This window comes from Plantactinospora mayteni (assembly GCF_016862935.1).
GTDB lineage: Bacteria > Actinomycetota > Actinomycetes > Mycobacteriales > Micromonosporaceae > Plantactinospora > Plantactinospora mayteni.
Window position 1 is genome coordinate 170514 of the sequence record NZ_BONX01000018.1, and the last position, 55525, is coordinate 226038.

Annotated in this window: 60 protein-coding genes (2 of these 60 only partly in view); 33 read left to right on the forward strand and 27 right to left on the reverse strand. The window is 72.3% G+C overall.

Translation table 11 applies throughout. The features are described from left to right. Positions 1-136, forward strand: partial view of a PrsW family intramembrane metalloprotease gene (locus Pma05_RS14225; RefSeq protein WP_203857859.1) — the 3' end only. Its footprint begins 1586 nt before the window's first position; the window shows 136 of its 1722 coding nt (coding positions 1587-1722); its start codon lies beyond the left edge, outside the window; the stop codon is at positions 134-136. Positions 137-185: 49 nt separating this feature from the next. Here the strand turns inward: Pma05_RS14225 and Pma05_RS14230 are convergent, their stop codons facing one another. Beyond that, complete coding sequence (locus Pma05_RS14230; RefSeq protein WP_203857860.1) at positions 186-524, reverse strand: GroES family chaperonin; 339 nt, start codon at positions 522-524, stop codon at positions 186-188. A gap of 127 nt (positions 525-651) precedes the next feature. Here Pma05_RS14230 and Pma05_RS14235 point away from each other — a divergent pair, with 127 nt between their 5' ends. After that, positions 652-1929, forward strand: coding sequence for an AI-2E family transporter (locus tag Pma05_RS14235; protein ID WP_372441473.1), 1278 nt, complete (start codon positions 652-654; stop codon positions 1927-1929). Between the two features lie 42 nt (positions 1930-1971). Here Pma05_RS14235 and Pma05_RS14240 read toward each other — a convergent pair whose 3' ends face one another. After that, positions 1972-4125 (reverse strand): ATP-dependent DNA helicase, encoded by a 2154-nt coding sequence (locus Pma05_RS14240; RefSeq protein ID WP_203858055.1) that lies wholly within the window; start codon positions 4123-4125, stop codon positions 1972-1974. Between the two features lie 317 nt (positions 4126-4442). Between Pma05_RS14240 and Pma05_RS14245 the strand changes: the two genes are divergently transcribed. Continuing rightward, positions 4443-4946 carry a DUF402 domain-containing protein gene (locus Pma05_RS14245; RefSeq protein WP_203857862.1) on the forward strand — a complete coding sequence of 168 codons (504 nt, stop codon included), beginning with the start codon at positions 4443-4445 and terminating at the stop codon, positions 4944-4946. Between the two features lie 21 nt (positions 4947-4967). On the opposite strand, the gene sigJ is transcribed toward Pma05_RS14245, so the two are convergent. After that, positions 4968-5936, reverse strand: a complete 969-nt coding sequence (sigJ, locus tag Pma05_RS14250; protein ID WP_203857863.1) for an RNA polymerase sigma factor SigJ — start codon at positions 5934-5936, stop codon at positions 4968-4970. A gap of 373 nt (positions 5937-6309) precedes the next feature. Between sigJ and Pma05_RS14255 the strand changes: the two genes are divergently transcribed. Both Pma05_RS14255 and Pma05_RS14260 read left to right on the forward strand, forming a co-directional pair. Beyond that, on the forward strand, positions 6310-6936 hold the full coding sequence (locus Pma05_RS14255) for a DUF47 domain-containing protein (RefSeq protein ID WP_203857864.1): 627 nt from the start codon (positions 6310-6312) through the stop codon (positions 6934-6936). Between the two features lie 6 nt (positions 6937-6942). Beyond that, positions 6943-7944, forward strand: coding sequence for an inorganic phosphate transporter (locus Pma05_RS14260; RefSeq protein WP_203857865.1), 1002 nt, complete (start codon positions 6943-6945; stop codon positions 7942-7944). Between the two features lie 78 nt (positions 7945-8022). On the opposite strand, the gene Pma05_RS14265 is transcribed toward Pma05_RS14260, so the two are convergent. After that, the gene (locus Pma05_RS14265) at positions 8023-8991 is read right to left on the reverse strand and encodes a Gfo/Idh/MocA family protein (protein WP_203857866.1); all 969 of its coding nucleotides are present in this window, start codon (positions 8989-8991) and stop codon (positions 8023-8025) included. A 93-nt stretch (positions 8992-9084) separates the two neighbouring features. On the opposite strand from Pma05_RS14265, the gene Pma05_RS14270 reads away from it, so the two are divergent. Continuing rightward, positions 9085-9912, forward strand: coding sequence for an NUDIX hydrolase (locus tag Pma05_RS14270; protein ID WP_203857867.1), 828 nt, complete (start codon positions 9085-9087; stop codon positions 9910-9912). An 88-nt stretch (positions 9913-10000) separates the two neighbouring features. On the opposite strand, the gene pstB is transcribed toward Pma05_RS14270, so the two are convergent. From pstB to Pma05_RS14305, 7 genes are all read right to left on the reverse strand, one after another. Further along, on the reverse strand, positions 10001-10777 hold the full coding sequence (gene pstB / locus Pma05_RS14275) for a phosphate ABC transporter ATP-binding protein PstB (RefSeq protein WP_203857868.1): 777 nt from the start codon (positions 10775-10777) through the stop codon (positions 10001-10003). 16 nt (positions 10778-10793) lie between these two features. Then, complete coding sequence (gene pstA / locus Pma05_RS14280) at positions 10794-11882, reverse strand: phosphate ABC transporter permease PstA (protein ID WP_203857869.1); 1089 nt, start codon at positions 11880-11882, stop codon at positions 10794-10796. Beyond that, a complete protein-coding gene (gene pstC / locus Pma05_RS14285) occupies positions 11879-13009 on the reverse strand; it encodes a phosphate ABC transporter permease subunit PstC (RefSeq protein ID WP_203857870.1) in 1131 nt (376 codons plus the stop codon). The genes pstA and pstC overlap by 4 nt, the downstream gene beginning before the upstream one ends. Before the next feature lie 49 nt (positions 13010-13058). Next, positions 13059-14162, reverse strand: coding sequence for a phosphate ABC transporter substrate-binding protein PstS (gene pstS / locus Pma05_RS14290; protein ID WP_203857871.1), 1104 nt, complete (start codon positions 14160-14162; stop codon positions 13059-13061). Between the two features lie 375 nt (positions 14163-14537). Continuing rightward, on the reverse strand, positions 14538-15569 hold the full coding sequence (gene mshD, locus Pma05_RS14295) for a mycothiol synthase (protein WP_239312342.1): 1032 nt from the start codon (positions 15567-15569) through the stop codon (positions 14538-14540). Then, complete coding sequence (locus tag Pma05_RS14300) at positions 15566-16693, reverse strand: polysaccharide deacetylase family protein (protein ID WP_239312344.1); 1128 nt, start codon at positions 16691-16693, stop codon at positions 15566-15568. The genes mshD and Pma05_RS14300 overlap by 4 nt, the downstream gene beginning before the upstream one ends. A gap of 225 nt (positions 16694-16918) precedes the next feature. After that, a complete protein-coding gene (locus tag Pma05_RS14305; protein ID WP_203857872.1) occupies positions 16919-17632 on the reverse strand; it encodes a winged helix-turn-helix transcriptional regulator in 714 nt (237 codons plus the stop codon). 428 nt (positions 17633-18060) lie between these two features. Between Pma05_RS14305 and Pma05_RS14310 the strand changes: the two genes are divergently transcribed. From Pma05_RS14310 to Pma05_RS14330, 6 genes are all read left to right on the forward strand, one after another. Further along, positions 18061-19044 (forward strand): hypothetical protein, encoded by a 984-nt coding sequence (locus tag Pma05_RS14310; protein ID WP_425567638.1) that lies wholly within the window; start codon positions 18061-18063, stop codon positions 19042-19044. 148 nt (positions 19045-19192) lie between these two features. Next, positions 19193-20005 carry an LmeA family phospholipid-binding protein gene (locus tag Pma05_RS14315; RefSeq protein WP_203857874.1) on the forward strand — a complete coding sequence of 271 codons (813 nt, stop codon included), beginning with the start codon at positions 19193-19195 and terminating at the stop codon, positions 20003-20005. 87 nt (positions 20006-20092) lie between these two features. Continuing rightward, entirely contained in the window at positions 20093-20170 is a 78-nt protein-coding gene (locus Pma05_RS44000) for an Ms5788A family Cys-rich leader peptide (RefSeq protein WP_311202345.1), read from the forward strand. Between the two features lie 172 nt (positions 20171-20342). Beyond that, positions 20343-21191, forward strand: a complete 849-nt coding sequence (locus Pma05_RS14320; protein WP_203857875.1) for a sulfurtransferase — start codon at positions 20343-20345, stop codon at positions 21189-21191. A gap of 5 nt (positions 21192-21196) precedes the next feature. After that, on the forward strand, positions 21197-21517 hold the full coding sequence (locus Pma05_RS14325; protein ID WP_203857876.1) for a DUF1416 domain-containing protein: 321 nt from the start codon (positions 21197-21199) through the stop codon (positions 21515-21517). 135 nt (positions 21518-21652) lie between these two features. Beyond that, positions 21653-23431, forward strand: coding sequence for an alpha-keto acid decarboxylase family protein (locus Pma05_RS14330; protein WP_239312346.1), 1779 nt, complete (start codon positions 21653-21655; stop codon positions 23429-23431). A gap of 7 nt (positions 23432-23438) precedes the next feature. Here Pma05_RS14330 and Pma05_RS14335 read toward each other — a convergent pair whose 3' ends face one another. Genes Pma05_RS14335 through Pma05_RS14345 form a run of 3 tightly spaced genes read right to left on the reverse strand, consistent with a single transcriptional unit; the run spans position 23439 to position 24215 of the window. After that, positions 23439-23591 (reverse strand): hypothetical protein, encoded by a 153-nt coding sequence (locus Pma05_RS14335; protein WP_203857877.1) that lies wholly within the window; start codon positions 23589-23591, stop codon positions 23439-23441. Next, positions 23581-23892 carry a hypothetical protein gene (locus tag Pma05_RS14340; RefSeq protein WP_203857878.1) on the reverse strand — a complete coding sequence of 104 codons (312 nt, stop codon included), beginning with the start codon at positions 23890-23892 and terminating at the stop codon, positions 23581-23583. The genes Pma05_RS14335 and Pma05_RS14340 overlap by 11 nt, the downstream gene beginning before the upstream one ends. Next, positions 23889-24215, reverse strand: a complete 327-nt coding sequence (locus Pma05_RS14345) for a DivIVA domain-containing protein (protein WP_203857879.1) — start codon at positions 24213-24215, stop codon at positions 23889-23891. The genes Pma05_RS14340 and Pma05_RS14345 overlap by 4 nt, the downstream gene beginning before the upstream one ends. Positions 24216-24536: 321 nt before the next feature. On the opposite strand from Pma05_RS14345, the gene Pma05_RS14350 reads away from it, so the two are divergent. Then, positions 24537-24776 (forward strand): winged helix-turn-helix domain-containing protein, encoded by a 240-nt coding sequence (locus Pma05_RS14350; protein ID WP_203857880.1) that lies wholly within the window; start codon positions 24537-24539, stop codon positions 24774-24776. 42 nt (positions 24777-24818) lie between these two features. On the opposite strand, the gene Pma05_RS14355 is transcribed toward Pma05_RS14350, so the two are convergent. From Pma05_RS14355 to Pma05_RS14370, 3 genes are all read right to left on the reverse strand, one after another. Then, positions 24819-25235: a hypothetical protein gene (locus Pma05_RS14355; RefSeq protein ID WP_203857881.1), complete on the reverse strand. Its 417-nt coding sequence runs from the start codon at positions 25233-25235 to the stop codon at positions 24819-24821. 244 nt (positions 25236-25479) lie between these two features. Beyond that, a complete protein-coding gene (locus tag Pma05_RS14365; RefSeq protein ID WP_203857882.1) occupies positions 25480-26265 on the reverse strand; it encodes a eukaryotic translation initiation factor 3 subunit E in 786 nt (261 codons plus the stop codon). A gap of 25 nt (positions 26266-26290) precedes the next feature. Then, complete coding sequence (locus Pma05_RS14370) at positions 26291-27052, reverse strand: hypothetical protein (protein WP_203857883.1); 762 nt, start codon at positions 27050-27052, stop codon at positions 26291-26293. A 182-nt stretch (positions 27053-27234) separates the two neighbouring features. Between Pma05_RS14370 and Pma05_RS14375 the strand changes: the two genes are divergently transcribed. Beyond that, positions 27235-28050 (forward strand): hypothetical protein, encoded by an 816-nt coding sequence (locus tag Pma05_RS14375; protein WP_203857884.1) that lies wholly within the window; start codon positions 27235-27237, stop codon positions 28048-28050. A gap of 110 nt (positions 28051-28160) precedes the next feature. Beyond that, positions 28161-28610 (forward strand): hypothetical protein, encoded by a 450-nt coding sequence (locus tag Pma05_RS14380; RefSeq protein WP_203857885.1) that lies wholly within the window; start codon positions 28161-28163, stop codon positions 28608-28610. Here the strand turns inward: Pma05_RS14380 and Pma05_RS14385 are convergent. Both Pma05_RS14385 and Pma05_RS14390 read right to left on the reverse strand, forming a co-directional pair. Continuing rightward, positions 28586-29356 (reverse strand): hypothetical protein, encoded by a 771-nt coding sequence (locus Pma05_RS14385; RefSeq protein WP_203857886.1) that lies wholly within the window; start codon positions 29354-29356, stop codon positions 28586-28588. The genes Pma05_RS14380 and Pma05_RS14385 overlap by 25 nt on opposite strands. A gap of 180 nt (positions 29357-29536) precedes the next feature. After that, positions 29537-33934, reverse strand: a complete 4398-nt coding sequence (locus Pma05_RS14390) for a S8 family serine peptidase (protein WP_203857887.1) — start codon at positions 33932-33934, stop codon at positions 29537-29539. Positions 33935-34250: 316 nt separating this feature from the next. Between Pma05_RS14390 and Pma05_RS14395 the strand changes: the two genes are divergently transcribed. Together Pma05_RS14395 and Pma05_RS14400 are read left to right on the forward strand one after the other, a co-directional pair. Then, positions 34251-34724, forward strand: coding sequence for a winged helix-turn-helix domain-containing protein (locus Pma05_RS14395; protein WP_203857888.1), 474 nt, complete (start codon positions 34251-34253; stop codon positions 34722-34724). Between the two features lie 194 nt (positions 34725-34918). Continuing rightward, on the forward strand, positions 34919-35785 hold the full coding sequence (locus tag Pma05_RS14400) for a hypothetical protein (RefSeq protein ID WP_203857889.1): 867 nt from the start codon (positions 34919-34921) through the stop codon (positions 35783-35785). Between the two features lie 168 nt (positions 35786-35953). On the opposite strand, the gene Pma05_RS14405 is transcribed toward Pma05_RS14400, so the two are convergent. Beyond that, positions 35954-36316, reverse strand: a complete 363-nt coding sequence (locus Pma05_RS14405) for a DsrE family protein (protein ID WP_203857890.1) — start codon at positions 36314-36316, stop codon at positions 35954-35956. 25 nt (positions 36317-36341) lie between these two features. On the opposite strand from Pma05_RS14405, the gene mtfM reads away from it, so the two are divergent. After that, the gene (gene mtfM / locus Pma05_RS43460) at positions 36342-36446 is read left to right on the forward strand and encodes a small membrane protein MtfM (protein ID WP_275414691.1); all 105 of its coding nucleotides are present in this window, start codon (positions 36342-36344) and stop codon (positions 36444-36446) included. 115 nt (positions 36447-36561) lie between these two features. Continuing rightward, on the forward strand, positions 36562-37152 hold the full coding sequence (locus Pma05_RS14410) for a heme-binding beta-barrel domain-containing protein (RefSeq protein WP_203857891.1): 591 nt from the start codon (positions 36562-36564) through the stop codon (positions 37150-37152). Positions 37153-37204: 52 nt separating this feature from the next. On the opposite strand, the gene Pma05_RS14415 is transcribed toward Pma05_RS14410, so the two are convergent. Then, positions 37205-38077 carry an aminotransferase class IV gene (locus Pma05_RS14415; protein WP_203857892.1) on the reverse strand — a complete coding sequence of 291 codons (873 nt, stop codon included), beginning with the start codon at positions 38075-38077 and terminating at the stop codon, positions 37205-37207. Positions 38078-38183: 106 nt separating this feature from the next. Here Pma05_RS14415 and Pma05_RS14420 point away from each other — a divergent pair, with 106 nt between their 5' ends. The 9 genes from Pma05_RS14420 to Pma05_RS14460 all read left to right on the forward strand — a co-directional run bounded on the left by Pma05_RS14420 (position 38184) and on the right by Pma05_RS14460 (position 45366). Next, entirely contained in the window at positions 38184-38612 is a 429-nt protein-coding gene (locus tag Pma05_RS14420; RefSeq protein ID WP_203857893.1) for a Fur family transcriptional regulator, read from the forward strand. A gap of 22 nt (positions 38613-38634) precedes the next feature. Beyond that, positions 38635-39747 (forward strand): CAF17-like 4Fe-4S cluster assembly/insertion protein YgfZ, encoded by a 1113-nt coding sequence (gene ygfZ, locus Pma05_RS14425; protein WP_203857894.1) that lies wholly within the window; start codon positions 38635-38637, stop codon positions 39745-39747. A 54-nt stretch (positions 39748-39801) separates the two neighbouring features. Further along, positions 39802-40638, forward strand: coding sequence for a beta-keto acid cleavage family enzyme (locus Pma05_RS14430; protein ID WP_203857895.1), 837 nt, complete (start codon positions 39802-39804; stop codon positions 40636-40638). 46 nt (positions 40639-40684) lie between these two features. Further along, positions 40685-41647 (forward strand): asparaginase, encoded by a 963-nt coding sequence (locus tag Pma05_RS14435; protein WP_203857896.1) that lies wholly within the window; start codon positions 40685-40687, stop codon positions 41645-41647. Positions 41648-41742: 95 nt separating this feature from the next. Continuing rightward, positions 41743-42417, forward strand: coding sequence for a helix-turn-helix domain-containing protein (locus Pma05_RS14440; protein ID WP_203857897.1), 675 nt, complete (start codon positions 41743-41745; stop codon positions 42415-42417). After that, complete coding sequence (locus Pma05_RS14445; protein WP_203857898.1) at positions 42414-43091, forward strand: hypothetical protein; 678 nt, start codon at positions 42414-42416, stop codon at positions 43089-43091. Before Pma05_RS14440 ends, Pma05_RS14445 begins: the two co-directional genes overlap by 4 nt. A 90-nt stretch (positions 43092-43181) precedes the next feature. Beyond that, a complete protein-coding gene (locus Pma05_RS14450; RefSeq protein WP_203857899.1) occupies positions 43182-43496 on the forward strand; it encodes a DUF2516 family protein in 315 nt (104 codons plus the stop codon). Continuing rightward, positions 43493-44377, forward strand: a complete 885-nt coding sequence (locus tag Pma05_RS14455; RefSeq protein WP_203857900.1) for an alpha/beta fold hydrolase — start codon at positions 43493-43495, stop codon at positions 44375-44377. The genes Pma05_RS14450 and Pma05_RS14455 overlap by 4 nt, the downstream gene beginning before the upstream one ends. Positions 44378-44628: 251 nt before the next feature. After that, a complete protein-coding gene (locus Pma05_RS14460; protein ID WP_203857901.1) occupies positions 44629-45366 on the forward strand; it encodes an alanyl-tRNA editing protein in 738 nt (245 codons plus the stop codon). Between the two features lie 37 nt (positions 45367-45403). Here Pma05_RS14460 and Pma05_RS14465 read toward each other — a convergent pair whose 3' ends face one another. Further along, entirely contained in the window at positions 45404-46381 is a 978-nt protein-coding gene (locus Pma05_RS14465) for a helix-turn-helix transcriptional regulator (RefSeq protein WP_203857902.1), read from the reverse strand. A gap of 140 nt (positions 46382-46521) precedes the next feature. Between Pma05_RS14465 and Pma05_RS14470 the strand changes: the two genes are divergently transcribed. After that, positions 46522-47358 carry an EI24 domain-containing protein gene (locus Pma05_RS14470; protein ID WP_372441474.1) on the forward strand — a complete coding sequence of 279 codons (837 nt, stop codon included), beginning with the start codon at positions 46522-46524 and terminating at the stop codon, positions 47356-47358. A 73-nt stretch (positions 47359-47431) separates the two neighbouring features. On the opposite strand, the gene Pma05_RS14475 is transcribed toward Pma05_RS14470, so the two are convergent. After that, positions 47432-48448 carry a LacI family DNA-binding transcriptional regulator gene (locus tag Pma05_RS14475; protein WP_203857903.1) on the reverse strand — a complete coding sequence of 339 codons (1017 nt, stop codon included), beginning with the start codon at positions 48446-48448 and terminating at the stop codon, positions 47432-47434. 126 nt (positions 48449-48574) lie between these two features. Further along, positions 48575-49336, reverse strand: coding sequence for a maleylpyruvate isomerase family mycothiol-dependent enzyme (locus tag Pma05_RS14480; protein WP_203857904.1), 762 nt, complete (start codon positions 49334-49336; stop codon positions 48575-48577). A gap of 64 nt (positions 49337-49400) precedes the next feature. Between Pma05_RS14480 and Pma05_RS14485 the strand changes: the two genes are divergently transcribed. Beyond that, on the forward strand, positions 49401-50489 hold the full coding sequence (locus Pma05_RS14485) for a UDP-N-acetylmuramate dehydrogenase (RefSeq protein ID WP_239312352.1): 1089 nt from the start codon (positions 49401-49403) through the stop codon (positions 50487-50489). A 136-nt stretch (positions 50490-50625) separates the two neighbouring features. Here the strand turns inward: Pma05_RS14485 and Pma05_RS14490 are convergent, their stop codons facing one another. From Pma05_RS14490 to Pma05_RS14500, 3 genes are all read right to left on the reverse strand, one after another. After that, on the reverse strand, positions 50626-51414 hold the full coding sequence (locus Pma05_RS14490) for a class I SAM-dependent methyltransferase (protein WP_239312354.1): 789 nt from the start codon (positions 51412-51414) through the stop codon (positions 50626-50628). Next, positions 51411-51560 carry a hypothetical protein gene (locus Pma05_RS14495; protein ID WP_203858081.1) on the reverse strand — a complete coding sequence of 50 codons (150 nt, stop codon included), beginning with the start codon at positions 51558-51560 and terminating at the stop codon, positions 51411-51413. The genes Pma05_RS14490 and Pma05_RS14495 overlap by 4 nt, the downstream gene beginning before the upstream one ends. A 66-nt stretch (positions 51561-51626) precedes the next feature. Beyond that, the gene (locus tag Pma05_RS14500; protein WP_203857906.1) at positions 51627-52406 is read right to left on the reverse strand and encodes an SDR family oxidoreductase; all 780 of its coding nucleotides are present in this window, start codon (positions 52404-52406) and stop codon (positions 51627-51629) included. Between the two features lie 185 nt (positions 52407-52591). Here Pma05_RS14500 and mshA point away from each other — a divergent pair, with 185 nt between their 5' ends. From mshA to Pma05_RS44315, 3 genes are all read left to right on the forward strand, one after another. Beyond that, positions 52592-53965, forward strand: a complete 1374-nt coding sequence (gene mshA / locus Pma05_RS14505; protein ID WP_203857907.1) for a D-inositol-3-phosphate glycosyltransferase — start codon at positions 52592-52594, stop codon at positions 53963-53965. A 74-nt stretch (positions 53966-54039) separates the two neighbouring features. Continuing rightward, positions 54040-54567, forward strand: coding sequence for a type III secretion system chaperone family protein (locus tag Pma05_RS14510; RefSeq protein ID WP_372441475.1), 528 nt, complete (start codon positions 54040-54042; stop codon positions 54565-54567). 189 nt (positions 54568-54756) lie between these two features. Further along, positions 54757-55525, forward strand: partial view of a hypothetical protein gene (locus Pma05_RS44315; RefSeq protein WP_239312356.1) — the 5' portion only. It continues 266 nt past the right edge of the window; 769 of the gene's 1035 nt are visible here — the first part of the coding sequence; it begins with the start codon at positions 54757-54759; the stop codon falls past the right edge of the window.

The window sequence follows — 55525 nt, forward strand, 5'->3', positions numbered from 1 at the left end:
ATCGCCGTATCCCGGCGTGCCGGGTCCGTACCCTGGTGCACCATCGCCGTATCCCGGCGCGCCGGGTCCGTATGGTGGGCCGCCCGCATCGGGTGCCGGGCAGGTCGGGCCCTGGTCGGGGCCGTACCAGCGCTGAGTGGGGCCCGCCGGTCAGTGCCGGCGGCCGGGCGGTGGGGGTGGGGAGGTCACAGGTAGAGGCCGGTGGAGTCGGTCTCGACCCGCCGGGCGGCCACGGCGTGCACGTCGCGCTCGCGGAGCAGCACGTACTCCCGGCCGTGCAGTTCGACCTCGGACCGGTCGTCCGGGTCGAAGAGCACCCGGTCGCCGGAGACGATCGAGCGCACGTTTGGACCGACACCCACCGCGGTCGCCCAGGCCAGCCGCCGGCCCATCGAGGCGGTCGCCGGGATGACGATGCCGGCGGTCGAGCGCCGCTCGCCCTCGCCGCCGTCCGCCCGGACGAGCACCCGGTCGTGCAGCAGGCGGATGGGCAGGCCGTTGTCGGTGGTCTCCTCGGCGGTCACGACCGAGACGGTACCGCGTGCCGCCACCAGCCAGGTTGGTGGCCGTCACCCCCGCCGGCCGCTCCGAGCCGGGCTGTGCCGGTGCGGCTACGGTAGGAAGGCCGATTCCGCCGTGGGAGGTGCGCGCTTGCGCCGTTTCGAGCAGCTACGAGCAAGGATCCGTCGCGCGTACGCGTTCGGGCGGTCGTCGGACCCGTCCGGCGGGGCCGCCGAGCCGGCGGAGGATCGACCGGCGGCCACCGCCGAGCCGGCGCCGGTGTCGACGTCGGCCGAGGGTGAACCGGCCGGGGAACTCCACCCGTCGACGTCGAGCCGGGACGACGCGGACGTGCCGCACGCGCTGCGGATTGCCGCCGCCTGGTCGTGGCGACTGATCGTGATCGGCCTCGTCGGCTGGGCGCTGCTGCGGGTGGTCGGCACGATCCGGATCGTGATCATCCCGTTGGCCATCGCCCTGCTGCTCTCCGCCCTGCTGGCCTCGCTGGTCGGCATGCTGCTCCGGGTCCGGCTGCCCCGGTCCCTGGCCACCGCCGTGGTGCTGGTCGCCGGCCTGGCCGCCGTGGTGGGCACGCTCACCCTGGTGGTCAACGAGTTCGTGAAGGGCGTACCGGACCTGAGCCGCAACGCCACCGGCGGCATCCGGCAGATCCAGGAGTGGCTGAAGACCGGGCCGCTGCACCTGTCGGACAACCAGCTCAACTCGTACATCGAGCAGGGCGAGCAGTGGATCAACGAGAACACCCAGGCGCTGACCAGCGGCGCGGTCTCCACCGCCGCGACCGTGGCCGAACTGCTCACCGGGGCGCTGCTGGTGCTCTTCGCCACCTTCTTCTTCCTCCGGGACGGCGAGAAGATCTGGCGTTTCCTCGTCCGGCTGCTCCCGGTGGCCGCTCGGTGGCGGGTCGACGACGCCGGCCGGGCCTCCTGGGCGACGCTGGTCGCGTACGTCCGGGCGACCGTACTCGTGGCGTTCATCGACGCGGTCGGGATCGGCGTCTTCCTGGTCGTCTTCGACATCCCGTTCGCCTTCCCGCTGGCCGCGCTGGTCTTCCTCGGTGCGTTCATCCCGATCGTCGGCGCCACCCTCTCCGGCGCGGTGGCGGTACTGGTCGCCCTGGTCGACAGCGGTTGGGTGCGGGCGCTGGCCATCCTCCTCGTGGTGATCGGGGTGCAGCAGGTCGAGGGGCACATCCTGCAACCGTTGATCATGGGACGGGCGGTGGCGATCCACCCGCTCGCGGTGATCGTCGGCATTGCCGCCGGGGTGGTGCTGGCCGGCATCGTCGGCGCCCTGGTCTCGGTACCGCTGATCGCGGTGCTCAACACCGCGGTCCGGCGACTGGCGCACCGCCGCCCGCCGGAGGTGCCGCCGGACGCCGTGGTGGTCGCCGCGAAAGCCCCGTAGCCCGGATCCGCCCCCCGACAGCCGGCCCGGCCCGGGGGCGGTTCAGGACTTGCCGAGCCGCTCCAGCGCGCCCCGGGCGACCTCCGGCCGGGTGGTGTACCAGAACGGCGGCAGCGACTTCCGCAGGAAGGCGCCGTACCCCCGGGCGGTCTCCAGCCGGGAGTCGAGTACCGCCACCACGCCCTTGTCGCCGGTGGACCGGATCAGCCGGCCGACCCCCTGCGCCAGACGTACGGCGGCGATCGGCACGCTCACCGAGGCGAAGCCCGAGCCGCCCGAGGCGTCCACGGCGGCGGCCCGGGCCGCGGCCAGCGGCTCGTCCGGGCGGGGGAACGGCAGCCGGTCGATCACCACGAGCTGGCAGGCGTCGCCCGGCACGTCCACGCCCTGCCACAGCGACATCACGCCGAAGAGGCAGCTCGCCCGCTCCTGGCGGAACCGGCGGACCAGCAGCGGCAGCGCCTCCTCGCCCTGGAGCAGGATCGGCAGCTCGGTACGCGCCCGGAGCAGCTCGGCGGCCTGCAACGCCGCCCGGCGGGACGAGAAGAGCCCGAGGGTACGCCCGCCGAGCGCGCCGACCAGCCCGAGCAGTTCCTCGCCGGCCGCCGCCGGCAGGCCCGAGGCGCTGGGCCGGGGCAGGTGCGAGGCGACGTAGAGGATGCCCTGGCGCGGATAGTCGAACGGGGATCCGACGTCGAGCGAACGCCAGCCGGCATCCGCCTCCGGCCCGTCCGCCTTCGAGGTCTCCGCCGGCGAGGCGTCCCCTGTGGCGGCGCTGTCCCGGCGACCGGCCCCGGACCGGTCACCGGCGGAGGGCTGCGCCGGGCGGGTCGCCGTCCCGGCACCGGCTTGCGCCGGGTCGGGTCGTCCGGTGCGCAGCGCCGCCGCCCGGGGGTGCGGCCGGGTCGGGTCGACTCCCGGATCCGCCGGGGCGGCCAGCCCGAGGGCCCGGGCCACGGTGTCGAACCGGCCGCCGAGGGCGAGCGTGGCCGAGGTGGCGACGACGGTGCGGTCCTCGTAGAGGTGCGTGGCGAGGGTGCCGGCCACCGAGAGCGGGGCGACGACCAGGGCCCGCCGGCCCGCGCCGCCGCCGTCCGGCTTCTCCACCCAGGCCACGTCGTGGTCGGCCTCCTCCAGCAGCCGCTGGGTGGTCTTCGACAGGTCGTCGAGTACGGCCTTGGCCTGCTGCTTGCGTACCGGGTCGGGATCGTCGGCCTTGACGTCGCCGATCTTCTCCAGTGCGGCCCGGGTCGCCGCGTCCAGCAGGGTGCACGCCTCGCGCAGTGGCCCGGGCAGCTCTCCGGTGATCCGCCCGCCCGGCGCCTCGGCGAGCCCGACCGCCAGCGAGTCGCCGGCCGCCACCAGCGACTCGGCCAGCTCCGGGGTGAGCAGGGGGCGGCTGCGCCGGGCGGCCCGGTCGATCAGCTCCGGAATCAGCTCCGCCTGGGCCGCCGAGGAGACCCGGTCGGCCAGCTCGTGCGCCTCGTCGATCACCAGCAGCTTGTGCGGCGGCACGATGTGCCGGCCGGCGAGCATGTCGACGGCGAGCAGGCTGTGGTTGGTCACCACCACGTCCGCCTCGCGGGCCCGGGCCCGGGACGCCTCGGCGAAGCACTCGGTGCCGTACGGGCAGCGGGCGGCGCCGACACACTCCCGGGCCGGCATCGAGACCAGCCGCCACGCCTGGTCGTCGACGCCCGGGTCGAGTTCGTCGCGGTCGCCGGTCTCGGTCTCCATCGCCCAGTCCCGGACCCGCTCGATCTGCTTGCCCAGCCGACCCGCCTCACCGAGCCACTTGGTCCCGCCACCGCCCCGGCTCGGCGCGTCGAAGAGGGTGTCCTCCGGCTCGTCCTCTGTGGAGTTCTCCAGCCGGGCCAGGCAGAGGTAGTGGTGCCGGCCCTTCAGCACCGCGAAGGTCGGCCGCTGGCCGAGGACCGGGGTGACCGCGTCGGCGAGCCGGGGCAGGTCGTGGTCGACGAGCTGGGACTGGAGCGCGAGGGTCGCCGTGGAGATCACCACCGGGCCGTCGACGGTCAGCGCCGGGGCGAGGTACGCCAGCGACTTTCCGGTGCCGGTGCCGGCCTGCACCAGCAGGTGCTCGCCGGAGAGGATGCTCTCCTCGATCGCGGTCGCCATCTGCTGCTGACCCGGCCGGGCACTGCCGCCCGGCACGGCACCGACGGCCGCCGCGAGCAGTTCCGATCCGGCGGGGCGGTCACCTCTGCGTCGTCGGCGGGACCGGGGCGCCGGGGGTCGGCCGGAGTCCGCCGCCTCGGAGTCGATCAGGGTGGGGGCGTTGGCGTCGGTGGCGGGCACGGTCACCGTGCGACCGTACCCGCCGATCCCGACACCGCCGCGCCGCCTCGCCCCGGCGGGTCCGCGGCCGGGCCGGATCGGTGCCCGGACCAGGGATGCCGGCCCGCCGCCGGGGCCCGGATGATGTTGTCGATTTCGACGCCTGCCGGACGCTTCACGCACCGCACGCATTGGGTGACATCGGCTAGGGTGCGGGCATGTCGAGCGATGTGGTCCGAGTCGTCTACCGCAAGTACGACGGCACCGCACACCGGGACTACCCCGCCCGCAGACTGACCGAGGACGACCTCGGTGTGTGGCTCGGCGTGACCGCCGGGACGGAGTCGGTCTACCATGGCCGCCCGTCGGTGGAACAGATCCCGTTCGTGCTGCTGGTACCGCACGACGCGTGGTGGAGCACGATGTTCAACCCGCCGCCCCGGACCAGCGAGGTCTACTGCGACATCGCCAGCCCGGCCCGCTGGGAGGGGGACACCGTCCACCTGATCGACCTCGACCTCGACGTGGTGCGCCGGCGGGGCACCGGTCTGGTGGAGTTGCGCGACGAGGACGAGTTCGCCGAGCACCGGGTCCGGTTCGGCTATCCGGAGGAGACGGTGGTGCAGGCCCGGGCCGCGGCGGAGTGGCTCTACGGCGCGCTCGGCGACGGTACCGAGCCGTTCGCGTCGGCGTACCGGAAATGGCTGGCGCTGGTGGTCTGACCCGGCGCCCCCACACCCGACCTAGTGCTGGACGTGCCAGGGGTGCTCGTCCGGCGCGATCCTCGGCACCCCGGCCAGTTTCTCCGGGTTGAGCTGGGTGTAGGCGGCGGTGATCCGGCCGTCGGCGACGGTGAACCACATGACGCCGTGCAGCGGCAGGCCGGGCCGGTAGTCCGCCTCGAACTGGAGGCCGAGCGTGCCGTTGACGAGTACCGGCCGCATCCGCAGGTTCTGGGTGTCCCACGCGGCCCGGCGCATCAGCCCGAACGCGAACCGGGCGACCTTGGTCGCGCCGACCACCGGATGCCGGGCGGTCGGGAAGAGGCCGCCGCCGTCGCCGACGAGGAGCACGTCCGGGGCGAGCACCTCCAACAGCCGCTCGGGTTCGCCGGACTCGACGGCCTCGCGGAACGCGCTGACCAGCCGCTGGTGTTCGGCCGGGTCGGCGGAGTCGCGCGGGCCGTCCTCGGTGACCGCACGCCGGGCCCGGGAGGCGAGTTGTCGGGCGGCGGCCGGACTGGTCGCCAGCACCGTGGCGATCTCCGCGAAGGGTACGGCGAAGACGTCGTGCAGCACGAACGCGACCCGCTGCTCCGGGGTGAGCCGTTCCAGCACGGTCAGCAGGGCGATGCCGACCTGCTCGGTGTGCGCGGCCCGCTCGGCCGGGTCGGGGGCGAACCCGTCCGCCGCGCCGGCCGGGTCGGGCAGCCGGCCGACGATCGGCTCCGGCAGCCATTCGCCGTGGTACGCCTCCCGGCGTACCCGGGCCGAGCGGAGTACGTCGAGACAGAGCCGGGCGGTGGTGGTGGTGAGCCAGCCCCGCAGGTCGCGTACCTCGGCGCGGGCCTGCGGGGTGCCCAGGGCGGCGGCGTAACGCAGCCAGGTCTCCTGTACGGCGTCCTCCGCCTCCGCCCGGCTGCCGAGCATCCGGTACGCGACCGTCCCGAGGTGCTCCCGTTCGGCCTCGAACTCGCTGGCCAGATCCCGCACCCCTACCTCCCCCGCCGCCGTACGTCCTCCCGCGAGGTTAGCCCCGTACGCCGAGGCACCGCTTGGCGCGGGTCGGACCGGCTGGAACCGGACGGTGTGGTCAGGCCGCTCGACGCCGTGCGGGATCAGGGTGTGGTGACACCCCTGCGGGTCGTCGGGGCGGCGAATCTCACAGCACACCGAGGCGCGGGCCGTTCGGTGGTGTTCGTGCCGGACTGTCGGCGTTCAAGGTGAACATCAGGTGAATGACAGGTGAATCACCCCTGACCAGGGGTGGGCGGGCGAAAACTCCGATCCGAGGTTTCCTAGCATTCCCCAGGGGCAGCCTCCTGCGGCCCGTCACCCGTCCGCCGACGCAACGAGGTTCCGTGCCGTGAAGTTTTCCCTCCGCCCCTCCGAGGGCGCGTTCTACGAGTTGTTCAGCAGAGCCGCTCAGAACCTCGTACGGGGTACCGAGTTGCTGAACGAGCTGTCCCTGCCAGGGGTGGACGTGCAGTCGGTCAGCGAGCGGCTCACCGAGGTCGAGCACGACAGCGACCAGATCACCCACGAGCTGTACAAGAAGATCAACTCGACGTTCGTCACGCCCTTCGACCGGGAGGACATCTACCGGCTCGGCTCGCTGCTCGACGACGTGATGGACCACCTGGAGGCGGTCGGCAACCTGCTCTACCTCTACGGGCTGACCAAGCTGCCCTCGCTGCCCCGCGAGATGCACGAGCTGGTGAACGTCCTCGACCAGCAGGCCAAGCTGACCGCCGAGGCGATGCCCCGGCTGCGCGCGATGAAGGACCTCGAGGACTACTGGATCGAGTGCAACCGGCTGGAGAACGACGGCGACCAGGCGTACCGGATGTTGCTGGTCCGGCTCTTCTCCGGCGAGTACGACGCGCTGACCGTGCTGAAGATGAAGGAGGTCGCCGACGAGTTGGAGGCGGCCTGCGACGCGTTCGAGCACGTGGCCAACACGGTCGAGACCATCGCGGTCAAGGAAAGCTGACCTCCGGTGACCCCTGAACTCATCGCCGTACTGGCGGTGATCGCCGTCGCGCTGCTATTCGACTACACCAACGGGTTCCACGACGCCGCGAACGCCATCGCCACCAGCATTTCCACCCGGGCGCTGACCCCCAGGGTCGCGCTCGCGATGGCCGCGGTCGGCAACTTCATCGGCGCGCACTTCGGCGCGGACGTGGCCAAGACGGTCGGCTCCGGCCTGGTCGAGTTGCCGCCCGGCGTCTCCAGCCTGGGCATCGTCTTCGCCGGGGTGATCGGCGCGATCACCTGGAACCTGGTCACCTGGTATTTCGGCCTGCCCTCGTCGTCCTCGCACGCGCTGATCGGCGGGCTGGTCGGGTCGACGCTCGCCGCCTCCGGCACGGTGCTCTGGAAGGGGATCGGGGAGAGCGTCGTACTGCCGATGATCCTCTCCCCGCTGGTCGGTTTCCTGCTCGGCTACCTGGTAATGATCGCGGTCCAGTGGATCTTCCGGAACGGGCAGCCGGGCAAGCTCAACCGGGGCTTCCGGTGGGCCCAGACCGCCTCGGCGGCGGCGATGTCGATCGGGCACGGCATGCAGGACGCGGCCAAGACGATCGGCATCGTGGTGCTCGCCCTCTTCGTCGGCGGCTACCAGGGCAGCGCCGAGCACATTCCGGAGTGGGCGTTCTGGACCTCGGCGACGGTGCTGGCCCTCGGCACGTACGCGGGCGGCTGGCGGATCATCCGTACCCTCGGACGCAAGATCATCGACCTCCGGCCGCCGGAGGGCTTCGCCGCCGAGACCGTGGCCAGCGGGGTGCTCTACTTCAACGCCCTGGTGCTGGGCGCCCCGATCTCCACCACGCACACCATCACCTCGGCGATCATGGGCGTCGGGGCGACCAAGCGGCTCTCCGCCGTCCGCTGGGGCGTGGCCGGCAACATCGTCGGCGCCTGGATCCTGACCTTCCCGGCCGCCGGCTCGATCGGCGCGCTCATGTATTTCCTGGTCCGACCGCTCTTCTGAGCGATCCCGCCCCGGACGGCCAGCCGTCCGGGGCGGTCCGGTGGCCAGGTGCTCGCCGCGCTGCCGATGCTCGCGCGGTCAGGGGTAGGTCACGCCGATCTGCTCGCGGATGTCGTCGAGCAGGCCCATCACCTCCAGGGTCGCGGCGTGCGGCACCAGCGGGCTCTCCAGCAGCCCGGCCGCGAGGCAGCGCTGCACCTCGGCCGCCTCGTGCTGGTAGCCCGAGCCGGTCAGGTCGACCGGCAGCAGCTCCGGGTCGGCGCCGTCCCGGAGCAGGGTGACCTGGCCCGGCCGGTAGAACGGCGGCGCCAGCTCGATCCGGCCGGTCCGCCCGGTGATCACCGCCGCCACCCGGGTCGCGCCGATCATGCCGCAGCTCAGCGTGGCGACCGCGCCCGACTCGTAGCCGAATATGATCCCGGTGTTCTCGTCGACCCCCTCCGGGCTGATCCTGGCCCAGGAGCGGACCTGGTCCGGCAGGCCGAGCAGCAGGTGCGCCAGGCTGATCGGATAGACCCCGAGGTCCAGCAGGGCGCCGCCGCCGAGCGCCCGGGCCCGCATCCGGTGCTCGGGCGGGAACGGCCCGCCGACCCCGAAGTCCGCCTGCACGCTGGTCACCTCGCCGATCGCGCCGTCGGCGATCAGCTCCCGGATCCGGAGTACGACCGGATTGCACCGCATCCACATCGCCTCCATCAGGAAGCGGTCGTTGGCGGTCGCCACGTCGACGAGTCGCTGGGCGGCGGCCCGGTCCAGGGTGATCGGCTTCTCGACGAGTACCGCCCGGCCGGCGTCCAGGCAGGCCATCGTGGCGTCGAAGTGTGCCGCGTGCGGGGTGGCGACGTACACCACGTCGATCTCGTCGTCGGCGGCGAACTCCTGCCACGACCCGTACGCCCGGGGCACCCCGTGCCGGTCCGCGAAGGCGCGGGCGGTCTGCTCGGTACGGGAGCCGACGGCGACGACCTCGGCGTCCGGCAGCAGCCGAAGATCCTCGACGAAGGTGGCGGCGATGTAACCGGTGGCCAGGATGCCCCAACGTGTCATGCCCGGCACCGTAGCCGAGCACCGTCCCGCCCCGGTCGGCTCCCCCGGCAGGCAAGATCGCGGCTGCCCGGACGGCCGCACTACGCTCGCCACATGACCAGCTTTGCCGCCCCGGAGTCGATCGCCGCCCACGCCCGCCGGTTCTACGCCGAGGCTGGGGTGCCGGTGCCGGCCCGGCCGGCCGCGACCGTACTGCTGCTCCGGCCGGACGCCTCGGGTCGGGACGGCTTCGAGGTGTACATGATCCGCCGCGCCGCCAGCATGACCTTCGGCGGCATGTACGCCTTCCCCGGCGGCAGCGTCGACCCGGGCGACTCGGAGATCCGGCTGGACTGGTCCGGCTCCGGCCCGGCGGACTGGGGGAACCGGCTCGGCCAGCCGCCCGGACCGGCCCAGGCGCTGGTCTGTGCGGCGGCCCGAGAGGTCTTCGAGGAGGCGGGCGTACTGCTCGCCGGCCCGGACCACGACAAGGTGGTGGGCGACGTCAGCGGCGACGAGTGGGAGCGGGCCCGGCAGGCGCTGGTGAACCGGCGTACCGGCTTCGCCGACCTGCTCCGGGACTGCCGGCTCACCCTCCGGTCCGACCTGCTGCTGCCGTGGAGCCGGTGGGTCACCCCGGAGTTCGAGCCGCGCCGCTTCGACACGTACTTCTTCGTCGCGCTGCTGCCGGCGGGTCAGCGGCCCCGGGACGTCTCCGGGGAGGCCGACCACACCATGTGGATCCGGCCGGCGGAGGCGCTGGCCCGGTTCGAGGCGGGCGAGATCGCCATGCTCCCGCCCACGGTCATCACGCTGACCGAGATCGCCGACTGTGCGGACCTGGCCGGGGTGCCCGCCGCCGCGGCCGTGCGGGACGCCGGCACCCCGGTCATGCCCCGCTTCGCCCAGGCCGAGGACGGCAGCGGCCACTTTCTCCTGTAGTGAAACCCCGCAGCGAAACGTGATCCCGGAGAGTTCGGCCAGCGTGCGCCGTACTCTCCGGGATCACGGAACAGCAGGTGGGGCGGGGTCAGCCGAAGCGGCCGGTGATGTAGTCCTCGGTCTTCTTCACGTTCGGGTTGCTGAAGATCTTCTGGGTGTCGTCGTATTCGATCAGCCGGCCCGGGTCGCCGGTCTGCTCGATCGAGAAGAAGGCCGTCCGGTCCGAGACCCGGGCCGCCTGCTGCATGTTGTGCGTCACGATGATGATCGTGTAGCGGTCCTTGAGCTTGAACATCAGGTCCTCGATCGCCAGCGTGGAGATCGGGTCCAGCGCCGAGCAGGGCTCGTCCATCAGCACCACCTGCGGCTCGACCGCGATGGTCCGGGCGATGCAGAGCCGCTGCTGCTGCCCGCCGGACAGGCCCGCGCCGGGCTTGCCGAGCCGGTCCTTGACCTCGTCCCAGAGGTTCGCCGAGCGGAGCGCCCGCTCGGCCGCGTCCTCCAGGACCGACTTGCGGCGTACGCCGTTCAGCCGCAGCCCGGCGACCACGTTGTCGAAGATCGACATGGTGGGGAACGGGTTGGGCCGCTGGAAGACCATCCCGATCATCCGGCGGACCGCGGTCACGTCCACGTCCCGCTCGTAGATGTTCTGGTCGTCGATGGTGAGCTTGCCGTCGACCCGGGCGCCGGGCAGCACCTCGTGCATCCGGTTGATGGTGCGCAGGAAGGTCGACTTGCCGCAGCCCGAGGGTCCGATGAGCGCGGTGACGGTCTTCGGTTCGACGGTGAGGTTGATGTCCTCGATCGCCTTGAACGAGCCGTAGTACGCGGTGACGCTGGTCGCGTCGATTCGCTTGGCCATGATCATTCCTTCGGGGTTAGCGGCTGAACCGGTTGCGGCGGGCCAGCAGTTTCGCCGCGATCGTCAGGATCAGTACGAGGGCGACGAGGGTGAGTGCCGCGGCCCAGGCGCGGGCCGGCGCGTACCGGGAGGCGTCCCCGGCCTGCTGGTAGACGTAGAGCGCCAGCGACGACTGGTTGTTCTCGAACGGGTTGAAGTTGATCGCGGCGCCACCCCCGGCGACCAGCAGTACCGGCGCGGTCTCCCCGGCGGCCCGGGCAACGGCCAGCATCACGCCGGTGACGATCCCGGGCAGGGCGGTGGGGAGCACGATCCGCAGGATCGTCTTCCACTTCGGGATGCCGAGCGCGTACGCCCCCTCGCGCAGCGGCGCCGGCACCAGCCGGAGCATCTCCTCGGTGGACCGCACGATGGTGGGCAGCATCAGCACGCTCAACGCCAGCGAGGCGGCGAAGCCGGAGTAGCCCGGCCGCCCGTCGTTGAAGTACGGCGAGACGATCAGGATCCAGAAGGCGAGTACGAAGAGGCCGGCGACGATCGACGGGATGCCGGTCATCACGTCCACGAAGAACCGGATGGTGAAGGCGAACCGGCCCCGGCCGTACTCGACGATGTAGATGGCGCAGGCGATGCCGAGCGGCACGGTGATCAGGGTGGCGACGCCGACCTGCTCCAGCGTGCCGATGATGGCGTGGTAGGCGCCACCGTTCGGGTCCCGGGCCCCGATGTTGTTCATCGAGGTGCCGAAGAAGTTGCCGTCCAGCCGCTCGATGCCCTTGCTGACCAGCGTCCAGGTGACCGAGGCCAGCGGCAGCAGGGCGAGTACGAAGGCGGAGTGGATCAGCGCGCTCCACGTGCGGTTGCGCGCCTGCCGCCGCCCCTCCACCGCGTTGCTGGCGAGGAAGAGGCCGACCAGGTAGAAGACCACCGCGAGGGCGACGACCAGGGCGGTGCCGCCGATCCCGGCGCCGTAGACCACGGCGGCGGAGAGCACCACGGCGGCCACCGCGATGCCGAGGCTGGCCACCACCGGCAGCCGGCGGGTACGCAGTTGCGGGCTCTGCCCCGGCGCGGTCGAGGGAGGTGCTGTCGTCGTTGTCGTCATGCTGCGGACTCCGTGAACTCCCGGCGCCGGTAGATGATGGCCCGCGCGGTGATGTTGACGATCAGCGTGATCGAGAAGAGCACCAGGCCGGAGGCGATCAGCGCGCCGCGGCCGGTGTCGTTGGCCTCGCCGAACGCGTTCGCGATGTTGGCGGCGACCGTGTTGCCACCGTTCTCGATGATGTTGAACGAGATGCTTGAGACGATGCCGAGGGTCATCGCCAGGGCGATGGTCTCGCCGAGCGCCCGGCCCAGGCCGAGCATGGTGGCGCCGATGACGCCGGGACGGCCGTACGGCAGCACTGCCGTCCGGATCATCTCCCACTTGGTGGCGCCGAGCGCGAGCGCGGCCTCCTCGTTGGCGGTCGGGGTCTGCCGGAACACCTCACGGGAGAGCGAGGTGATGATCGGCAGCACCATGATGGCCAGCACCAGCGAGCCGAGCAGGATCGACCGGCCGAACGGCCCCTCCCCGCCGAAGATCGGGATCCAGCCGAAGTACTTGTTCAGCCAGACCGAGAACTCCTGCACCGGGCCGTAGAAGAAGTCCCGGCCCCAGAGCCCGAAGACCACGCTCGGCACCGCGGCCAGCAGGTCGACCAGGAAGCCCAGCGCGGTACCGACCCGGCGGGGCGCGTAGTGCGACAGGTAGAGCGCGATGCCCAGCGCCACCGGTACGGCCAGCAGCAGGGCCAGCACCGACGTGAGTACGGTGCCGAAGGCCAGGGCGCCGATGCCGAACCTCGGCTGCGCCTCGTTGGGGAACCAGCCCTCGAAGGTGAAGAAGTTGGCGGTGTTGGCGTTCAGCGCAGGTACGGCCTTGGCGATCAGGAAGATCGCGATCGCCACGATGATGACCAGCACCATCGCGCCGGCGGCCATGGTGAAGCTCTGGAAGAGGCGCTCGGCGCCGAAGGCGCTCCGCCGGGGCAGGGCGCCGCCGCCACCCAGGCCGGTGCCGCCGCCGCCACTGCCGCCGCCGCGCCGGCCAGCTCCGTCCGGAGCGCGGTCCGCGGGTGTCACTGGTACGTCGACCGACAGCGCGGCACCGGCGGACCCTGCGTGACCGATGGTCACACGGGGTCCGCCGGTGCCGGCGTTGGCCGAGCGGTCTGGGGTGTCGCCCATCTGCTCGCTCGCTCCGTTGACGAAGTTATGAGGATGATCTATTGAGAGATCAGGCGAGAGCCTTGACCGACGCCTCGACCTTGGCGCGAACCGTCTCCGGCAGCGGGGCGTAGCCCAGCTCGGTCAGGTCGGCCTGCCCGTCGGTGCTGGCGGCGTAGCTCAGGAAGCCCTTGACCAGCGCCAGCTTGTCGGCGGCGAGGCCCTTCGAGCAGACGATCTCGTAGGTCACCAGGACGATCGGGTACGCCCCGGCCTCCTTGGTGTTGAAGTCGATCTTCATCTTCAGGTCTTCGCCCTGGCCGACGACCTCGGCACCGGCGATGGTCTTACCGGCCGACTCGGGGGTCAGCTCGGCGAACTCGCCGGCCCCGTTGCCGATCTTGGCCATCTTCAGGCTGCTGTTCTCGGCGTAGGACATCTCGACGTAGCTGATGCTGCCCTCGGCCTGCTTGACCGCGCTGGCCACACCGTCCGACTTGGCCGCACCGGTGCCGCCCGGGGCCTTCCACGCCTTGCCCTTGCCGAAGGTCCAGTCGGCCTCGGCGGTCTTGGCGAGGAAGTCGGTGAAGTTGTCGGTGGTGCCCGACTCGTCCGACCGGTGCACGGTCTGGATCGTCGCCGACGGCAGGGTCGCGCTCGGGTTGTCGGCCTTGATCGCGGCGTCGTCCCACTTGGTGATCTTGCCGGCGAAGATCTTGGCAAGCGTGGCCGGCTTGAGCTGGAGGTTGTCCAGGCCGTTCACGTTGTAGACGATCGCGACCGGGCCGATCACCATCGGCAGGTGGATCGCCTTGCCGCCGGTGCACTTGGCGTCGGCCTTCGGCTGCTCGTCGTCCTTGAGGGCCGAGTCCGAGCCGGCGAAGTCCGCGGTACCGGCGATGAAGGCCTGGATGCCCGCACCGGAACCGCTCGGCTCGTAGTTGATGGTCGAGCCGGTGCACTTCTGCTGGTACGCCTTACGCCACTCGTCGACGGCGTTCTTCTGCGCCGACGAACCCTGGGCGTTGACCGTGCCCGTGGCGCAGTCTTCCGCCGCGGAAGACCCGGAGGCCGACGGCTCGGTGGGCTCGTTATTGTCCGAGCCGCACGCGCTGACTGCCAGTGCCGTGGCCAGAGCGAGACAGGCAATGGTGCCGTGCCGCTGGAGCTTCACCTGAAAGGTTCCCTTCACCTTGTACGAAGCAAGCCCGAGGCGCCGCCCCGGGAGCCGACTAGTGGTCGGCTATGTAGGGAAGTTAGGAGCGCCAGGTAGCCGGTTCGCCGGTCGCGAGTGAACGCAGGGTGAACAGGGATAGCCGGGTGGATGGCCGGATCCTGAGGGCAAGATGTCCGTTCCGTGAACCGTGGGACCGGTGCGACATCTAGGGCTATTAGCGCGGTTCGTGACCCGCCCGGGCCAACCGGACGGCCGGTGACCGGTACTCCGTACGGACCGTGTCGGTCAGCCGACCGGATGGTGGCGGTCCGCCGGGTGTCGTCGTCGGACGGCCTCCCGGGCTCGGACGGTCCACACCGGATGGACGGCGCGTCAGGCCGGACCCTCCGGCGGCGTCGACGACCAACGGTACTGCACGTGTCGCAGCCAGTTCGCGAAGCCGAGCCGGGTGTAGAGCGCCATCGCGCCGGTGTTGGACTCGTCGACGTAGAGCATCACCCTGGTCAGCCCTCGGTCGCGCAGGTGGTGCAGGCCGGCGAGGGTGAGCGCCCGGCCCAGCCCGAGCCCGTGGCTGTCCGGGTCGACCCCGAGCACGTACACCTCGCCGATCGGCGCCGACCCCTCGGCCCGGCCGGTCGGGTCCGCTTCGCTGGTCGGGTCCGCTTCGCTGGTCCGGTCCGCTCCGCTGGTCGGGTCTGACCGGCCGTGCACCTTGGTCCAGTGGAAGCCGAGCAGCCGCCCCGACGACTCCTCGACGGCGAGCAGGAAGCCGGCCGGGTCGAACCACGGCTCGGCGAGGCGCAACCGCAGGTCGGCCCGATCCCAGCGGCCCTGCTCGGGATGGCTGGCGAAGGATCGCCGGTTGACCTCCAGCCACGCCTCGTCGTCGCTGCCGGGCCGGAACGCGCGTACCGAGACCCCGGCGGGCAGCTTGGGCTCGGGCAGCGGGTCCCGCAGCGAGCGGCGTAGCTGCCACAGCACCCGGGACCGGTGCAGCCCCAGGTCGAGAGCGAGTGCGGCGGCCGACGGATGGTCGCTGTGCGCCCAGACCAGCAGTGCGCCGGTTCCGGGTACCCGCTCCAGCGCCGCCGAGACCAGCGCCCGGCCGAGCCCCTGTCGGCGCCACATCGGATGTACGACGAGTTCGGCGGCGACCTCGGCCGTCCCGTCCACCGGCTCCAGGTGGGCGTAGCCGACCATCGCCCCGGCTGGTCCCCGGACTACCAGGTGGACGGCGGGGCCTCCCTCGGCCTGTCGGAGTCGCAGCGTCACGTGCTCGGAGAGCGGGTCGGCACCATCGGCGGCGCCCGCCACACCGGACAGTGCGAGTATCGCCTCGACCTCGTCCGGTGTGAGCCGGTCGAGGCTCGACACCCGTACGTCCGCCGCCCGCTCAGTGGTCACCTTCCCACCGTAGCCGCCGCTCCGGCGGCGCCCGCCTGCCCGGCCTGCCCGGCTGGCGGGTTACCCGTTGCTGGCGCCCCGGCCGGCGGGGTGCCGGCCGACGGCTGTCCACCCGGCTGTCCACCAGGCGGGGTGCCGGTCGACGGTGGACCGGTCGGCGGTGGACCGGTCGGCAGTGCGGCGAGGGCGTACTGCCGGACGAGGTCGGGCAGCAGCCAGTTGAGCGCGATCATCGTGCCCTGCCGGTTGCCACCGGAGTCGTGCAGCAGCACGATCGCCCCGGGCGCGATGCCGGCGCTCACCCGCGCCGCGATGGTCCCGGCACCGGGCCGGGTCCAGTCCTGCGGGTCCACCGCCCAGTGCAGCGAGGTCATGCCCAACTGCCGGGCCACCGCGACCACGGACGCGGTCCAGGCGCCGCCGGGCTGCCGGAAGTACTCGATCCGCGCGTCGGGCACGGCGGCCCGGATCGCCTCGTTGGTGCGTACCAGGTCGGCCCGGATGGTGGCGGTGGACCGGCTGCCCAGCTTGACGTCGTGTTGCCAGGAGTGGTTGCACAGGGTGTGCCCCTCCGCCACGATCGCCCGGACCAGATCCGGGTACGCCTGGACGTTCTGGCCGACCAGGCAGAAGGTGGCCTTGACGTCGTACTCGCGCAGTGCTGACAGGACCTGCGGTGTGTACCGGGGATCGGGCCCGTCGTCGAAGGTCAGCGCCACGTTGCGGGCGCCGGTACTGATCCGGGCGCCGTACGGCCCGTCCTGCTCGGGGGGCAACTGTGCCGGCCCGTCCCCCCGGGTCCGATCCGGTTCCGCACCGCGGGGTCGCGGCGTGCCGCCTGGCGTCGCCGTGCCCGACGGTGCCGGAAGCGCCCCGTCCGCCCCCTTGGCCGACCCGCTCCGCTGCCCCGGGTCGGCCCGCCCCGCGACAGGCCCGCCGGCCCGGTCTCCCGACCGCTGGTCCGACGGCCCGTCCGGCTGTGGGTCGGTCTGGTGCTGGGCCCGGTTCTCCGGTATGGCCAGTGGGCCGCCGGGCCGGCCGAGGGCATGGCCGAGCGCGTACGCGCCGCCGAGGATGGCGACGGTGACCAGCGTCGCGACCGCGAGCATGTGAGTTCGGGACATGGTCGGCATCAGCGGACCGCCTCAGGGAATTCTGTCCGTCCTGCCCCGAAAAACACCCTGGAAACCGCTGATGTCACCTCTGCCTCCTCCGGACGCTTCCGGTCAAGGCTACGTACGTCGCGCCCGAATTCTCATGTTTTCTCCATTTATTGTGAACCGCCTTCAGGTGACCGGTACGCCAGAAGGCCACCCGGCCGTACTGGGTGGCCTTCTAGACGGGTCGGATCAGACGGGCAGTGGCACGTTCTCCGACTCGGGCAGCGGTCGGGACGGCGGGGTGACGAACTTGTAGCCCACCTGCCGGACGGTGCCGATCATCGACTCGTACTCCGAGCCGAGCTTGGCCCGCAGCCGGCGTACGTGCACGTCGACGGTGCGGGTGCCGCCGAAGTAGTCGTAGCCCCAGACCTCGCGGAGCAACTGGTCGCGGGTGAAGACCCGGCCCGGGTGCTGGGCGAGGAACTTGAGCAGCTCGAACTCCTTGTAGGTCAGGTCGAGCGGCCGGCCCTTGAGCTTGGCGGCGTAGGTGTCTGGGTCGATGGTCAGCTCACCGGCCCGGATCAGCCCGCCGGCCGCCGCGGTCGCGTTGCTGAGCCGGCCGACCGCGAGCCGCAGCCGGGCCTCCACCTCGGCCGGACCGGCGCTGGCCAGGATCACGTCGTCGACGCCCCAGTCCGCGTTCAGGGCGATCAGACCGGCCTCGGTCACCACCGCGACCAGCGGTACGCCGAGCCCGGTGGCGTGCAGCATCCGGCAGGTCGCCCGGGCCTCGCTCAGTTCCGAGCGGGCGTCGACGAGTACGGCGTCCGGGCTGGGCCCGGAGACGAGGGTGCGGACATCGCGCGGGGCGGTACGCACCGAGTGGGGGAGCAGGTCGAGGGCCGGCAGCACGACGGACGGTTCGCCTGCGCGCGCGGTCACCAGCAGCAGGATCTCCACACATCACCTCCGTCCCGGCGGCACCTGGGCGCCGCGCGGTGGCCAGCGGCACTCGGGGCGGGGACTCCGGGACCGCTGGGGATTGGGGTCGTCCCGGCGTCACTGACGGGCAGGTAAGGCTTAACCTTATCGGAACTTTCGCCGGACGCTCTCACACGATCGGTTCATGGGTTGTGTGATCGGTCATTACCGGCAGGTTTCCGGATCGTGTTTCGGTTCGGGGATGCCGGGCCCGGCGCGTCGGGTGGTCGGTCTGGCACGATCGGGGCGTGTACCCCTCGACGCCTCCGGAGACCGGCCGCGACTCCTGGCCGGAGAACCGCCCCGGTCCGGCCGGCCCGCACCGCGCGCCGGATCCGCGCGGTCGCCCCGCCGGCCCGGACGCCCGCAGCCCCTTCGACGGTCCGCGCCCGGCCGACGGCCCGCGCCTGCCGGACGGTTCCCGGCACGGTGACGGAGCCAGGCCCGGCGACGGCCCCCGGAACCCGGACGGCCCCCGTCCCGGCGACGGGCCCCGGGGCACCGACGGCCCGCGGCCGGACGGCGGGGTGGATCCGGCGGAGCTCGACGGCGAGGAGGAGCTGCCGCCGGTACCGGTCCGCCGACTGTTGTCGGTGGCGATCGCCGGCTTCGCCGGACTGCTCGGGGTCGGGCTGATCTTCGGCGCGCAGACCGCCGGCCCGGGTGCCCGGCTGCCGTTCGCCGTGGTCGTCCTCGGGGTACAGCTGCTCTTCGTCCTCGCCTGGACCATGGCGATGCGCCCGCCGGCCCTGCCGCTGGTCGGCGGGGTCGCGGTGGCGGTCGCGCTCGCCGCCGACGCGGCTGCCGTGCTGCCGCAGATCGCCGTGCTCGCCCCCCTCGGGTACGTGGCCGCGGGCGGGTTCCTCGTCGGCGTGCTCGGGCAGCTCGTCCGCCGGGCCGACCGGGCCCGGGTGACCGAGTCGCTCGGCGCCACCCTGTTCATCGTGGTCGGCGTGGTCGCCTTCGGCACCCTGATCGTGCTCAGCCGGATCCCGAAGGGTACCCAGGCGATCTTCGTCTGCCTGACCGCGGCGGCGGTGGCGCTGACCGTCGCCCGGGTGACCGACGCGGTGCTGCCCTGGCCCCGACTTGCCCCGCAGGTGCCGCGCGGTGCCGCCGGTGTGGTGATCGGGGCGATGCTCGGCACCCTCGCCGCCGGCATCCTCGGCAGCTACCTGGTGGCGTTCACCCCGACCAGTGCCGCGGTGGTCGGACTGGTCACCGCCGCGGCGGCGGCCCTGGCCGACCTCGGGGTGGGCTACGCCGAGGCGGGCCGGCAGATGGCCGGCGAACCGCCGACGATGTGGGTGGCCCGGCACATGCAGGGGCCGCTCGGCGGGTTCGCGCTGGCCGCACCGGCGGCGTACGCGATGAGCGTCTTCTTCCTCTGAGCAGGGGCGGCACCGGGGAAAGGAAGGGTGCTTCCCGGCACCCGACCCGGTGCCGTACCTCGACGGTTGGAGATGTGCCCGTTCGGGTAGATAGTGGTCCCGACGACGGCGGTAGGCGGGTGCGACGGCACCGGATCAGGGAGGCGGCGTGGCGGACAGCTATCCGGCAGACGGCGGGACGTACGGCGAACGGCCCCGTCGGCGCAGGGGGCGTCGGGCACTCGTCATCCTGGTGATCCTGCTTCTCGTGCTGGCCGGGCTGCTGGTGGTGGCCGACCGGGTCGCCGCCGGGGTCGCAGAGCGGGTCGTCGCGGACCAGATCGACCAGGAGATCTCCCGGCAGAACGTGCAGTCCGCCGCGCCCGAGGTGACGGTCGGCGGCTTCCCGTTCCTCACCCAGGTGCTGAACGGCCGGTACGACTCCATCAAGGTGCTGCTCCGGGACGTACAGGGGCCGGTGCAGGGTACCGACGCGGCGGTGAAGGTGCCGGAGTTGACCGTCGACGCCCGGGACGTGACCGCGTCGCTCGACACGCTCCGCTCCGGCCAGGGCGAGGTGACCGCGAAGACGGTCCAGGGCACCGGGACCGTCGCGTACGACAGCGTGGTGGCGTTGATCGACCGGCCCGGGGTGCGGTTGCGGGAGCAGGACGGCAAGCTCGCCGTGACCGCGCCGGTCCGGGTGCCGATCCTGGAGCAGGAGCTGACCGTGCAGGGCACCGCGAACGTGGCCATCGACGGCGACGACATCGTGATCACCTTCGACCGGCTCACCTCCGCCGACCTGCCGGACAACCCGGTCGTGCAGACCTTCGTCAACAACTTCGCCCGGCAGCTCTCGGTCCGGGTGCCGCTGCCGCCGTTGCCGTTCGCGCTCCAACTGCACGAGGTACGGCCACTGCCGAACGGACTTGCCGTGACAGCCAGCGCCCGAGATGTCGCGCTGAGCGAGGTCGGCTGATCAGAGGGGTCGGAACCGGGGTCACGCGATCCCGGATCGTGGTTGGTCCTGGGTAACGACTCCGTAGCACTGGTAGGCTCCCGGTTCATGGGGACGCTCCTCACCAAACGGCGCGCGGTCGACCTGTGCCGCGTGGCCACCTGCCTGTGTCGCCCCGTCATCTGACGGCGGGGCTGTTCTGCGTACCCTCTGAGTCCTTCCCTCACGCCCGGCAGCGGCGCCGTCGCACGTACCCGTGATCCCTACCTGTCAATGGGTCCCGCGCGTGACATGCGACAACAACATCGGTCGATCCACACGCGCAGGCTCACACAAATCCTCACCAAGGAGTGATCTGATGAGTCGCGACACCGCACTCGTCTCGGCCGACTGGGCCGAGAAGAACCTCGACGCTCCCGGCGTGGTCTTCGTCGAGGTCGACGAGGACACCACCGCGTACGACGGTGGGCACATCGCCGGTGCGATCAAGCTCGACTGGAAGACCGACCTCCAGGACCCGGTACGCCGGGACTTCGTGAACAAGGCGCAGTTCGAGGCGCTCCTCTCCGAGCGCGGCATCTCCAACGACGACGTCGTCGTGCTCTACGGCGGCAACAACAACTGGTTCGCCGCCTACGCGTACTGGTACTTCAAGCTCTACGGGCACGGCGACGTCAAGCTGCTCGACGGTGGCCGCAAGAAGTGGGAGCTGGACGCCCGCCCGCTCGTCGCCGACCAGGTCTCCCGGCCCGCCACGCAATACACCGCGCAGGAGCCGGACCTGTCGATCCGGGCCTTCCGCGACGAGGCGGTCGCCGCGATCGGGGTCAAGAACCTGGTCGACGTGCGCTCCCCCGACGAGTACGCCGGCCGGCTGCTCGCCCCGGCGCACCTGCCGCAGGAGCAGGCGCAGCGGGCCGGGCACATCCCGACCGCGATCAGTGTGCCGTGGTCGAAGGCGGCCAACGAGGACGGCACCTTCAAGTCCGACGACGAGCTGGGCAAGATCTACGGCGAGGCGGGGCTGGACGGCAGCAAGGACACCATCGCCTACTGCCGGATCGGCGAGCGCTCCTCGCACACCTGGTTCGTGCTCAAGGAGCTGCTCGGGCACCAGAACGTGAAGAACTACGACGGATCCTGGACCGAGTACGGCTCGCTGGTCGGCGTGCCGGTGGCGCTCGGCGACGAGCCGGGGGAGGCGTGACGACCATGACAGTTCCGATCACCGCCGGCTGCGCGGCGCCGGACCAGGCGGCTCCGCTGCCGGCGAGCCTGGACCTGGAGAAGGAAACCGTCATCACCGGGATCGTCAGCGCCGAGAACGGCGAGGTCGTCCCCGGGGCGTACGTCCGGCTGCTCGACTCCACCGGCGAGTTCACCGCCGAGGTGGTCACCTCGCCGGTCGGGCAGTTCCGGTTCTTCGCCGCGCCCGGCACCTGGACGCTGCGGGCGCTCTCCCGGCACGGCAACGGCGACCTCTCGGTCACCGCGGGCCGGGGCATCAACGAGGTGGCCGTCACCGTCGCCTGATTCCCTGACCTTCACCGACAGCGCGAAGGGTCCCGTCGATCTCCTCTGGTCGGCGGGACCCTTTCGGGTGTCGGACGTGTGCGACGGGTGGGAACGGGAACCCGCACGGGCGGTGAGAACGGGCGGGAGCGGTCGATGGAGGACGTCATGCCGAAGAACGACGTCATGCCGGAGAACTCGGCCGAGACCGAGACCGAGACCACGACCGTGGGCGAATATCTGCTCTGCCGGCTGCACGACCTCGGGGTACGGCACATCTTCGGGCTGCCCGGCGACTACAACATGGAGTTCCTCGACCAGGTCGAGGCGTTCCCGGACATCGGCTGGGTCGGCAACTGCAACGAGGTCAACGCGGCGTATGCCGCCGACGGGTACGCCCGGCTGGCCGGCATCGCCGCCATCGTCACCACCTTCGGCCCCGGCGAGCTGTCCGTGGTCAACGGGCTGGCCGGCGCGATGGCCGAGTCGGTGCCGATCGTCTCGATCGTCGGCGGCCCGACGACGGAGATCATGGACCGGCGGGCCGCCATGCACCACTCCCTCGGCGACGGCGACTTCGACCGGTGGGTGAGGGTCGCCCGGGAGGTGACGGTCGCCCAGGCCACCCTGACCGCCGGCAACGCCACGGTCGAGATCGACCGGGTACTCAGGGAGTGCTGGACCCAGCAACGCCCGGTCTACCTGCGGCTGCCCGGCGACGTCGCCCGGCAGCCGGTCCCGAAGCCGCCCCGCCGGCTCGACCGGCCGGCGCCGATCCACGACCCAGACCAGCTCGACGCCTTCGACACCGCCGCCCAGCGGCTGTTGAACGGCGCCACCTGCCCGGCACTGCTGGTCGGCAACCTGGCCCTCCGGTACGGCCTCGGTGCCGAGATCGCCGCGCTGCTCGCCGACCGGCACTGGCCGGCCGCCACCCAGGGCCTCGGCCGAGGGCTGCTCGACGAGACCGGCCCGAACTACGTCGGCGTCTACGACGGCGGGGACAGCGTCGAGCCGGTACGGCGGATCGTCGAGGAGGCCGACGTGCTGGTCTGCGTCGGCGTCAAGTTCTTCGACTGGGACGGGCTGTTCACGGCCGACCTGGATCCGGACCGGATCATCTCGATCGGTCGGCGGGCGAGTTCGGTCGGCGGGCGACTCTTCCACCCGGTCTCCCCGGGCGCCGCGCTGGCCCGGCTGCACAGCATCGGTCCGGTCCGCGCGGTCGACTGGGCCACCGCGCCCGATCCGGGTCGGCCGCCGGCAGCCCGGCTCGACCCGGCCAGCAACGCGCCGATCACCCAGGCCCGGCTCTGGCCGGCGATCTCGGCGATGCTCGCCGAGGGCGACATCGTGGTGCCGGAGACCGGTACGCCGTCCTTCGGGGTCGCGTCGATCCGGCTGCCCAGGGGCGCGGTCTGCGTCCAGGCACCGTTGTGGGGAGCGATCGGGTACGCCGTACCGGCCGCGTTCGGCGCGGCGACGGCGGCACCGGAGCGGCGGATGGTGCTGATCACCGGGGACGGATCGCTGCAACTGACCGCGCAGGAGATCAGCCGGATGATCGCCACCGGCCAGCGACCGGTCATCTTCGTGCTGAACAACGCCGGGTACACGGTGGAACGGGCTGTCGACGGGCGGCACCAGCCGTACAACGACATCGACAACTGGCGGTACGCCGACCTGCCGGCCGTCTTCACCCGGCAGATCGCGGTCGACTCGCACCTGGTCAGCACGGAGGGGGAGTTGGCCCGGGTACTGGCCGGGCTGGGTGCCGGGATACCGGACCGGCCGACCGTGGTCGAGGTACTACTCCACCCGCTCGACCTGCCGGCCGGGATGCCGCAGTGGGGCCGGGAGACGACAGCGGTCGACTACCAGTCGACGCTGGGCAGCACGCCCCGGCTCTCCTGGCGCGGCCTGCCCGACCAGTGAGCCCCGATCATTCCGGCACGTGCACCCGGCACCCCGTACGCCCGAGTCGGGCGGTGACCGGCTGCCCCGGATGCCGGGCGGCGAGGTCGAGGAGCTGCCGGGTCGGGTCGCAGTGGCCGAGGAAGACCAGCCATGGCGCGTACGCCGGCTCAGCGGTCATCGGGGTCGATCCGTTGGCAGTCGTTGATGTGCCCGGTACGCAGCGGGCACCGGCCGCCGCCGCCGCCGTCGAGCGGGCGGGCGCAGAAGACCGGGTGCCGGGTCGCCGGATCGCCCGCCAGGGCGACGGTCGTCTCGCCGGGGACGAGGTCGGGCAGGAAGCGCAGCGACCGGGTGAGGGTACGGGCCAGCAGTTCCGCCGTCGGCAGGTCCGTGCTGGTGACGGTGAGCTGGACGACGTACCGCTGGCGGGGGCCGCCGGTCGTCGCCTCGTCGTCGGCGACGGTGGTCTCCCGGCTCATACCCGGCCGGCCGGGCGGTAGCGGGACTGCCAGTCACGCAGCGCGGACTTGATCCGGTTGTTCTCGGTGCGGGTCCGGGCAAGCTCGGCGCGGACCTCGGCGAACTCGTCCGCGACCCGGTAGAGGAAGGTCCGCACTTCTTCCGGATCGAGTCCGCGCCGGACGCCGGAAAACCGCTGGAAGCGGATCTGGCCGGCGGTCAGCGGCGGGTACGCGACCGGTGGGTGGGCGACGGGCGGGTAGTGGCTGCCGGCGTTCGGCGGCCCGGTCCGGGTGGTGGGTGGCGGTGAGGTGGTGAAGAGAGATCGGAACAGTCTGCGCATGCGGAGCACCTTTCCGACGAGTGGGGATGGGTGGCCCGGCTCGCCGACAGGGAGCGCACGAGCCGGACCACCCGCCCTGCGGACCGCAGCCTCGACCAGCGGCGGTACGGCCACCGGGCCGACTGCGAGGGGGCCGGGACGGGCGATCCCCTTTCCTGTCGTCACCCGCCCCGACCTGGGGACGAGCGCTCCTAGCTGCCACACGAGGAGTGCTCGACGCTCAACTTAGGCATTGAAGCCATGAAAGGCAAGACAGTTGGCTTCCTCTTGTAAAAATCCATCGGCTCGTGATCAGATTGGAGGTGCCACGCGAGGAGTGCTATGCCAGCGACCCCGGACTACATCCGGATCTCGGACGAAATTGCCGCCGACGTCAGATCTGGAAAGTACAAGCCAGGAGACAAGCTGCCGTCGATCGCTGAGCTTTGTTCGCAATACAAGGTCAGCTCATCGACGATCCAACTCGTCTTCGTGCGCTTGGAGGCGATCGAGGCGATCCGGCGGCACCAGGGCAAGGGTGTCTTCGTGACCGATCCGAAGACCTGGCTGCGGAAGCCTTAACTAACCCGCAGGTTGTCGAGCTGCCCCGCCTGTGCGCCCGCCTCAGCCTCGATTCGCGTTCGTGACGCCGGAGAGCACCACCACAAGGGCCCAGTCCGAGCTGCCTGCCCGACTCGCGTCGACGGGAAAGTCCGGACTGGCGGCGTTGACCGCCCCCGGGCTTTCCTCGGCTTCTACGGTGACCCACCGTCCGTCCTGGAGCCGGAAGGTGTACTCGCCGAAACCGGTGGTGGTGTCGACCTCGTCGAGAAGCCCGAACTCGGGGTGTTCGATCGTCTCCACCGTCGCCGACCGATAGTCCCAGTTGGTGCCCAGGCCGTTGGCGAAGACCAGGTCGTATCCGGGCGAGACGATGCCGTGGTGGAAGGCGAACCGGTCCTGCCGGCCGACCTTCAACGGCTGGTCGAGGTCGTACCAACCCGGGTCCCATAACGCGAGGGAGGTCATGTCGGTACGCACGCCACGACTGTAGAGGCAGTCAGCCGGCCGCGATGACCTCGATCTCGACCAGCCAGTCGCTGACCAGCGTCTCGGCGACGATCGCGGTGGTGGGGACGACCCGACCGCCGAGCGCCGCCACCCGGGCCGCCACGTTGGCCTCGGCTCCGCACCGCCCGTACGCGGGCCTGCGCCTGGCGGCGGCGCAGGACCGCGTGCCCGGACTCCTCGGCGACGCCCCTCGCCGAGCCGACCGAGGCGGCCGTTACGGCAACAGCCGCAGCGACTCGACCGCGACCCGCCGGCTGGTGTTCGCGTACGACGCGGCCTGGACGGCTGCCGGGTCGATCGGCCCCAACTGCCACTCGCCGAGCCAGTACTGCTCCAACTGGGTCGCGGTGTGGTTGCCGTAGACCGTGCAGGTGTAGGCCCGGATCAGCGGGACCGCGTTCGGCTCCGGATAGTAGTAGTGGCAGCTCGGCGCGAGCTTGTCTGCGATCTTCTGCAACGCGGCCCGGTACTGGTTGCGCAGGTTCGTCGTGCCGAAGCCGGCCCGGGCCCGGGCCACCAGGGCGATCGGGAAGAGCGTGACGACGGCGTACCCGACGTCGTCGACCGCCTTTCCGGCGGAGACCGCGTCCAGGTACGCGGCGGCCCGGACGGCGTCCCCGCTGACCTCCTGGGCCCAGTCCTCCAGGGTCTCCTCGGCGAAGTTGTTGATGTCCTCGAACTCGATGACGGCGGCGGTGGCGTCGTCCCGGATGTTGGCCACCGCGATGGCGTCGAGATGGGCGATCACCCCCGACTCGGCCTGGTTGAGCGCGTTGATGACGTTCTGGGTCATCGCGGCCAGGTCCTCCGGCGAGATATCGCCGTCGCCGACCTGGCCGAGCAGGTCGAGGGCGAAGTCGAGCATCTCCAGCAGGGAGGTGTTGGTGCCGTCCGGATTGGCCCGGGCCTGGGCGGCCTGGGCCGGGGCGGCGGGACCGGACAGCACGAGCGTGACGGTGAGGACTGCGGCGGCGAGGCCACGCAGCGGCGGAAACTTCATGTCGCTCCCTCCAGCCGGGTACCGGCTACGGCAGGTCGTTGAGGACCTCGACGGCTACCTGGCGGCTCGTGTTCGCGGACGCCTCGGCCTGGACCGCCGCCCGGCCGCTGGTGTCCCACGCCCCGTTGAGGTGGTATTCCGTGTAGCTCGCCGTGTGGCTGCCGTACACCCTGCATTCGTAGACCCGGATGACCGGGATCCGGGGATCGGGGAGGTAGGTGTCGCAGGTCGGCGTCAACCGGTCCACCAGGCGTTGCAGCGTGTTCTTGTACTGCGTGCGCAGGCTGGTCGTGCCGAAGCCGGCCCGCGCCCGGGCGACCAGGGCGATCGGGTAGACCGTGATGGCGGCGTACCCGATGTCGTCGACGGCCCTGAGGTCCGCGACCGCGTCGAGGTAGGTGCCGGCTCGGATGGCGTCGTGGGTGACCTGCTGGGCCCAGTCCTCCAACGTCTCGTCGGCGAGGTTGTTGATGTCGGCGAACTCGATGACGGCGGCCCGGGTGGCGCCACGGATCTCGGCCGAGGCGATGGCGTCGATGTGGGCGATCACCTCCGCCTCGGCCTGGTCGAGCGCGCTGATGACGTCCTGGGTCATCTGGAGCAGCAGCGCGGGCGTGATACCGCCGCTGCTCGCCCGGCCGACCAGGTTGAGTGCGAGGTCGATCATGTCGATCAGCGAGGCGTTGGTGTCGTCGGGATCGGCGTGCGCCGGCTGGGTGGATCCGGGCAGGACGACGGCGAGCGCGAGGGCTGTCGCGGCAAAGCCGCGCAGCAGTCTGGCCTTCATTCGGAGTCTCCTCTCACCCCTTTTGTCGGCAGGCTGCCGGACCCGACTGGACCTTGGCTGGAACCTCACTGGATCACCAGCTCATCCACCAGGGCGGATGCGGTCGGTCCAGTGGAGATCCAGTGGCAGTCCAGCCGCCGTCAATACCGTGCGCTCGACGCGGCCAGACCTCGGGAGGCGGAATGAAACGGAAACTGCTCAAGATGGCCACCGCGGCGGTGGTGGCGACCGCCGTGGTGGTGCCGGGTGCCGCCCGGCCGGCCCAGGCGACGGATCCGGCCACGATCATCGCGGTGGCCCAGTTCGCGCTACAGGCGTACGGCTATTTCAACAGTTCGGAAGATGGCGGGATGACGATCGAGGAGGCGACCAGCCGGATCATCGTCGAGATCGGCAATACCCGGAACACCATCATGGCCCACCTCGACGGGCTGGCCACCGCCGAGGCGCGAGCCTGCGCCGAGCACCACCTGCTGGAGTTCGCCGACATCGAGGAGTTCTCGCTCAGCCTCAAGCAGCGCTGGGCACAGGACGTCACCTCCTGCGTTACGTTGATCAACAGCCTGTGGGGTTCGGTCAGCACCCTCTCCGCCAAGAACCAGCTCGGCATCGCGCTCGGCACGGTCGGCCCGATCGCGCTGGTGGCCCGGGCACAGGCCCGGTTCAGCACCACCGAACTGAAGAACCTGCTGATCGGCGCCTTCGAGCGGGTCCAACAGCGATTCACCCCGTACTGCCAGGCGACGCCGAACGTGTCGGAGGAGTACTGGCAGATGTATCCCGACCCGTCCTGGGTCTACGCCTGGTATTCCTGTGCGCCCGCGCCCGAGCCGCCGTACTGGTCGGAGAACATCGGCAGTTACAGCGTCTACGAACTGGGACTGTGGCACTGGGGTGCCCCGGTGAACTACCCCAACTGGCCGGCCGTGATGGACGGGTCGAAGCGGCTGTCGGCGTACGTGGTGGCCGAGTCGGCGCTGAGCCAGCTCCGGGCGTAACCGGCACCTCTCGTCGCGGTCACCGCCCCGGCGGCGGTGGTCGCGACCGCCGCGAACCTGCGACGATCGACGTGCGACAACCACCGCCCGGCCGATGGTGAGGGAACGACTTGGAGATCACCGGGTACGACAGCGTCCTGCTGGCGCCCTCCTTCGAGGCCCAGATGCTGCGGACCTTCATCGACCGGCTGGCCCAGCGCTGGCCCGCACTGCTGGTCACGGTCGAGACCGGCGGCGAGTCGGAGACCCAACTCCGCTGGACGCTGCGGCGCGAGCGGTCGCTGCCGGCCACCGAAGGCTGGCTATACCTGCTCCGGGACGCCGAAATGGACGCCTATTCCGACGACCACGCCTACGACCCGATGCCGGACGGCGACGGCCCGCTCAGCGTGATCTACCGACCGGACCGATCGAGCGGCGGCACCCAACTGACCCTGGTCTCCCCGGACGACCCGGCCGGGCACCCCTTCTCCGGCTGGGCGTACGACCTGCTGGCCGAGTGCGTGGGCGTTCGCAACTCCCCGGGGCCGAACGGTTATCCCGGGGTCAGGCACCAGTAGCCGTACGGGTTGCGGTAGAGGTCGTCCGGGTCGTAGCGGGCGCAGTCCCGGCTGCCGAGTATCCAGAGTGGGGCGTCGGCCGCGAGCGCGAACGTCTCGCCGTCGCGGATCTGCCGGGCCCGGGGCTCGGTCAGCAGATAGCGGGCCAGCGCGTCGAGTAGGCGTACCTGTTCGTCGACCTCGGCCGGCCCGGTCGGCTGGCCGGCCCGCAGTTCGACGTCCGGGGCGCCGAGCAGGTGCATGCCACAGCTGTAGACCGCCACGCCGTCGGTGATCGGCCGCTTCACCCAGGCCCGGTGCAGCACCACCGCCAGGGTCGGGTCGTCGGTCGCGGCGGCGGCCCGGTCGGCCAGGTCGAGCCAGCGGTCCCGGCCGTGTGCCAGGCCGCTGCTCTCGTTGCGTACCGCCGTGGCGCCGCCCCGGAGTAGCGCGGCGGTCAACGCCAGCATCCGCCGCGACACCTCGATCGCGGTCTGCCGGGTCGCCGGCGGCGACAGCAGGTACGCCACCGTGTCGTGTTCCTTGACCGCCCGCCGGTCGGCGTCGGTGAAACTCGGGCTGGTCAGCGAGGACCGGAACGAGGCGGCCATCCGCGGGTCGGGTTCCGGGCGGGAGTATTCGGTGTCGAGGGCACAGTCCGGGCCGCCGATCTCGGCCGTGAGCCGGGCCACGACGCCGAGGTCCAACCCCGCGCCGAGCACGCAGAGCACGTGCTGCGGCGGCATCGATCCGGCCTCGTCGATCACGCCCGGCAGGCTACCAACGGGTACGGCGGCGCTGTCAACGTCCCCGACGCAACGCGCCGCCCGGACCCGGTACCGGGCAGGTGCCGGACGACAACGGCGGTGCCCGCCGACCCCGCTCGGGGGTCGGCGGGCACCGCCCTCGGCAGTCACCGCCGGGTCAGCACCCGGCCCGGCCGCCGGTCAGATCCCGCCCAGCCGGGTGGGACACGGGTTCACCGGTTCCAGGGTGAAGTCGAGCGTGCTGACCAGGCTGGCCTGGATCTGCTGCCGCTTCACCTGCGGCACCCAGCCGTCCTTGGCGACGATGACGTCGTACCGGCCCCTCGCCAGCCACCAGGAGTAGCCGCCCTGGTTGCTCGCCGACAGGGTGTAGCCGGTGGCCGGATCGCCGACCAGGTTGGCCCGGACCGTCGCGGGCAACGGCACCTCGGCGCCACCACAGGTCCGGCCGATCACCGTGCCCTGGATCTTGCCCCAGTTACCGGGCGGGGAGACGTTCATCTCCACCCCGATCACCGGTACCGGATAGGGGCTGTCCGTCACCAGGCCGAGTTCGGCGGTGTAGGTGCCGGGCTGGGGCACCCCGGCCGCCGCAGTGGCGGTCAGGGTGACGGTGATGGTCCGGGACGCCCCGGCGGCCAGGGTGAAGCTGGCCGGCGCGGTGCTCAGCCAGGACGCCTCGCCCGTCTCCAGACAGGCTTCCAGCCCGCCGAGCCGCTCCGTCTCCGCCGACCCGACGAACGAACTCGGCGAACCACCCACCTTGTACGCTCCGCAGACGCCAGCGCCCCGGTAGCGGGCGAACTGCGCGTTCGGCAGGTTCACCCAGGCACCGGCCACCGGGTCGTACCCGATCGTCCGGTTGGTCAGCGTGGTCGAGGCCGCGGTGGCGCCACCGGCCAGCACGAGCATGCCGCCGGCCGCCGCGTACTGCGAGCCCCAGAGGTCGAGCGGCATGTCCGGCAGCGGTGCCCAGGCGTCGGTCGCCGGGTCGTAGACGTAGCCGTTCTTGAACTCGGTCACGCCGACGCCACCGGCACAGTAGACCTTGCCGCCGATGCCGCCACAGGACATCCAGGAGGAGCCCTGCGGATAGTCGGCGGCGGTGTCGAACTTGCCGGTCAGCGGGTCGAAGACCGTCACGTCCGGCGAGTCGGCGGAGCACTCGTTGTCGCCGCAGCCGCCGATGACGTAGAGCCTGCCGCCACTGGTCGCGAACGCCGCCGCCGCCCTGGGCGCCGGGTTGGTCACCCCGGAGAGGGTGCTCCAGGTCCCGGTCGTCGGGTTGAACACGTCGACCGTCTCCACCGGGGCCGAACCGGCACCCCAGCCGCCGATCGCGTAGATCCGGCCGTTCAGCGCGGCGACCGCCGGCTTCGACCGCGCCGTCGGCATGTCCGGCAGCGCCGTCCAGACGTTGGTCGCCGGGTCGTAGACCCAGGTCTTGCGCTCGTTGCCGGTGCCGGAACCGCCACCGATCGAGTAGACCTTGCCGCCCAGGGTCACCGCCGAGTTGTCGTAGATCGACGCCGGGAGGTTGGCCACCCGGGTCCACGCGTCGTCGACCAGCGGCGCTGCGGCGGCGGTCCCGGTGCCGGGCCCGTACGCGATCCCGGTACGACTCTTGCTCAGCCCCTTCATCTTGTGTTCCACCAGCTCGGCGCCCTTCGCCGAGAGCTGACTGAACCGGGCTGCCCGCTCAAGTGTCTCCACTGTGGCCGGCGCGTTGCCGGTGTTCGTCACCGTCAGGGTGACGTTCCGGGTGCTGCCGTACGGCTGGTGCAGTTCCAGGTCCTTCGGGGTGACCGTCAGCCGGGCCGCCTTGAGCGCGAAGTCGACCCGCCGGGTGGCGTCCACCGGTACCGCCACCTGCTTGGTGAACCCCCGGTACGGCGCCAGGCTGGCGGTGAACGGCTGCGTCCCGGTCAGGCCGGAGTAGAGCCAGTAGAAGCCGTCCGGGATGTTCGGGTCGTCCGGCGTCGCCACCGACACGCCCTTGTCGGCCGGCTGGTTGTCACTGGTCACCGTGACGCCGTTCAGCGCCTCGCCGGTGTTGGCGTCGGTGGTGAAGCCGGCGACCAGGCCGCCCGGCTTCGGGGTGCAGGTCCGGTTGACCAACTGGACGTTGTCCACCTCCCACCACCAGGCGAAGGTGCCGTTGAACCGGAACCGCACCTTGGCGTTCGCCGCACCGGCCGCCCGGTCCAGCGGTACCTCCTCGACCCGGGGGCCGCGCCGGCTGACCGTCTGGTGCCAGACGTTGGTCCAGGTGCTGCCGCCGTCGGTGGAGACATCGACGTCGGCGGTGTCGCTGATCCCGACCGCCCGCCAGTCGCTGTTGAAGCGCAGCAGCGGCGCGCCCGCCGCCGAGAGGTCCAGCGCCGGCGTGACCAGGTCGGTGTCCTGGGTGTTGCCGCTGCCCAGGTCGTCACTGTCGATGACCGCGAAACTGCCGGTACCGCCGGTCAGGTTGCCCCGGGCACCCGGGTCGTCGAACGCCCAGCCGCCCTTGTCGGTGCGGTTCACCACCGACCAGCCGTCCGGGGCCGAGGCGCCGTCGAAGCTCTGCGACAGCAGCGGGTCGCTGATCGCGGCCGTGTAACCGGCGGCGGTGCAGGCCGACAGCACGGCGGCGCTGATGTTGACGGTCTTCGAGCCGGTACCGACGGCCACCTCGGTGCTGACCGGCCGGTAGCCGGGGTAGACGACCGTGGTGTCGAGCCGGTAGGTGGCGCTGCCGGGGACGGTGAAGGAGTAGGCGCCGGTCACCGGGTTGCTGTAGACCGGGCCACCGGGTCGGCCGGAGACCTCGATTTTCGCGTACAGCGGCCAGCCGTGCCCGGAGCCGTCGGTGACCTTGCCGGCCACGGTGACCATCCGAGCGGTGGCGAGGGCGAAGTCCTGGGTGAGGATGCCGCCCTGGGCCACGGTCACGGTGGCGGTACCGGGGTTGAAGCCGTACCCGCTGGCGGTCAGTTCGTGACTGCCGACCGGCAGTACCAGGGCGTACTTGCCGGCCGCGTCGGTGAGCGTGTTGAAGTCGCCGGTACGCACCTGGGCGCCCGCCACCGGGTCCCCGGTGCTGGCGTCGGTGACGGTGCCGGTGACCCGACCCGAGTCGCCGCGCGGCGCCGCCCCGACCGCCTGGTACGCGTTGAGCCGGCCCTCGCCGAAGGTGTTGTTGTCGTCGACGGTGCCGCCGCAGGTGAGCGCGTCGACGTCGGTGGCGGTGTCGTCGAGCAGCCGTTCGGTGGCCGTCACGTTGCCCTTCAGCCCTGGTGCGGCCGACCAGATCAGCGCGACGGTGGCGGAGACGTGCGGTGCCGCCATCGAGGTGCCGCTGCCGAGCCCGTAGCCGTTGGTGGGCAGGCTGGACCGGACGTTGCTGCCCGGCGCGGCGATGTTCGGCTTGACCGAACCGTCGATGCTGGACACTCCCCGGCCGGAGAAGCTGGAGATGTTGTTGTTGCTGTCGTAGGACCCGGCCGCGTAGGTCAGGGGGTAGTCGCCCGGGTTCTCGGTGGTGTTGCAGCCCGGTCCGTCGTTGCCGGCGGAGAAGCTGGGGAAGATGCCGGCGGCCCGCCAGGAGACCACGGTCTGCTTGTACCACTCGTCGTTGCGACCGCCGCCCCAGGAGTTGTTGACGACGTCCGGGTGCAGGTCTGGCCGGGGGTTCTGCCCGTTCAGGTCGGTCGGGGCGAGTACCCACTGGCCGGCGGCGAGCAGCGAACTGTCGGAGCAGTTGTTGGTCTCGCAGCCCTTGGCGGCGATCCACCGGGCGCCGGGCGCCACGCCGATCTGGTTGCCGGCACCGTCGTCGCCGACCATGGTGCCCATGGTGTGCGTACCGTGGCCGTTGTTGTCGCACGGCGCCGCGCTGGCGCAGACCGCGGCCGGGTCGAACCAGTTGTAGTTGTGGTCGAAGCCACTGGGGGTGTTGCCCCGGTAGGCGTTCCGCAGCGCCGGGTGGTCGAACTGCACGCCGCTGTCGATGCTGGCGACGACCACGTCCTCGCCCCGAGTGTCGAACTCGGACCAGACCCGGGGCGCCTCGATGTTGGTGAGGTTCCACTCGACCGCCCTGGTACCGGCGTCGGTGGTGGCCCGGAACGGCTCCGGTTTGATCAGTTCGTAGGTACGACTCGGTTCGATGCTCTGCACGTCGTCCCGGGCGGCGATGGTGTCGAGCAGGGCGCGGTCGCCCTCCACCCGCAACACGTTGGCGATCCAGTACGACCGGTACGTCGCGCCGCGCTTGTCCAGTTCGGCGCGGAGGTCCCGCTGGCTGCGCTCGGCGGTGGCGGTGAGCGTCCGGTAGACCGCGGTGGCCCGGTCGTCGGAGTCGGGCAGCTTTGCCGCTCCGCTCAACTCGGCGCGTTCTCGCAGGTAGACGGTGAACGTGCTGGTGCCCTCGGCGGCGAGTTCGGCCAGCAGTTCCCGGCTCACCTCCGCCTCGGGACCGGCCGCCACGGCGACCGCCGGCTGCGCGGTGACGCCGAGCAGCACGGCAGCCGCGGCGGCCACCAGCCGCCAGGGTCTTGGCCGGCCAGCCCAGCTCCGTCCGGATCGATGCGGCATGGGTTCCTCCCCCACTGTTCGGCGTCCCGAGCCTTCTCGGAAGCCAGCTCCGCAGCCCCGGATGCCCGGCGCTGCCGGCACGCGTGGGTCCGACGGTTGCTTACGGACAGCGCCCCCCACATCGGCTTGGAGTAATGTTCTTGCTCCCCGGGGTAGTGATCAATGCCCGAGGTCGGCCAGTATCTAGGCAGTAACTGGGCGTGTTTCGGTCAGGAGTTAGCCGAATGCCTTACATCGGTTAGCGTCGCTGTTGACGCGCCCGGTCAAACCGGTTTGGCTAGGGCCCGCAGTGTCGACGGGGGAGGAGTGGAGCGAGGTGGCAAACGGAGAAGTCCCGCTCGTCGTGTGCGTGTCTACCGACGTCGCGGTACGGGAACGGGTGGTTCGACGGCTGGACGACTTCGGTACGGTCGTGATCTGTTCGGATCTGTCCGAGTTACGGGCAATGCTGTTTCCAATGGTCGGCAACGCGACGGATTCCGAACCAGGACCGGTGAGTCTCGGTGACCTGTCCGTCGACCCGGGCGGCCACCTGGTCACCTGGCGGGGCGAGCCGCTCGCGCTGACCAGGCTGGAACGGGAACTGCTGGCCCGGCTGGCCAGCGCGCCGCTCGGGGTGTGGACGTACGAGCGGCTGTTTGGGTCGGTCTGGGGCGGCGCCTACCTCGGTGACACCGCCATCCTGCACTCCGCCGTGAAACGGCTGCGCCGCAAGCTGCGCGCCGTCGAGGGCGGGCCGCAGGTGCAGACCGTACGCGGCGTCGGCTACCGGCTCGCCCCGGGACACTGACCCGACGACGCCGGCACCCTGACACCCCGGCCACCGACCGGGCACCACCCCCGACGCCGGCACCCCGGTCGACCAACCGCTGACCGATCCGCGCGGTGGCCGATCCGGCCGCTGGCCGATCCGAAGGGTGGCTGATCCGGTCGGTGGCCGGCTCGGTGCCGGCGCTCCGGGGTCGCCGTGCCACCATGGCTGGCGTGAGCATCGACGCCCCGGCACCGGCCTGGCCCGGTCAGCCGGACCCTCCGGCCCCTCCCCGGTGGCGGCGCTGGCTGCTCGTCGGCCTGGTGGGCTGGGGTGTGCTGCTGCTGGTGCTCACCCTGGTCTCGGTCTACCGCGACGAGCCGACAGTGAAGGAGCAGCGCAGCATCGAGCAGGCCGAACCGGTGTTGGAGCGGGCACTCGGCGAACTCGTCGTGGCGGCCGGCCCGGACGTCGCCGTCGAGATCGCCGAGCGACGGGTGGCCGACGACTGCGAACTCACCGTCGTCCGGGACGGCGCGTCGCTGGATGCGGCGGTCGTCGTGCACGCGCCGGACGCGGACGTACCCGCGCTGCTGGACCGGATCGCGGAGCGGCTGCCGGCGGCGTACCGGGCCCGGGTCCGGCACAGTGCCGACGGGAGCAGCCACGCCCTGCGCGCCGACGCGGGTGAGTTCGTGGCGATCGAAGGCGGTCAGGTCGGCCCCGGCGTGGTCGAGTTGACCGTCGACACCGGTTGCCGACCGGTCTCCGGCGATCCCGACGACCGCGCCGTGCCGCCGTTGCCGCCGGCCGAGCCGGAACCGCTCCGGGTACTCGGCGCGCTCGGCGCGACCGAGCCGACCCCGGTCGAGCTGGTCTCCGTGGGCTGCCCGGGGCAGGGCACCACCTGGACCGCACACGCCACCGGCCGGGGAGTACCGGCCGGCCCGCCGAGCACCCTGCTGCCCCGACCGGCCGGCGCCGTCGTGGTCGCCGACACCACCGAGCTGTACGCCTACCGCAGCGGCCCGGTCAGCGTGGTGGTCGAAAGCGGCGACGGCCGGATCCGGGTCGCCGTCAGCAGCGGCTGTGGTCGGTGACCGGGTCCGGCCGCCCATAAGCGCAACGACCACCGCCGACCGGCGTGGGCCTGGAGTGGGTCGACGTGTTCGGAGTGGGCCGACGCCCGTCGACGGGTGGACGAGGGTGGCCGACCCGGCAGACGCTCGGGTCCGGATGGAACCCGGCGATGCAGGTCAGCGCGGCGACTAGTAGACCAGCGCCTGTGCGCCGTCCGCCATCGCCTCCTCGACGAAGACCGCTGCCCCGGCGATGCGTACCCCGGGCAGCACGTCGGACTCGCCGATCTCCCGGCGCGCGGCGCACTGGGTGCAGACCGTGACCTGGCCGTTGCTCAGGATCACGTGCAGCAACTCGGCCAGCGGCGCGGAATGCGGCAGTTCGAACTCCTCGGCCCGGCCGGGCAGCGCGAACCAGCTCGACTCACCGGTCAGCCAGAGCGAGACGTCGACGCCGGAGGCGACCGCGGTGGCGGCCACTGTGAACGCCTGGGCACAGCGTTCCGGCGAGTCCGAACCGGCGGTGGCCTTGACGACCAGGGTACGAGCCATGAGGCCAGCATAGGATCTACCCGTCATGGTTACCGAGATTGGGTTCGTCAGCCTGCTGGTCGCGGGTCTTGGCGCGCTCGCCGGTTACCTGGTCTACCTGGCCGTGAAGATTTCGAGAGGACGTTGGTGAGTGCGAGGAGTGAGCCGGGTTTGCGAGCCCCGCAGTCACGAGCGGAAGGGATGCTGGTGAGTGCGAGGAGTGAGCCGGGTTTGCGAGCCCCGCAGTCACGAGCGGAAGGGATGCTGTGAGTAACCCGATTGAGCCGCCGCCCTGGCTGAACGCGCCGCCAGTCGACCCGTACCCGTACGAGGAGACCTACGACCTGCGCAAGGGGCCGGACCTGCACCCGGCGTTGCTCGGCCTGCTGCCGTACGTGGGGCTCTGGCGTGGACGGGGGCGGGGCGGGTTCCCCAGCATCGAGGACTTCGACTACGCCCAGGAGATCCGGATCACCCACGACGGGCGGCCGTTCCTGCACTACGAGTCGCGGGCCTGGATCCTGGACGAGCGGAGCCAGCCGGTCCGGCCGGCCGGTCGTGAGGTCGGCTGGTGGCGGGCCGTACTCGACGCCGACGGCAACGGCACCGACGAGCTGGAGGTGCTGCTGACCACCCCGACCGGGATCATGGAAGTGCACCTCGGCAAGGTCACCGGTACCCGGGTCGAGATCGCCACCGACGCGGTGGTGCGGAGCCCGACCGCCAAGGAGGTCACCGCCGGGCACCGGCTCTTCGGCATCGTCGAGGGTGCACTGCTCTACGCCCAGGAGATGGCGGCGGTGGGACACCCGCTCTCGCCGCACCTCTCCGCCCGACTGATCCGGGTCGGCGGCTGACGACTACCGCCCAGCGGGTCGGGACGTTACCGCTCAGCGGGGCGCCGGGACGTTACCGCTCAGCGGGTCGGGACGGGACGGGGAAGCCGAGCAGGTCGGCCAGTACGGCGGTGTGCGGCGAGTAGCGCAGTGGCACCCCGTCGAGTTCACGGACCACGGCGAGGCCGCGTACCGACGAGGTGAACCAGACCCCGTCGGCGGTGTGCAGTTCGGCGGGGGTGACCAGGCGGCGGGCCACCGTCCAGGCCAGCTCGCCGGCCTGCCGGAGCAGCCAGTCGGCGGTCACCCCGGGCAGGATCCCGGTCCGTTCCGCCGGTACGACGCACAGCTCTTCGCCGGTCAGCCAGACCAGGTTGGCGGTCGGCCCCTCCAGGGCGTACCCGTCGGTCGAGGTCCAGAGCACGTCGTCCACGCCGTTCGCGGCGGCCCAGCGCCGGGCGGCCTCGCTCAGCCCGTACGACGTGGTTTTCAGGCCGGCGAGCAGCCATGGCCGGCCCACCCGGGCGTCGGCGGCGACCCCGAGCGGCAGCGTCGCCACCCGGATGCCGTCCCGCCGGGCCTGCCGGGACCTGGCCGGCACCGGGGAGAGGGTGGCGTAGACGGTCGGGCCGGCGCCGCCCTCGGGTCCCCGGGTGCAGACCAGCCGCAGCGCGCCCTCGGTCCCGATCGGCCAGTCGGCGCAGACGGTGTCGAGCAGTTCGCGCAGTTCCTCGGTGCGGGGCAGCGGCAGGTCGAGTGCCGCCGCCGCCCGGGTCAGCCGGGCCAGGTGCTCCCCGACCAGCCAGGGGCGGCCGGCCCGGACGTGCATGGTCTCGAAAAGCCCGTCACCCCGGAGTACGCCCCGGTCGTCGGCCCGGATCACCGGCTCGCCGGCCGGCACCACGCCCCGGCCGAGTACGGCGACCACCGCCTGCTCGCTCGACATTCCGCCGAGGGTAGCCGTCGAGGGGTCGGCGAGGGTAGCTGTCGAGGGGTCGGCGAGAGTAGCTGCCGAGGGGTCGGCCTCCGCCGATCCGCACTATGCTTTGCCGGTGTCGGAATCGTCACTTGCGGAGATGCTGCGCTCCCGCGGACTGCGGTTGACGGCGCAGCGACAGTTGGTCCTCGAAGCCGTGCTGGAACTCGGGCACGCCACGCCCGAGCAGGTGCACTCGGCGGTCCGCGAGGTCGCCGCCGGAGTGAACATCACCACTATCTACCGGACTCTGGAACTACTCGAACGCCTCGGGTTGGTTACCCATACGCACCTGTCCCACGGGTCACCGACGTACCACGCCGCGGGTGAGGACACCCACGTGCACCTGGTGTGCCGGATCTGCGGGGCGGTGGACGAGGTCGATCCGGAGGTCTTCGGGCCGCTCTGCGACAAGCTCGCGGCCGAACGGGGCTTCCAGGTCGACATCGGGCACGTGGCGCTCTTCGGCGTCTGCGGGCGGAGCGACTGCGAGGAGCGGCGGTAATGATCGAAGAGGAGCGGCGGTAATGATCGACATCGCGGGTGCGGTGGCTGTGGAGGCGATCGACGAGGCGACCCGGGACCAGCCGGAGCCGGAGCACGCGGCGGCCGGGGTACGCCCGGTGGCCGCGCACTACGGCGACCCGATCCGCGAACAGCGGCTGCTCGCCACCGACGTCGGCCTGGTCGACCGGTCGCACCGGGGGATCATCGCCGTGCCCGGGGTCGAGCGGGCGAGCTGGCTGCACACCCTGACCAGCCAGCACCTCGCCGCGCTGACCGCCGGGCAGGGCAGCGAGCTGCTGGTGCTCTCCCCGCACGGGCACGTCGAGCAGCACGCGATGGTCGCCGAGGACGGCGAGACCACCTGGCTGGACACCGAGCCGGGCGACACCGGCGGCCTGCTGAGCTATCTGGAGAAGATGCGCTTCTTCACCCCGGTCGACCCCCGGGACGCCACCGCCGACTGGGCCCTGCTCTCGCTGGTCGGCCCGCGCGCCACCGAGGCGGTCGGCGCGCTCGGCGTCACCGGGCTGGCCGAACCGGACCTGCTCGGGGTGCCGGGCCCGAAGTTCGCCGCCGGCTCCCTGCCACCCCGGCCGACCGTGGTGTACGACGTACGCACGCTGTCGGGCGGGGGGTGGGCGCGTCGGGTCCGGCTCGGGGTCGACCTGCTGGTGCCCCGGGGGAGCCTGCCGGAGGTGGTCGGCACGCTGACCGCCGCCGGCACACCGGTCGCCGGACTGTGGGCGTACGAGGCGGTGCGGGTGGCGCAGCGGCTGCCCCGGGTCGGTTTCGAGACCGACCACCGGACGATCCCGGCCGAGGTGGGGTTGGTGGCTCCGGCCGTACACCTGGACAAGGGTTGTTACCGGGGCCAGGAGACGGTGGCCCGGGTGCACAACATGGGCCGTCCGCCGCGCCGGCTGGCGCTGCTGCACCTGGACGGGGTGACCACCGACCAGCTCCCGGCGGCCGGCGCCCCGGTGACGGTCGACGGGCGTACGGTCGGCTTCGTCGGTACGGCGGTCCGGCACTTCGAGCTGGGCCCGGTCGCGCTCGCCGTGCTGAAGCGCTCGGTACCGGACGACGCCGCCCTGCTGGTCGAGGGCTCGGCCGCCGCGATCGACCCGGAGTAGTCGCCCGCCCTGCTGGTCACGGCCGCGCGCGGGGGGCTCGGCTAGGATCCCGGCATGACGGGCACGTTGATCACGGTCGCGCCGACCGGGGCCGAGTCGGCGAAGGCGGAGGTCCCGGCGCTGCCGGTCACCCTCGACGAGTTGGTGGTCACCGCGAAGGAGTGCGAGGCGCTCGGCGCCGCGGTGATCCACGTGCACATCCGGGACGACCAGGCCCGGCCCACCCTCGACCTGGGTCGGCTGCGGGAGACCGTTTCCGCGTTGCGCGAGGGCACCGACCTGATCGTGCAGCTCTCCACCGGCGGCTCGGTGACCGACCCGGAGGCGGACCGGCTGGCCGTGCTGGACGCCGACCCGGAGATGGCCTCCTGCACGATGGGTACGGTCAACTTCGGCGACGACGTCTTCCTCAACCGCTGGCAGTTCGTCGTCGACCTGCACACCCGGATGCAGGACCGGGGCATCGTGCCGGAGTACGAGATCTTCGACCTCGGCCACCTGGCCGCGCTGCGCCGGCTGCTCGACCGGTACGGCCTGCCGGCCGGCGGGCACGTGCACGTCGACTTCGTGATGGGGGTGCCCGGTGGCATGCCGGGCAGCACCGAGGCGCTGGTCGCCTGTGCCCAGGCGCTGCGGGACCTGCCCGACGGGACGACGTTCTCGGCGACCGGCATCGGCCGGAGCACCATCCCGGTGATGCTCGCCTCGGTCTCGGCCGGCGGGCACCTGCGGGTCGGCATGGAGGACACCATCACCTATGCCAAGGGGCGCCCGGTCGAGTCGAACATGCAACTGGTGGCCCGGGCCGTCGGGCTGGCCCAGCTCGCCCAGCGCCCGCCGCTGAACCCGGCGCAGGCGCGGGAGCTGTTGGGACTCGCGGCACAGCGCTGAGGGGTGCCTGGTCGGCGAGCCGGCCCGGTGGGTACCGTCCGCGACCATGGGCGAGATCTACGACGGCGGCGTACCGCTGGTGGAGGCGGTCCGGTCGGGCTTCGTGGAGTCCGTACACCGGGGTTCCGTGGTGGTGCTGGACGCGACCGGTGCGGTACGGGCCGAGGCCGGTGACGTCCGGCGACCGGTCTTCCCGAGGTCGTCCAACAAGCCGCTCCAGGCGATCGGGATGCTCCGGGCCGGGATGCCGCTGACCGGTGCCGACCTGGCCGTCGCCTGCGCCAGCCACCACGGCGAGGACCCGCACGTCGACCGGGTCGGCGCGCTGCTGCGGCGTACCGGGCTGGACGAGTCCGCGCTGCGCTGCCCGCCTGACCTGCCGATCTCGGAGCCGGCCCGGGCCGCCCTGCTGCGGGCCGGCGGAAGGCCGTCCCGGCTCCGGATGAACTGCTCCGGCAAGCACGTCGGGATGCTGCTCGCCTGTCAGGCCGCCGGCTGGCCGGTGGCGGAGTACTGGCGGCCCGAGCACCCGCTCCAGCAGCGGATCACCGCCGCGGTGGAGGAGTTCACCGGCGAGCCGGCGGCGGCGGTCGGGATCGACGGCTGCGGCGCACCGCTGCTCGCCGGCTCGCTGACCGGGCTCGCCCGGGCGTACCTGCGGCTGGTCTCGGCCGAACCGGGCTCGCCGGCCCGGACGGTTGCGGACGCGATGCGGGCGTACCCGGAGATGGTCGCCGGCACCGGCGACGAGGCGTACGACACCCGGCTGATGACCGGGATCCCCGGGCTGCTCGCCAAGAGTGGCGCCGAGGGGGTGGTCGCGGTGGCGGTGCCCGGGGTCGGCGCGGTGGCCGCCAAGATCGACGACGGCGCGTCGCGCGGCCGGATGCCGGTACTGGTCTCGGCGTTGCGCCGGCTGTCGGTGGACGCCCCGATCCTCCACGAGCTGGCCGAACTGCCGCTGTACGGCGGCGACGAGGTGGTCGGCGCGGTACGCACCCGCTGGTGAGCGCACGGTACGCCTCGATGAGACGCCGCTAACTATTGCTAGCTTTCGCAAGCAGTTTGCTTGCAGGAGCAAGCGCCGCTCGCTACCGTCGAGACATGGCCAATCCGAAGGACCTTCCACGGGACATCGGCGGGTTCATCCGTGACCTGCGGCGCAACGCCAAGATCTCATTGCGGCAACTGGCCGAGCAGGCCGGGGTGAGCAACCCCTACCTGAGCCAGATCGAGCGTGGGTTGCGCAAGCCGAGCGCCGAGGTGCTCCAGCAGTTGGCCAGCGCGCTACGGGTCTCCACCCCGGCGATGTACCTCCGGGCCGGGCTGCTCGACGACCGCGAGGGGCAGGGCGTACTCGCCGCCATCGCGGCCGACCCGGACCTGACGGTGCCGCAGAAGCAGTCGCTGAGCCAGATCTACGAGACGTTCCGCCGGGAGAGCCTCCGGCAAGCGGACGTACCGGCCGAGCCGACCACCACCGCCGCTGCCCCGACCACCACCACCGCCACCGGTCCGGGTACCACCGCCCCGGGTGCCACCGCCCCGGGTGCCACCGCCGGTCCGGGTGCCGCTGCCGAGGAGGACCTGACGGAGGCCGTACTCGAATCGGTGGCGGTGACCGAGGCGGGCGCCGCCGGACCACCCACCGAACCCCGGCCCGGCGCCGAATCCACGCCGCCGGCCGCCGCCACGAAGAGGACCGCCCGGAAGGCGGTCAAGAAGGCCGCGCCGTCGACTCCGACGGTCGCCCCGGCCGCTGACGAGGAGGAACAGTGATGAGCCAGCCCCGAACCGCCCGGATCCCCGCCCCGCTCTACGCGGTGGCCGGTGCCGGCGATCTCGCGTACCAGCAGTTGCGCCGGCTGCCCGCCGTGGTCAGCGGGCTCGGTGACGAGACGACCCGTACCGAGCTGCGGGAGAAGGCCGTGACGACGACCGCCGAGCTGCGGGAGAGGGCGATCGCGACCACCACCGAGCTGCGGCAGAAGGCCGCGCTGACCCTGCGCAACGCCAACACCGGCGCGGCGAACCTGCGGCACCGCGCCGCCAACGGCGAACTGGACCTCGACCGGCTGCGGGAGGCGACCATCCGCAACGCGGCGGTGGTGGTGGCCGGTGCCCAGGCCGCGCAGGAACGGGCCGTCGCCGTCTACGGCGAACTCGTCGCCCGGGGCGAGCGGGTGGTCGGTGCCGGCGTGGTGCAGGCCGCCGACACCGTCGACGCGGACCTGGCCGCCACCGAGACTCCGGCGGTGACCGCCGCCGGGCAGCCGGCGCTGAGCACCACCCCGGCCGAGGTCGTCGAGCAGGTCAAGGAGCCTGCCGCGTCGGCCGCGGCCACCGAGACGGTCGAGGCCACCCCGGCGAAGACCCCGGCGGTGAAGCGCCGCCCGGCGGCGAAGTCGACCCGCCCGGCGACCAAGCGCACCCGCCCGGCGGCCGACAAGTAGTCGGCCTCTGGACGCCGAGCCGCGGCCGGTGACCTCGGGTGGGTGCGCCAAGTGGCACGTACCCGGGGTCACCGGCATAAGCTTTCCGCCATGGGCACAGCCGCGCCGCTCTTCTTCGACGACGTCGTATTCATCATCAACCTGGTGCTGATCGTCTTCGCCCTCGTGATCCAGGGCGTCGCGCTCGTGCACTGCATCACCCAGCGTTCGGACGCCTTCCCGGCGATCGGCACCCTCCCCAAGGGAGCCTGGGTCGCCATCCTGGCCGTCTGCCTGGTGCTCACCCTGCTGCTCTACCGGCCGCTCAACCTCTTCGCGCTGATCGGCATCGCGGCAGCGCTGATCTATCTGCTCGACGTCCGGGTCGGGCTGCGTGACCTGACCGACGGCAAAGGCTTCTGGTGAGAGATTTCCGCTGGCCACCGCCGCCCGACGGCGGGCCACGGACGTACGGCCCGGGGCCGACCGCGCCACGCAGCGGCCGGCCGGCCCTGCCCGACCCGGAGACCGAGCTGGTCACCACCCCGCACGGCGTACGGCTGGAGCGGCTGGTGACCGGCGACGGCGACCCGGTCACGGTCTTCGCACACGGACTCGGCACCGGCATCTCCACCACCCGACCGCTGGGCAGCGCGGTCAACGGTCGCAAGATCTTCTTCCAGTTCCGTGGCCACGGCCGATCCGAGGCTCCGGAGGGCGAGTGGAGCTACGCCGACCTGGCCCGTGACCTGCGGGCCATCGCCGATCTCGGTGGGGCCGGCCGGGCACTCGGGATCAGCCTCGGTGCGGGCGCGCTCTGCCGACTCCTCTGGGAGAGTCCCGGCCGCTTCGAGCGGGCGGTCTTCGTGCTGCCCGCCGTACTCGACGAACCCCGGCCGGAGGTGGCCCGGCGGCGGCTCGCCGAACTGCTCACCGCGGTACGCAGCGGCGACGCCGCCGAGGTGGCCGAGGCGGTCGCCTTCGAGGTGCCACCGGCGGTCCGTAACACCCCGGCCGGCTGGGCCTACCTCCGGCAGCGGGTGGACCAGTTGACCCGGGACGGTCTCGCCGCCGGGCTGGCCAACCTGACCGGTCAGGTCGCCGTCCGGCAGCGTTCGGCCCTGGCGGCGGTCACCGCCCGTACCCTGGTGATCGGCTGTGCCGGCGACGACCTGCATCCGGTCGCGGTCGCCGAGCAGCTCGCCGAGGCGCTGCCGGCGGCGACGCTGCACGTCTACGACAAGCCCGGCCTGCTCTGGACGCACCGCGCCGACCTGCGCGAACGGATCTCCGGCTTCCTCAACTGACCGGCTCGCAATGCCGGCCGATCGTTCCGGCCCGGTGCGAGGGGTCACCCGTCGACCAGGCTGTCGGGCTGCCCCGGTTGTGCGCGCGGTCGACGCGGGCCACCGCTAGCGGGCGACGGGCCACCGGTAGCAGGCGACGGGCCACCGGTAGCAGGCGACGGGCCACCGGTAGCAGGCGACGGGGCAGCGGCAGCGGTTGACGGGCCACCGGTGGCACCGGAAGCGGGCCGGCCAGAGTAACGTGGCGAGCCATGGGCGTTTCCCAGCACGGCCGGACGCACCGGCTCGACCTCGCCGACCCGACCCTGCGAGAGTGGGAGTGCACGGTGCTCTCCGCCGATCCCGAGCAGGGGATCGTGCTGGACCGGTCGGCCTTCTATCCGGGCGGCGGCGGCCAGCCGCCGGACCACGGGGTCCTGCTCTGGCAGGGTGTGCAGACCCGGATCGTCGGCACCCGCAAGGGCGACGACCTCTGTCTGATCCCCGCCGAGGGTGACCCGGTGCCGCCGGTCGGTACGGCGGTGACCGGCGCGGTCGAGGACGTGCGGCGCAGCCTGCTGATGCGTACCCACTCCGGGCTGCACGTGCTCTGCGGGGTGGTGTTCCGGGACTTCGGTGCACTGGTCACCGGCGGAAACATGGAGCCGGGCGAGGCCCGGATGGACTTCAACCTGCCGGAGGTGCCGACCGACTTCAAGGCCCGGCTGGAGGAACTGGTCAACACCGAGGTCACCGCCGACCGGGCGGTGGCGGTCAAGGTGCTGCCCCGGGACGACGCACTGGCCCTGCCGGACATCATCCGTACCCAGTCCAACCTGATTCCCGCCGACGAGCAGGAGATCCGGATCGTCGACATCGTCGGGCTGGACGTACAGGCCGACGGCGGCACCCACGTCGCCTCCACCGCCCAGATCGGCAAGGTCCAGGTGGTCAAGGTGGAGAGCAAGGGCCGGGCCAACCGGCGGGTACGGGTCCGGCTGGTCAACTGACCCGACCTGGCAGCGGCTCGTCCCTCACCCACACCGGCTACCGCCGGTCGCCGTCGTAGAGCTGGCCCAGCCGCCGGGCCGCCGAGCTGAGCCGGGCACGTAACTCCGGCGGCTCCAGCACCTCGACCTCCGGGCCGAGGCTGAGTACCTGGCTGTACGCGACATCGGGGGACTCGACGGGCAGCCGGGTCACCACCCAGCCCTGCTCGTCGGGCTCCCCGGCGTTCGCCTCGGCCTCCCGTACGGCGGGTGGCTCGGTGACAAACCGCAGGGCGTACCGGCCGGCGGGGCTGAGCCGGATCGTGATCTCGTCGCGCAGCATCTGCCGGACGAACTGCTCCGCCTGGCTGGCCCAGTAGCCGGCCAGCTCGAACGAGACGTCCCGGGCGAACGTCTCCGCGCCGACGGTCACCTCGGTCATCCGGTCCACCCGGTAGGTGCGGTGCCCCGCCCCGACCCGGGCCACCAAATACCACCCACCGGCCTTGCACACCAGCCCGTACGGCTCGACGGTCCGGGTCACCTCCCGGTCGCCACGGCGGTACCGGAACTCGACCGTCCGGTCCTGCCACACCGCCTCGGCCAACTCGCCGAGCCCGTCCGGCGGATCCGCTGTCCGGAACCACCCCGGTATGTCGAGATGGAACCGCCGCTCCACCCGGGTCGACGCGTCCCGCAGCCCGCTCGGCAGCGCGGCGAGTACCTTGAGCTGGGCCGCCGCCACCACGTCGGTGAGGCCCATCTCGCCGGCCGGGCCGGGCAGCCCGGAGAGGAAGAGCGCGTCGGCCTCGGTCCGGCTCAGCCCGGTCAGCCGGGTCCGGTAGCCGCCGAGCAGCCGGTAGCCGCCGCCCCGGCCCCGGTCGGCGTAGACCGGGATGCCGGCGGCGCTCAGCGCCAGTACGTCCCGGTAGATCGTCCGTTCCGAGACCTCCAGCTCCCGGGCCAGCTCGGCGCCGGTCATCGACTCACGGTTCTGCAACAGCAGGACCAGGGAGATCAACCGGGCGGCGCGCATGCGTCCCATCCTGCCCGGCGGCGCCGACGTCTCCACCGGGCGGCGGCGCATCTCCGCCGGGCGACAGCGCCGAGTCGCCGGGCGGCGGCAGGGACTCGTCGTCGTGCCGGTGGTGGAAGCGGCCGATAGGCTTGCCGGTCGTGCAGACCCACACCCCCACCGAGGCGCGACCCCGCCGGATCGGTCCGTTCCTCTCCGCGTTCGGCTCCGGCGTCGGGCTGCTGTTCCGGGGGCTCGCGGTCTACGGCCGCAGTCCGATGCTGGTCCTGCTCGGCATCGTGCCCGCGGTGATCTCCGGGGCGCTCTACCTGGCCGGGCTCGGCACGCTGATCTACTTCTCCGACGACCTCGCCGCGCTGATCACCCCGTTCGCCGACGACTGGTCGAACGTCGCGCGCCAGACCCTCCGGCTGATCGCCGGGCTCGCCCTGCTCGGCCTGGGCGGCCTGCTCGGGGTGCTCACCTTCACCGCGATCACGCTGGTGATCGGCGACCCGTTCTACGAGAAGATCTCCGAACGGGTCGAGGAGCGCTACGGCGGGGTGCCGGACGAGGTCGAGCTGCCCTGGTGGCGGTCACTGCGGCGCAGCATCGCCGACGCGGCGCGGCTGCTGGTCCGGTCGGTGCTGTTCGGCGTACCGCTCTTCGTCGCCGGGTTCGTGCCGGTTCTCGGGCAGTTCGTCGTACCGGTGATCGCCGCGATGGTCGGCGGCTGGTTCCTCGCGATGGGCATGGTCGGGGTACCGTTCCAGCGGCGTGGGCTCCGGCTGCCGGACCGGCAGCGGGCGTTGCGGGCGCACCGCCCGCTGACCCTGGGCTTCGGGGTGGCGGTCTTCCTCTGCTTCTTGATCCCGCTCGGCGCGGTGCTGCTCACCCCGGCCGCGATCGCCGGGGCCACCCTGCTGGCCCGGCGCACGCTCGGCCAGTCGATCGACCACCCCGACCAGACTGCCGTGCCCGCTCCCGAGGCATCCTGATGCGGATCGAACTGGTCCCCCATCGGGTACGCCGGAAGTTCGACTGACCGCCCGCTCGTCAGGGCGGGGCGGGTCAGGTGGAGGCGCGTAGTACGAGTTCGGTGGGGAGCAGGACGGTCGGCTCGATCCGCTCCCCGGCGGCGAGCCGGAGCAGTTGGCGGGTCATCGTCCGGCCGAGATCCTGGATCGGCTGCCGTACGGTGCTCAGCGGCGGGTCCGTGTAGCCGGCCAGTTCGATGTCGTCGAAACCGATCAGCGCCACGTCCTCCGGCACCCGCCGTCCCGCCTCGCGCAGCGTACGGAGTGCGCCGTGCGCCATCAGGTCGGAGGCGACGAAGACCGCGTCCAGGGTCGGCTCCCGGGCCAGGAGCTGCCGCATCGCGACCGCCCCGGACTCCCGGGTGAAGTCGCCGAACGCCTCGACCTGCCGGTGTCCGGTGTCCCGGAGTTCGGCCCGGTAGCCGGCGAGCCGGTCGATCCCGGCCACCATGTCCTGCGGGCCGGCGATGGTGGCGATCCGCTGCCGGCCCGACCTCAGCAGGTGCCGGACCGCGCCGCGTACCCCGGCGACGTGGTCGACGTCGACGTACGGCACCGGGACGGGCGGCTCGCCGAGTGGGCGCCCGCTGCACACCACCGGCAGCCCCGCCTGGGCGAGCGCGCCGGGCAGCGGGTCGGCGCCGTGCAGGGAGGCGAAGAGTACGCCATCCACGTGCCCGCCCATCGCGTAGCGCTCGACCCGCTCGTGGCTGGCCGCCGACTCGGCCAGGGTCAGCACGAGCTGCTTGCCGGCGGCCTCCAGCTCCCGGCTGACCCCGAGGATGATCCCGGGGAACACCTGGTCGTCGGAGAAGACCCGGGTGGACGCCTCCGGCAGGATCAGAGCCACCGAGTCGGTCTGCTGGGTGACCAGGCTGCGCGCCGCGAGGTTGGGTACGTAGCCCAGCTCCCGTACCGCCCGCCGGACCGCCTGTTGGATCGGCTCGGCGACCGTGGTCGAGCCGTTCACCACCCGGGACACGGTGGCCCGGGACACCCCGGCCCGTTGAGCCACCGCCTCCAGCGTGGGCCGCGCGCGGGTCACCGCCATCTCCGCTCCTCAGCTCAGCCGCCGGGAAAATGGTTCCACGCGCGCCTGAAGGTCAACAACCCCGTCGGCGGGCGCCGAACCCTCGACCACGACACGCCCGGCTCGCGTGGCCCGGTCCGCCTCCGGTCAGCCGACGCGCAGCCCCTCCAACAGCCCGGCGTCGCCAGCCACGTCGAGGGCGTCGAAGCCGAGCCGGCCCCAGAGGGCCAGCAGCAGGTCGCTGGCCGTACCCGAGATCTGCGCCCGGGCGTGGTGGTCGTCGCTGTCCAGGATCGTGTCGGTGTCCAGCAGGGCGATCCCGGCACCGCGCAGCCGCAGGTACCACTCCTGGCCGGCGTCGGTCGCGACCAGGTGGACCACCCCGTGGAACGGCTGGTCGGAGGCGCGGCGGCCGGCCGGCAGATGGGTGTCGAGCACCTCGTCGACCCCGTCCGCCGCGAGCTTGGTCTCGATCGGCTCGCCGGCGGCGGCCGCCATCTGCGCGTCCCAGCGGTGCACCGCGGTCTCCTGCGCCATCCGGCGGTGCCAGAACCCGGCCTTCTTCGGCTGGGGTGCGTAGTTCCAGGCCGGCGCCTCCGGGTCGACCCCGTCCAGCACGGCCATGAGCTGGTCGAACTCCTGCCGCCACCACTCCACGGCCGCCGGCCCCGTCGGCAGGCCCGGAGGTACCGTGAGCGGGTCGGCCCGCTCGGTGCTGCCTCGGCTCACGATGCCCCGGGCCCGGGCGTAGACCGACCCGAGGTGGTGCACCAGATCGGTCATGGTCCACTCGGGACAGGACGGCACCCGGATGTCGAGCGGCGCCTCGGCGACCGTGGCGCCGAAGGTCGGCCCCTCGGCGCGGAGCGCCCCGATCCAGAAGTCCTTGGTGCCGTGCAGTCTGGTCATGACGATCCTCCCGTGCCACCGGGCCGCCACCGGCCGGGCTGTCTCTCAGCCTAGGGTGAATGGTGTGCCAGACGTTAACGCCCGCCCGATAACTGCCGCCGACTCCGCCGATCCCGCACGATTGGCCGGATATACGACCCTGCGGCTCGGCGGCGCGCCCCGGCGACTTGTCACCGTCACCCGAACGGATGACATCCCGGGAAGACTCCGCGAGGCCGAGCTGCGGGACGAACCCGTCCTGGTGCTGGCCGGCGGCAGCAACGTGGTGGTCGCGGACGAGGGATTCCCCGGCACGGTACTGCTGGTCCGGTCGCGGGGCTTCGAGGTGGTCGCCGAGGACGAGGCGGCGGTGACCATCCGGGTGGCGGCCGGCGAGCCGTGGGACGACCTCGTCGCGGCCACCGTCGAGGCCGGCTGGTCGGGGGTGGAGTGCCTCTCCGGCATCCCCGGGTCGGCCGGCGCCACCCCGATCCAGAACGTCGGGGCGTACGGGCAGGAGGTCGCGGAGACGGTCGCCGGGGTCGAGGCGTACGACCGGCTGACCGGCGAGGTGATCCGGATGAGCGCGGCCGAGTGCGCCTTCGGGTACCGGTCCAGCGTCTTCAAGTACAACGACCGGGCGACGGTGCTCACCGTCGACTTCCGGCTGCTCCGCTCGACGCTCTCCGCTCCGGTGCGCTACGCCGAGCTGGCCCGGGCGCTCGGGGTGGAGGTCGGTGACCGGGTGCCGCTCGGTGACGCCCGGTCGGCCGTACGCGCGCTGCGCGCCGGCAAGGGCATGGTGCTGGATCCGGCCGACCCGGACACCCGCTCGGTCGGGTCGTTCTTCACCAATCCGGTGCTGGACGCCGGGGCGTACCAGGCACTGCGGGACCGGGCCGCCGGGCTGGGTGAGCCACCGTCCTGGCCCAGCACGGGCGGCACGGTGAAGATCAGCGCCGCGTGGCTGATCGACAAGGCGGGTTATCCGAAGGGCTACCAGGGGCCGGGCGGGGTGGCCATCTCCTCCAAGCACACCCTGGCGCTGACCAACCGGGACGGCGGCTCGACCGGGGCTCTGCTGGCGCTGGCCCGGGAGATCCGCGACGGGGTGCACGACCGGTTCGGCGCCACCCTGCACCCGGAGCCGGTACTGGTCAACTGCGCCCTCTGACGGCCAGCTCGACCGCACCCCTCGGCCAACTCAACCGCGCCAGCCGAGGGCCAGCCCGGGCACACCGCACCCGATAGCCGGCCCACGCCCGGGCATACCGCACCCGAGAGCCGGCCCGCGCCCGGGCACACCCGAGCTACCGCCGCGCTTCCGACGGGCCGTCGGCGGGTGGCGCCACCGCCGACCACGGCACGGTCACCTCGCCGAGCCGCCACCGGGCCGGCCGGTCCAGTACGGGCCAGCCGGCCGCGCGGACCGCGTCGACCGTACGCCGCCAGCGCTGGCGGGGCCCGAAGGTGGCGTACGGGGCCGCGTCCCGCCAGCCCTCCTCCAACGCCCGGATCAGCGCGTGTACGCCCGTCCCCGGCACGTTGTGGTGGATCAGCGCCTTCGGCAGCCGCTCGGCCAGCGTGGCCGGACTGTCGAGTGTGCGGAGCCGGGCGGCCAGGGTCAGCGAGCGGGGGCCGCTGGCGTCGACGAGTAGCCAGCTCGCCAGCCGGCCCAGCTCGTCACAGGTCCCCTCGACCAGCACCCCGCCCGGTCGCAGCGCCCCGGTCATCGCCCGCCAGGCAGGCTCGACCTCCGGCTCGGCGTACTGCCGCAGCACGTTGAACGCCCGGACCAGCACCGGGCGCAGCCCGGCCAGCTCGAAGCCGCCCCGGCCGAAGGCCAGCCCGGGCGGGTCGGCGGCGGGCGCGGCGGCGGCGACGCGTACCGGATCGATCTCCAGCCCGACCACCCGGACATCCGGCCGGACGGCGGCGGCCAACCTGGCCCGCAGTTCGACCACGGTGACCGGGCTGGCGCCGTAGCCGAGGTCCACCACCAGCGGATCACGGGTGTCCCGGAGCAGGTCGGCACAGGTCGCCGCAATCCAGTTGTCCACCCGGCGCAGCCGGTTGGGGTTGGTGGTGCCCCGGGTCACCGCTCCGACCGGGCGGACCGCGCCGCCGCGACCCGGACCGGCCGGTGCACCGCCGCGCCGGCCGATCGACGCGGCCGGTCGAGCCGGTCGACCGGGCGCACCGGCTCCCGGATCTGCTCGCCTGGGAACACCGGCTTCCGGTTCACCTCGAACGGGCACCCCGGCGCCCGGGTCACCGGCGGTGGGGTCCGACCGCTGCGGCGGCACCCGGCTCACGCCCCGGTGTCGGTCCCGACCCGGTGCACCTTGTGCTGGGCCGCCTGGGCCAGCGGGCGGACCACCAGCCGGTCCACGTTGACGTGCTGCGGCCGGGTGGCGCACCAGGCGATGCAGTCGGCCACGTCGTCGGCGACCAGCGGCTCGGCGACTCCGGCGTAGACCGCCGCCGCCCGCTGGGTGTCCCCGTCGAAGCGGACCAGCCCGAACTCCTCGGTCCGGACCATGCCCGGGTCGATCTCGACCACCCGGACCGGCCGTCCACATAGTTCCAGCCGCAGCGTCTCGGCCAGCGCCGTCTGGGCGTGCTTCGCCGCCGCGTAACCGCCGCCGCCCTCGTAGACGATCAGGCCGGCGGTGGAGCTGAGCACCACCACCGTGCCGGCGCCGGAGGACTCCAGCGCGGGCAGCAGCGCCTGGGTGACCCGGAGCGTGCCGAGCACGTTGACGTCGTACATCCACTGCCAGTCGGCGACCGAGCCCGACTCGACCGGATCCACGCCGCGCGCGCCACCGGCGTTGTTGACCAGCAGGGTGACCGGCCCGCCCAGCCTTCCGGCGGCGGCGGCCAGCTCCGCCACCGACCCGTCCGAGGTGACGTCGCAGGTCTGCGCGGTCGCCGTACCCCCGGACCGGCGGATCTCCTCGACCAGGGCGTCCAGCCGGTCGGCCCGGCGGGCGGCGGCGAGCACGGAGAAGCCCTCGGCGGCCAGCCGGCGGGCCGTGGCGGCACCGATTCCGCTGGACGCACCGGTGACGATCGCGACAGGGGTCATCGGGACATTCTGGCCCAAGCCGTCCCGATGCCGTGGCCTGGGCCCGAATGAGGTCGGTCACCTCCTCGGGCGCCCGGACGATTGGCGGTCGCCCGATGGGGAAGATGACACCCACCACGGTGGTTGCTCTGTGAGGTGACCCGGTCGTGCGGGGTCGGCGCAACACGTTGACAGAAGGAGCGGACGTGGCGGAACTGCACACCGGGGTAGCCCGGCAACGAGGCATCCAACCGTGGCCGACGCCGCGACGCATCGCGACCCTCTCCGTGCACACCTCACCGCTGCACCAACCCGGCACCGGCGACGCCGGTGGGATGAACGTCTACATCGTCGAGGTCTCCCGGCGGCTGGCCGAGGCCGGGGTCGAGGTCGAGATCTTCACCCGGGCCACCTCCAGCGACCTGCCGCCGGTGGTCGAGATGGCCCCCGGGGTGACGGTCCGGCACGTCACGTCCGGCCCCTTCGAGGGACTGGCCAAGGAGGAGCTGCCCGGCCAGCTCTGTGCCTTCACCGCCGGCGTACTCCGGGCCGAGGCCGCCCGCCCGCCCGGCTTCTACGACCTCATCCACTCGCACTACTGGCTCTCCGGACAGGTGGGCTGGCTGGCCAAGGAGCGCTGGGGGGTGCCGCTGGTGCACACCGCGCACACCCTGGCCAAGGTGAAGAACGCCCGGCTCGCCGAGGGGGACCGGCCCGAGCCGAAGGCACGGGTGATCGGCGAGGAGCAGGTGGTGGCCGAGGCCGACCGGCTGGTCGCGAACACCACGGTCGAGGCCCGGGACCTGATCTCCCGGTACGACGCCGACCCGGAACGGGTCGAGGTGGTCCGCCCCGGCGTCGACCTGGACCGGTTCACCCCGTCCCCGGCCGGACTGGAGGAGGCGGTCCGGCTCGCCGCCCGGCGGCGGTTGGGGCTGCCCGAACGGGGCACGATCGTCGCCTTCGTCGGCCGGATCCAGCCGCTGAAGGCGCCGGACGTGCTGCTGCACGCGCTCGCCGAGCTGTGGAGCTGGCAGCCCGGGACCGCCGAGACGGTCACCGTGGTGATCGCGGGCGGGCCGAGCGGCAGCGGGCTGGACCAGCCGACCTCGCTGATCGAACTCGCCGGCAAGCTCGGTGTCGGCGGTGCGGTGCGGTTCCTGCCGCCGCAGACCGGCGACGACCTGCCGGCGCTCTACCGGGCCGCCGACCTGGTGGCGGTGCCGTCGCACAACGAGTCGTTCGGCCTGGTCGCCCTGGAGGCACAGGCCTGCGGTACCCCGGTGGTCGCCGCCGCGGTGGGCGGTCTGGTCACCGCCGTCCGGGACGGCAGCAGCGGCGTACTCGTCGACGGGCACCATCCGCGCGACTGGGCCCGGGTACTCGGCGGCCTGCTGGCCGCGCCACGGCGGCGGGCCGAGCTGTCCCGGGGGGCGGTCGAGCACGCCCGCGCCTTCTCCTGGGCGCGTACCGCGAGCGGGCTGCTCGGGGTCTACCGTGAGGCGGTGGCGGAGTACCGTGACCGGCTCGCGTCCGAGCTGGCGGACGGCACGGCGACGCTCCCGCTGGCGACCTGCTGAACGCCCTGCGTACGCGTGTCGCGCTGGACGTCGCGTTGCCACGGCACGGCCCGGACCGGAAGGTGGGCGGCAAGATGGTGGAGTCTCGGGCGGAGATCGGTCGGCTGATCGAGTCGGTCTGTGCCGACCGGGAGCTGGCCTGCGAGCCGACCGGTGAACACTCGTATGCGGTCACCCTGCCCGGTACGCACAAGCTCAAGACGGTCTGCAACCTGATCGTCGGGGAGCACTCGCTGCGGGTCGAGGCGTTCGTGATGCGCCAGCCGGACGAGCGGCGCGAGGAACTCTTCACCTGGCTGTTGCGGCGCAACGCCCGGATGTACGGCGTGGCGTTCTCCGTCGACGCGGTCGGTGACGTCTACCTGACCGGCCGGGTGGGCCTGGCCGGGGTGACCGAGGAGGAGTTGGACCGCCTCTTCGGCTCCGTACTGACCTACGCGGACGAGTCGTTCGACACCATGCTGGAGATCGGCTTCGGTACGGCGATCCGCCGGGAGTGGGAGTGGCGGGTCAGCCGGGGCGAGTCGTTGGCGAACCTGCGAGCGTTCGCGCACCTCTTCGAGCGTTCGGCGACGGAAAACTCGGGTTTGGACCGCCCCTGACGGGTATGCCCCGGCGGCGGCACCAGGATGTGGCGATGGCCGCGCCGCCTGCCGAGGTCAGACTGTCAGAGGGAGCGTGAGGATCTCATGGCTCAGCGGAACAGTTCCGGTCGCGGCGCAACCGCGACCGCGACGAAGCGCCGATCCAGCAGCAGTACGGGTGACATCAACGAGCGCAAGATCAGCTTGATGAAGGTCGACGACATCCGGGGACAGCTCAGGAAACGCGGCATTTCAGGTATATCCGCGCTTCGCAAGATGGATCTGGTGAAGAGCCTGGTCCGGACGCTGAAAGCCGAGGGCCGGGGCGGTACGACCGGCCGGAAGGCCACGGCGGCGCCGGCCCGGAAGACGACCGCGAAGAAGGCGCCGGCCAAGCGGGCGACCGCGAAGAAGGCACCGTCACGTACGGTCGCGGCGAAGAAGGCGCCGGCCCGGAAGACCACCACGGCCCGGGCGACCGCGAAGAAGGCGCCGGCCAAGCGAGCGCCCGCGAAGAAGGCGCCGGCCAAGCGGGCCACCGCGAAGAAGGCGCCCGCCCGCAAGGCCCCCGCGAAGAAGGCTCCGGCCCGCAAGACGGTGGCCGCCGCCCGGAAGGCGCCGGCCCGCAAGGTGACCTCCGCCCGGACGGGTGGCGCCCAGCGGACCGCCACGGCGCCGGCCCGGAAGGCTCCCGGCGCCCGCGCGACGGGTCCGGCCAAGACGGCCGGCACCCGGGCGACCGGTCCGGCCAAGACGACCGGAGCCCGGAAGGGTACGACCGCCGGGAAGAGCACCACGGCCGCTCGCAAGACGACCGGAGCCCGGAAGCCGAGCGCCGCACCGGCCCGGAAGGCGAACGGGGCCCGGAAGTCCACCTCGACCGGTGGCGGGAAGTCGAAGTCGCTGAAGTACGCCCAGCCGATCGCCTCGCCGCAGGACACCCCGGAGCGTCCGGGGCGGAGCCTGGTGACCCAGG

Coding starts and splice junctions, on each gene's coding strand:
- Pma05_RS14245 (WP_203857862.1), top strand. CDS start 4,443: ATGTCGAGCGATGTGGTCCGAGTCGTCTACCGCAAGTACGACGGCACC.
- Pma05_RS14265 (WP_203857866.1), bottom strand. CDS start 8,991: ATGACACGTTGGGGCATCCTGGCCACCGGTTACATCGCCGCCACCTTC.
- Pma05_RS14270 (WP_203857867.1), top strand. CDS start 9,085: ATGACCAGCTTTGCCGCCCCGGAGTCGATCGCCGCCCACGCCCGCCGG.
- pstB (WP_203857868.1), bottom strand. CDS start 10,777: ATGGCCAAGCGAATCGACGCGACCAGCGTCACCGCGTACTACGGCTCG.
- pstA (WP_203857869.1), bottom strand. CDS start 11,882: ATGACGACAACGACGACAGCACCTCCCTCGACCGCGCCGGGGCAGAGC.
- pstC (WP_203857870.1), bottom strand. CDS start 13,009: ATGGGCGACACCCCAGACCGCTCGGCCAACGCCGGCACCGGCGGACCC.
- Pma05_RS14300 (WP_239312344.1), bottom strand. CDS start 16,693: ATGTCCCGAACTCACATGCTCGCGGTCGCGACGCTGGTCACCGTCGCC.
- Pma05_RS44000 (WP_311202345.1), top strand. CDS start 20,093: ATGGGGACGCTCCTCACCAAACGGCGCGCGGTCGACCTGTGCCGCGTG.
- Pma05_RS14320 (WP_203857875.1), top strand. CDS start 20,343: ATGAGTCGCGACACCGCACTCGTCTCGGCCGACTGGGCCGAGAAGAAC.
- Pma05_RS14325 (WP_203857876.1), top strand. CDS start 21,197: ATGACAGTTCCGATCACCGCCGGCTGCGCGGCGCCGGACCAGGCGGCT.
- Pma05_RS14330 (WP_239312346.1), top strand. CDS start 21,653: ATGGAGGACGTCATGCCGAAGAACGACGTCATGCCGGAGAACTCGGCC.
- Pma05_RS14335 (WP_203857877.1), bottom strand. CDS start 23,591: ATGACCGCTGAGCCGGCGTACGCGCCATGGCTGGTCTTCCTCGGCCAC.
- Pma05_RS14340 (WP_203857878.1), bottom strand. CDS start 23,892: ATGAGCCGGGAGACCACCGTCGCCGACGACGAGGCGACGACCGGCGGC.
- Pma05_RS14345 (WP_203857879.1), bottom strand. CDS start 24,215: ATGCGCAGACTGTTCCGATCTCTCTTCACCACCTCACCGCCACCCACC.
- Pma05_RS14350 (WP_203857880.1), top strand. CDS start 24,537: ATGCCAGCGACCCCGGACTACATCCGGATCTCGGACGAAATTGCCGCC.
- Pma05_RS14365 (WP_203857882.1), bottom strand. CDS start 26,265: ATGAAGTTTCCGCCGCTGCGTGGCCTCGCCGCCGCAGTCCTCACCGTC.
- Pma05_RS14370 (WP_203857883.1), bottom strand. CDS start 27,052: ATGAAGGCCAGACTGCTGCGCGGCTTTGCCGCGACAGCCCTCGCGCTC.
- Pma05_RS14375 (WP_203857884.1), top strand. CDS start 27,235: ATGAAACGGAAACTGCTCAAGATGGCCACCGCGGCGGTGGTGGCGACC.
- Pma05_RS14390 (WP_203857887.1), bottom strand. CDS start 33,934: ATGCCGCATCGATCCGGACGGAGCTGGGCTGGCCGGCCAAGACCCTGG.
- Pma05_RS14405 (WP_203857890.1), bottom strand. CDS start 36,316: ATGGCTCGTACCCTGGTCGTCAAGGCCACCGCCGGTTCGGACTCGCCG.
- mtfM (WP_275414691.1), top strand. CDS start 36,342: ATGGTTACCGAGATTGGGTTCGTCAGCCTGCTGGTCGCGGGTCTTGGC.
- Pma05_RS14415 (WP_203857892.1), bottom strand. CDS start 38,077: ATGTCGAGCGAGCAGGCGGTGGTCGCCGTACTCGGCCGGGGCGTGGTG.
- ygfZ (WP_203857894.1), top strand. CDS start 38,635: ATGATCGACATCGCGGGTGCGGTGGCTGTGGAGGCGATCGACGAGGCG.
- Pma05_RS14430 (WP_203857895.1), top strand. CDS start 39,802: ATGACGGGCACGTTGATCACGGTCGCGCCGACCGGGGCCGAGTCGGCG.
- Pma05_RS14435 (WP_203857896.1), top strand. CDS start 40,685: ATGGGCGAGATCTACGACGGCGGCGTACCGCTGGTGGAGGCGGTCCGG.
- Pma05_RS14440 (WP_203857897.1), top strand. CDS start 41,743: ATGGCCAATCCGAAGGACCTTCCACGGGACATCGGCGGGTTCATCCGT.
- Pma05_RS14450 (WP_203857899.1), top strand. CDS start 43,182: ATGGGCACAGCCGCGCCGCTCTTCTTCGACGACGTCGTATTCATCATC.
- Pma05_RS14460 (WP_203857901.1), top strand. CDS start 44,629: ATGGGCGTTTCCCAGCACGGCCGGACGCACCGGCTCGACCTCGCCGAC.
- Pma05_RS14465 (WP_203857902.1), bottom strand. CDS start 46,381: ATGCGCGCCGCCCGGTTGATCTCCCTGGTCCTGCTGTTGCAGAACCGT.
- Pma05_RS14475 (WP_203857903.1), bottom strand. CDS start 48,448: ATGGCGGTGACCCGCGCGCGGCCCACGCTGGAGGCGGTGGCTCAACGG.
- Pma05_RS14480 (WP_203857904.1), bottom strand. CDS start 49,336: ATGACCAGACTGCACGGCACCAAGGACTTCTGGATCGGGGCGCTCCGC.
- Pma05_RS14500 (WP_203857906.1), bottom strand. CDS start 52,406: ATGACCCCTGTCGCGATCGTCACCGGTGCGTCCAGCGGAATCGGTGCC.
- Pma05_RS14510 (WP_372441475.1), top strand. CDS start 54,040: ATGGTGGAGTCTCGGGCGGAGATCGGTCGGCTGATCGAGTCGGTCTGT.